This window comes from Mesorhizobium sp. LSJC280B00 (assembly GCF_000502835.1).
GTDB lineage: Bacteria > Pseudomonadota > Alphaproteobacteria > Rhizobiales > Rhizobiaceae > Mesorhizobium.
The window spans coordinates 114406-169865 of record NZ_AYVL01000001.1 but is presented as its reverse complement, the minus strand read 5'-3'; the positions used below and the strand labels follow the sequence as shown (position 1 = coordinate 169865).

58 protein-coding genes and 2 pseudogenes (2 of these 60 only partly in view) are annotated in these 55460 nt (G+C 62.9%); 22 read left to right on the top strand and 38 right to left on the bottom strand.

The features are described 5' to 3' along the window. Positions 1–333 carry the final stretch of an HAD family phosphatase gene (locus X773_RS41530; RefSeq protein ID WP_023674153.1) on the top strand. It extends 357 nt beyond the left edge of the window, so only the last 333 of its 690 coding nucleotides appear in the window; the start codon falls outside the window, past its left edge; it ends in the stop codon at positions 331–333. A gap of 38 nt (positions 334–371) precedes the next feature. Here the strand turns inward: X773_RS41530 and X773_RS41525 are convergent, their stop codons facing one another. After that, positions 372–1070, bottom strand: coding sequence for a hypothetical protein (locus X773_RS41525; protein ID WP_023674152.1), 699 nt, complete (start codon positions 1068–1070; stop codon positions 372–374). 128 nt (positions 1071–1198) lie between these two features. Here X773_RS41525 and thrC point away from each other — a divergent pair, with 128 nt between their 5' ends. From thrC to X773_RS41505, 4 genes are read left to right on the top strand one after another with little or no spacing between them, the layout of a single operon-like run. Further along, positions 1199–2596, top strand: coding sequence for a threonine synthase (gene thrC, locus X773_RS41520; protein WP_023674151.1), 1398 nt, complete (start codon positions 1199–1201; stop codon positions 2594–2596). 14 nt (positions 2597–2610) lie between these two features. Beyond that, the gene (locus tag X773_RS41515) at positions 2611–3903 is read left to right on the top strand and encodes a pitrilysin family protein (protein WP_023674150.1); all 1293 of its coding nucleotides are present in this window, start codon (positions 2611–2613) and stop codon (positions 3901–3903) included. Between the two features lie 15 nt (positions 3904–3918). Continuing rightward, a complete protein-coding gene (locus X773_RS41510) occupies positions 3919–4515 on the top strand; it encodes a GNAT family protein (RefSeq protein WP_023674149.1) in 597 nt (198 codons plus the stop codon). A 2-nt stretch (positions 4516–4517) separates the two neighbouring features. Beyond that, the gene (locus X773_RS41505) at positions 4518–7406 is read left to right on the top strand and encodes an EAL domain-containing protein (protein WP_023674148.1); all 2889 of its coding nucleotides are present in this window, start codon (positions 4518–4520) and stop codon (positions 7404–7406) included. Between the two features lie 24 nt (positions 7407–7430). On the opposite strand, the gene X773_RS41500 is transcribed toward X773_RS41505, so the two are convergent. Then, entirely contained in the window at positions 7431–8039 is a 609-nt protein-coding gene (locus tag X773_RS41500; protein ID WP_031211061.1) for a YqgE/AlgH family protein, read from the bottom strand. A 147-nt stretch (positions 8040–8186) separates the two neighbouring features. Here X773_RS41500 and X773_RS41495 point away from each other — a divergent pair, with 147 nt between their 5' ends. The 3 genes from X773_RS41495 (at position 8187) to X773_RS41485 (ending at position 10202) form a co-directional block, all read left to right on the top strand. Beyond that, complete coding sequence (locus X773_RS41495) at positions 8187–8993, top strand: protein-disulfide reductase DsbD domain-containing protein (protein ID WP_023674146.1); 807 nt, start codon at positions 8187–8189, stop codon at positions 8991–8993. An 81-nt stretch (positions 8994–9074) separates the two neighbouring features. Beyond that, positions 9075–9575, top strand: coding sequence for a peroxiredoxin (locus X773_RS41490; RefSeq protein WP_023674145.1), 501 nt, complete (start codon positions 9075–9077; stop codon positions 9573–9575). 147 nt (positions 9576–9722) lie between these two features. Next, on the top strand, positions 9723–10202 hold the full coding sequence (locus tag X773_RS41485) for a DUF2938 domain-containing protein (protein WP_023674144.1): 480 nt from the start codon (positions 9723–9725) through the stop codon (positions 10200–10202). 4 nt (positions 10203–10206) lie between these two features. Here the strand turns inward: X773_RS41485 and X773_RS41480 are convergent, their stop codons facing one another. The 12 genes from X773_RS41480 to coxB form a co-directional block, all read right to left on the bottom strand. Continuing rightward, entirely contained in the window at positions 10207–10800 is a 594-nt protein-coding gene (locus tag X773_RS41480) for a histidine phosphatase family protein (RefSeq protein WP_031211060.1), read from the bottom strand. A 42-nt stretch (positions 10801–10842) separates the two neighbouring features. Then, positions 10843–11370 carry a ribonuclease HI gene (rnhA, locus tag X773_RS41475; RefSeq protein ID WP_023674142.1) on the bottom strand — a complete coding sequence of 176 codons (528 nt, stop codon included), beginning with the start codon at positions 11368–11370 and terminating at the stop codon, positions 10843–10845. Continuing rightward, on the bottom strand, positions 11367–12329 hold the full coding sequence (locus tag X773_RS41470; protein WP_023674141.1) for a homoserine kinase: 963 nt from the start codon (positions 12327–12329) through the stop codon (positions 11367–11369). Before X773_RS41470 ends, rnhA begins: the two co-directional genes overlap by 4 nt. A 5-nt stretch (positions 12330–12334) precedes the next feature. After that, positions 12335–13339 carry a 4-hydroxy-3-methylbut-2-enyl diphosphate reductase gene (ispH, locus tag X773_RS41465; protein ID WP_023674140.1) on the bottom strand — a complete coding sequence of 335 codons (1005 nt, stop codon included), beginning with the start codon at positions 13337–13339 and terminating at the stop codon, positions 12335–12337. A 107-nt stretch (positions 13340–13446) separates the two neighbouring features. Continuing rightward, complete coding sequence (locus X773_RS41460) at positions 13447–14202, bottom strand: SURF1 family protein (protein ID WP_023674139.1); 756 nt, start codon at positions 14200–14202, stop codon at positions 13447–13449. Further along, complete coding sequence (locus X773_RS41455; protein ID WP_031211059.1) at positions 14199–14585, bottom strand: DUF983 domain-containing protein; 387 nt, start codon at positions 14583–14585, stop codon at positions 14199–14201. Before X773_RS41455 ends, X773_RS41460 begins: the two co-directional genes overlap by 4 nt. An 83-nt stretch (positions 14586–14668) precedes the next feature. Then, entirely contained in the window at positions 14669–15550 is an 882-nt protein-coding gene (locus X773_RS41450; RefSeq protein ID WP_023674137.1) for a cytochrome c oxidase subunit 3, read from the bottom strand. Position 15551: 1 nt separating this feature from the next. Further along, positions 15552–16184, bottom strand: coding sequence for a cytochrome c oxidase assembly protein (locus X773_RS41445; RefSeq protein WP_023674136.1), 633 nt, complete (start codon positions 16182–16184; stop codon positions 15552–15554). Between the two features lie 7 nt (positions 16185–16191). After that, positions 16192–16353, bottom strand: coding sequence for a hypothetical protein (locus X773_RS77215; RefSeq protein WP_198023516.1), 162 nt, complete (start codon positions 16351–16353; stop codon positions 16192–16194). Positions 16354–16355: 2 nt separating this feature from the next. Then, positions 16356–17300, bottom strand: a complete 945-nt coding sequence (locus X773_RS41435; protein WP_023674134.1) for a heme o synthase — start codon at positions 17298–17300, stop codon at positions 16356–16358. Between the two features lie 76 nt (positions 17301–17376). After that, positions 17377–19029 (bottom strand): cytochrome c oxidase subunit I, encoded by a 1653-nt coding sequence (gene ctaD, locus X773_RS41430; protein ID WP_031211058.1) that lies wholly within the window; start codon positions 19027–19029, stop codon positions 17377–17379. Positions 19030–19067: 38 nt separating this feature from the next. Then, positions 19068–19946 (bottom strand): cytochrome c oxidase subunit II, encoded by an 879-nt coding sequence (gene coxB, locus X773_RS41425; RefSeq protein ID WP_031211057.1) that lies wholly within the window; start codon positions 19944–19946, stop codon positions 19068–19070. A 371-nt stretch (positions 19947–20317) separates the two neighbouring features. On the opposite strand from coxB, the gene X773_RS41420 reads away from it, so the two are divergent. The 4 genes from X773_RS41420 to X773_RS41405 all read left to right on the top strand — a co-directional run bounded on the left by X773_RS41420 (position 20318) and on the right by X773_RS41405 (position 23268). Next, positions 20318–20842: an invasion associated locus B family protein gene (locus tag X773_RS41420; protein ID WP_023674131.1), complete on the top strand. Its 525-nt coding sequence runs from the start codon at positions 20318–20320 to the stop codon at positions 20840–20842. 138 nt (positions 20843–20980) lie between these two features. After that, on the top strand, positions 20981–22465 hold the full coding sequence (locus tag X773_RS41415; RefSeq protein ID WP_023674130.1) for a metallopeptidase TldD-related protein: 1485 nt from the start codon (positions 20981–20983) through the stop codon (positions 22463–22465). 151 nt (positions 22466–22616) lie between these two features. After that, a complete protein-coding gene (locus tag X773_RS41410) occupies positions 22617–22892 on the top strand; it encodes an AbrB/MazE/SpoVT family DNA-binding domain-containing protein (protein ID WP_023674129.1) in 276 nt (91 codons plus the stop codon). Beyond that, positions 22879–23268, top strand: a complete 390-nt coding sequence (locus X773_RS41405; RefSeq protein ID WP_023674128.1) for a type II toxin-antitoxin system VapC family toxin — start codon at positions 22879–22881, stop codon at positions 23266–23268. Before X773_RS41410 ends, X773_RS41405 begins: the two co-directional genes overlap by 14 nt. A gap of 54 nt (positions 23269–23322) precedes the next feature. Here the strand turns inward: X773_RS41405 and X773_RS41400 are convergent. From X773_RS41400 to X773_RS41390, 3 genes and pseudogenes are all read right to left on the bottom strand, one after another. Continuing rightward, a pseudogene (locus X773_RS41400) lies at positions 23323–23693 on the bottom strand (antitoxin Xre/MbcA/ParS toxin-binding domain-containing protein). Positions 23694–23768: 75 nt separating this feature from the next. After that, a complete protein-coding gene (locus X773_RS41395) occupies positions 23769–25010 on the bottom strand; it encodes a class I SAM-dependent RNA methyltransferase (RefSeq protein ID WP_023674125.1) in 1242 nt (413 codons plus the stop codon). Continuing rightward, complete coding sequence (locus tag X773_RS41390; protein ID WP_023674124.1) at positions 25007–25786, bottom strand: TlyA family RNA methyltransferase; 780 nt, start codon at positions 25784–25786, stop codon at positions 25007–25009. Before X773_RS41390 ends, X773_RS41395 begins: the two co-directional genes overlap by 4 nt. A gap of 175 nt (positions 25787–25961) precedes the next feature. Between X773_RS41390 and X773_RS41385 the strand changes: the two genes are divergently transcribed. Then, entirely contained in the window at positions 25962–26363 is a 402-nt protein-coding gene (locus X773_RS41385) for a GFA family protein (RefSeq protein ID WP_023674122.1), read from the top strand. Between the two features lie 68 nt (positions 26364–26431). On the opposite strand, the gene X773_RS41380 is transcribed toward X773_RS41385, so the two are convergent. The 7 genes from X773_RS41380 to X773_RS41350 all read right to left on the bottom strand — a co-directional run bounded on the left by X773_RS41380 (position 26432) and on the right by X773_RS41350 (position 32162). Continuing rightward, positions 26432–26683 (bottom strand): hypothetical protein, encoded by a 252-nt coding sequence (locus X773_RS41380; RefSeq protein ID WP_245274600.1) that lies wholly within the window; start codon positions 26681–26683, stop codon positions 26432–26434. 209 nt (positions 26684–26892) lie between these two features. Continuing rightward, positions 26893–28806, bottom strand: coding sequence for a 1-deoxy-D-xylulose-5-phosphate synthase (gene dxs, locus X773_RS41375; RefSeq protein WP_023674120.1), 1914 nt, complete (start codon positions 28804–28806; stop codon positions 26893–26895). A gap of 81 nt (positions 28807–28887) precedes the next feature. Further along, entirely contained in the window at positions 28888–29808 is a 921-nt protein-coding gene (locus X773_RS41370) for a pirin family protein (protein WP_023674119.1), read from the bottom strand. A gap of 9 nt (positions 29809–29817) precedes the next feature. After that, a complete protein-coding gene (locus X773_RS41365) occupies positions 29818–30084 on the bottom strand; it encodes a DUF2277 domain-containing protein (protein ID WP_023674118.1) in 267 nt (88 codons plus the stop codon). A 109-nt stretch (positions 30085–30193) separates the two neighbouring features. After that, complete coding sequence (locus X773_RS41360; protein ID WP_031211056.1) at positions 30194–30445, bottom strand: exodeoxyribonuclease VII small subunit; 252 nt, start codon at positions 30443–30445, stop codon at positions 30194–30196. A 3-nt stretch (positions 30446–30448) separates the two neighbouring features. Continuing rightward, positions 30449–31375, bottom strand: a complete 927-nt coding sequence (locus tag X773_RS41355) for a histone deacetylase family protein (protein ID WP_023674116.1) — start codon at positions 31373–31375, stop codon at positions 30449–30451. A 133-nt stretch (positions 31376–31508) separates the two neighbouring features. Next, the gene (locus X773_RS41350; protein ID WP_023674115.1) at positions 31509–32162 is read right to left on the bottom strand and encodes a TetR/AcrR family transcriptional regulator; all 654 of its coding nucleotides are present in this window, start codon (positions 32160–32162) and stop codon (positions 31509–31511) included. Positions 32163–32280: 118 nt separating this feature from the next. Between X773_RS41350 and X773_RS41345 the strand changes: the two genes are divergently transcribed. Then, positions 32281–33504, top strand: a complete 1224-nt coding sequence (locus X773_RS41345) for an MFS transporter (protein WP_023674114.1) — start codon at positions 32281–32283, stop codon at positions 33502–33504. Between the two features lie 59 nt (positions 33505–33563). On the opposite strand, the gene ribB is transcribed toward X773_RS41345, so the two are convergent. Together ribB and aroC are read right to left on the bottom strand one after the other, a co-directional pair. Then, complete coding sequence (gene ribB / locus X773_RS41340) at positions 33564–34664, bottom strand: 3,4-dihydroxy-2-butanone-4-phosphate synthase (protein WP_023674113.1); 1101 nt, start codon at positions 34662–34664, stop codon at positions 33564–33566. A gap of 117 nt (positions 34665–34781) precedes the next feature. Then, positions 34782–35891 carry a chorismate synthase gene (gene aroC, locus X773_RS41335; RefSeq protein WP_023674112.1) on the bottom strand — a complete coding sequence of 370 codons (1110 nt, stop codon included), beginning with the start codon at positions 35889–35891 and terminating at the stop codon, positions 34782–34784. Positions 35892–36166: 275 nt separating this feature from the next. Here aroC and X773_RS41330 point away from each other — a divergent pair, with 275 nt between their 5' ends. Next, positions 36167–36430 (top strand): DUF1344 domain-containing protein, encoded by a 264-nt coding sequence (locus X773_RS41330; RefSeq protein ID WP_023716902.1) that lies wholly within the window; start codon positions 36167–36169, stop codon positions 36428–36430. Positions 36431–36493: 63 nt separating this feature from the next. Here the strand turns inward: X773_RS41330 and X773_RS41325 are convergent, their stop codons facing one another. The 4 genes from X773_RS41325 to X773_RS41310 all read right to left on the bottom strand — a co-directional run bounded on the left by X773_RS41325 (position 36494) and on the right by X773_RS41310 (position 40975). Next, positions 36494–37081, bottom strand: a complete 588-nt coding sequence (locus X773_RS41325; RefSeq protein ID WP_023674110.1) for a histidine phosphatase family protein — start codon at positions 37079–37081, stop codon at positions 36494–36496. A 31-nt stretch (positions 37082–37112) separates the two neighbouring features. After that, a complete protein-coding gene (gene fabI / locus X773_RS41320) occupies positions 37113–37931 on the bottom strand; it encodes an enoyl-ACP reductase FabI (protein ID WP_031211054.1) in 819 nt (272 codons plus the stop codon). Positions 37932–38459: 528 nt separating this feature from the next. Further along, complete coding sequence (locus X773_RS41315; protein WP_023674108.1) at positions 38460–39617, bottom strand: DUF1501 domain-containing protein; 1158 nt, start codon at positions 39615–39617, stop codon at positions 38460–38462. Then, entirely contained in the window at positions 39608–40975 is a 1368-nt protein-coding gene (locus X773_RS41310) for a S8 family serine peptidase (RefSeq protein ID WP_023674107.1), read from the bottom strand. Before X773_RS41310 ends, X773_RS41315 begins: the two co-directional genes overlap by 10 nt. Positions 40976–41148: 173 nt before the next feature. On the opposite strand from X773_RS41310, the gene X773_RS41305 reads away from it, so the two are divergent. Then, the gene (locus tag X773_RS41305; RefSeq protein WP_023674106.1) at positions 41149–41727 is read left to right on the top strand and encodes a hypothetical protein; all 579 of its coding nucleotides are present in this window, start codon (positions 41149–41151) and stop codon (positions 41725–41727) included. A gap of 10 nt (positions 41728–41737) precedes the next feature. Here X773_RS41305 and X773_RS41300 read toward each other — a convergent pair whose 3' ends face one another. Further along, entirely contained in the window at positions 41738–43468 is a 1731-nt protein-coding gene (locus X773_RS41300) for an adenylate/guanylate cyclase domain-containing protein (protein WP_031211050.1), read from the bottom strand. A 169-nt stretch (positions 43469–43637) separates the two neighbouring features. Here X773_RS41300 and X773_RS41295 point away from each other — a divergent pair, with 169 nt between their 5' ends. Next, positions 43638–44876, top strand: a complete 1239-nt coding sequence (locus tag X773_RS41295; RefSeq protein ID WP_023674104.1) for a YcaO-like family protein — start codon at positions 43638–43640, stop codon at positions 44874–44876. Positions 44877–44953: 77 nt separating this feature from the next. Here X773_RS41295 and X773_RS41290 read toward each other — a convergent pair whose 3' ends face one another. Both X773_RS41290 and X773_RS41285 read right to left on the bottom strand, forming a co-directional pair. After that, the gene (locus X773_RS41290; protein WP_023674103.1) at positions 44954–45883 is read right to left on the bottom strand and encodes a DnaJ C-terminal domain-containing protein; all 930 of its coding nucleotides are present in this window, start codon (positions 45881–45883) and stop codon (positions 44954–44956) included. 100 nt (positions 45884–45983) lie between these two features. Continuing rightward, entirely contained in the window at positions 45984–46445 is a 462-nt protein-coding gene (locus X773_RS41285) for an RT0821/Lpp0805 family surface protein (protein ID WP_023674102.1), read from the bottom strand. A 39-nt stretch (positions 46446–46484) separates the two neighbouring features. On the opposite strand from X773_RS41285, the gene pdxH reads away from it, so the two are divergent. Both pdxH and X773_RS41275 read left to right on the top strand, forming a co-directional pair. Further along, positions 46485–47102: a pyridoxamine 5'-phosphate oxidase gene (pdxH, locus tag X773_RS41280; protein WP_023674101.1), complete on the top strand. Its 618-nt coding sequence runs from the start codon at positions 46485–46487 to the stop codon at positions 47100–47102. 258 nt (positions 47103–47360) lie between these two features. Next, on the top strand, positions 47361–47636 hold the full coding sequence (locus X773_RS41275) for a hypothetical protein (RefSeq protein ID WP_023674100.1): 276 nt from the start codon (positions 47361–47363) through the stop codon (positions 47634–47636). A 72-nt stretch (positions 47637–47708) separates the two neighbouring features. Here the strand turns inward: X773_RS41275 and X773_RS41270 are convergent, their stop codons facing one another. Then, positions 47709–48461: a crotonase/enoyl-CoA hydratase family protein gene (locus X773_RS41270; protein ID WP_023674099.1), complete on the bottom strand. Its 753-nt coding sequence runs from the start codon at positions 48459–48461 to the stop codon at positions 47709–47711. A gap of 53 nt (positions 48462–48514) precedes the next feature. Next, the gene (locus X773_RS41265) at positions 48515–50278 is read right to left on the bottom strand and encodes an acyl-CoA dehydrogenase (protein WP_023674098.1); all 1764 of its coding nucleotides are present in this window, start codon (positions 50276–50278) and stop codon (positions 48515–48517) included. 203 nt (positions 50279–50481) lie between these two features. Here X773_RS41265 and X773_RS77915 point away from each other — a divergent pair. Continuing rightward, positions 50482–50711, top strand: a pseudogene (locus X773_RS77915) (hypothetical protein). Between the two features lie 178 nt (positions 50712–50889). Next, positions 50890–51990, top strand: coding sequence for a GH25 family lysozyme (locus X773_RS41260; protein ID WP_031211047.1), 1101 nt, complete (start codon positions 50890–50892; stop codon positions 51988–51990). 21 nt (positions 51991–52011) lie between these two features. Here the strand turns inward: X773_RS41260 and purD are convergent, their stop codons facing one another. Beyond that, positions 52012–53289 carry a phosphoribosylamine--glycine ligase gene (gene purD / locus X773_RS41255; protein ID WP_023674096.1) on the bottom strand — a complete coding sequence of 426 codons (1278 nt, stop codon included), beginning with the start codon at positions 53287–53289 and terminating at the stop codon, positions 52012–52014. Between the two features lie 156 nt (positions 53290–53445). Between purD and ubiA the strand changes: the two genes are divergently transcribed. Then, positions 53446–54429, top strand: a complete 984-nt coding sequence (ubiA, locus tag X773_RS41250) for a 4-hydroxybenzoate octaprenyltransferase (protein ID WP_023674095.1) — start codon at positions 53446–53448, stop codon at positions 54427–54429. 189 nt (positions 54430–54618) lie between these two features. On the opposite strand, the gene X773_RS41245 is transcribed toward ubiA, so the two are convergent. Next, positions 54619–55185, bottom strand: a complete 567-nt coding sequence (locus tag X773_RS41245) for a DUF6101 family protein (protein ID WP_023674094.1) — start codon at positions 55183–55185, stop codon at positions 54619–54621. 185 nt (positions 55186–55370) lie between these two features. Next, on the bottom strand, positions 55371–55460 hold the 3' portion of the coding sequence (locus X773_RS41240; RefSeq protein ID WP_023674093.1) for an FAD-binding oxidoreductase. The gene runs 1341 nt beyond the window's last position; 90 of the gene's 1431 nt are visible here — the last part of the coding sequence; its start codon lies beyond the right edge, outside the window; its stop codon occupies positions 55371–55373.

Sequence of the window (55460 nt, the reverse complement as noted above, 5' to 3'; positions counted from 1 at the left end):
AAGGTGCAGCTTTTGCCGTTCTTTGCCGGCCGTATCTTTTCCTCGCTGGAAACCCCGACCGGGAAATCCAAGCCGGCGCCGGACGTGTTTCGGTTCGCCGCGGAAAAGCTCAAGGCCGATCCTGCGAACACCTTTGTCATCGAGGATTCGGTGCATGGCGTCACCGGCGCCAAGACGGCGGGAATGCGCGTCATCGGCTTCACCGGCGCGGCGCACAGCTATCCCGGCCACGCCGATGCGCTGACCGAGGCCGGCGCGGAAACGGTCATCCGCCGCTGGGCGGAACTGAAAAGCGTGATCGCCGCGCTGTCGGAATGGTCGGCGGACGCCTGAGAGGCCGCCTCCAACCGCCGTGGCGCGAATGCAGCGGCTCAGTTGGTCGCGGCGGCTTTCTTCTTCCTCGGCTTGTCTGTCGCTACTTTCGGAGCGCCCTCGTCATACCCGGCATATGCCTGGTAGTCCTTCGCCGTCGGCTCCGGAACGACGACGTTGGAATCGGTGAAGACGAACTGCGTGGCACTCGAAGGATCGGTAACCTGGACCTGATAGGAGTGAAGCTGCGAATAGAGAACTTCGGTGCCGTGCATCACCGCGATGCGGATCGGCATGGTGATGGTGCCGGGGGTGAACATCGGGCCAGGCACGACCTTGCCGGCGACGGCTATCTTCATCGACAAGGAGCCGTTGGCGCGGCTGCAGTCGCGGGTCACATCGGTGATCGAAGCCTGATAGATGATCTTGGCGGAATCGTCCGGCTGATCGGCGCCAGCCGCGTCCGCTGCCGGCTGGGCGGCTTCCTCGGCGGCAACATCGGTTTTTTTCTTCGGCTTCGGACCGCTCTTGGCGTAGGTATTGAAGAAGGCAGTGCCGTCACGCAACGTCACTTTCGGGCAATAGGCCTGCAGCTGGCTGGAAAGCACCTTGGGATCGGGTGGCGGTGGCGGTGTCGTATCCTTTTTGCCGAAGCCGAGAATTCCATTGTCGCTCGATTGGCAACCTGCGGCGGCAAGCATAAAGCCGGCGAGCGCCAGACCCGCGACAAAACGACCGTTGAATGAATGAAACGCCATGAACTGCACTTCCCTCTCGCAAAGCCGGTGACGTATATCAACCGCGCGGCAAAAATGCGACTGAGCCTGCGCAGAAATCCACCACCTCGCGGCGGGCGAAAATTCCCGGCAGCAATGGAAACGTGACGATGCAATATGTGAGTACCCGCGGGGAAGCGCCCGCGCTTGGATTTTCCGACGCGGTGCTGGCCGGACTGGCGCGCGACGGCGGGCTCTACCTGCCGAGCGCCTGGCCGCATTTTTCCGCAGCCGAGATCCGCGCCATGCGCGGCCTTGCCTATCCCGATCTTGCCATCCGTGTGCTGTCGCCGTTCCTCGGCGGCGAGATCGCGGCGCCGGTGTTCGAACGGCTGGTGCGCGAAGCCTATGCGACCTTCCGCCATGAGGCCGTCTGCCCGCTCGTGCAGACCGGGCCGAACAGCTTCGTGCTCGAGCTGTTCCACGGCCCGACGCTCGCGTTCAAGGACGTGGCGATGCAGCTTCTTGCGCGGCTGATGGACCATGTGCTGGCCGAGCGCGACCAGCGCGCCACCATTGTCGGTGCCACCTCCGGCGACACCGGAGGGGCCGCCATCGATGCCTTTGCCGGGCGCAACCGCACCGACATCTTCGTGCTTTTCCCGCACGGCCGCGTCTCGCCGGTACAGCAGCGGCAGATGACGACCTCGACCGCCGCAAACGTCCATGCGTTGGCGATCGAAGGCAATTTCGACGACTGCCAGGGCCTGGTAAAGGCCATGTTCAACGACCACGGTTTTCGCGACCGGGTATCGCTGTCCGGCGTCAACTCGATCAACTGGGCCCGCATCATGGCCCAGATCGTCTATTATTTCTCGTCCGGCCTGTCGCTCGGCGCGCCCGACAGGCCGGTTTCCTTCACCGTGCCGACCGGCAATTTCGGCGACATCTTCGCCGGCTATGCCGCCAAGAAGATGGGGCTGCCGATCGAACGGCTGATCATCGCCACCAACGACAACGATATTCTGGCGCGCACGCTGGCGACCGGCGAATACCGCATGAAGGGGGTCTTTTCGACCACGTCGCCCTCGATGGACATCCAGGTGTCTTCGAACTTCGAACGCTTGCTGTTCGAGGCGTCCGGCCGCGATGCCTCGACCGTGCGGCGCTACATGGACGGGCTCAAGCAGTCCGGCGCCTTCACCATCGAGGCCGGGGAAATCGCCAGGATCCGCTCCGAATTCGACGCCGGCCGCGCCACCATGGACGAGGTCGCCGCCACCATCCGCACCACACTTGCGGCGAGCGGCTATCTGCTCGACCCGCATACGGCCGCGGCCGTGCATGTGGCCGCCGGCAAGGCTGCGGGTGAGGTGCCGATGGTGGTGCTGGGCACTGCGCACCCGGCAAAGTTTCCCGCCGCCGTCGAAGCCGCCAGCGGCGTGTCGCCTGCCCTGCCTGCATGGCTAGGCGGGTTGATGAGCGCCGAGGAAAAATACACGGTACTTCCATCCGACCTGAAAATGGTGGAAGATTATCTCGGCCGCCACACGCGGGCGGCGCGTTAGGGAGTAATTGCCATATGGGTGTTGAGGTAAGCCGTCTGTCGAACGGCCTGACAGTCGCCACCGAAACCCTTCCAAGCCTCGAATCTGTTGCCCTTGGCGCCTGGGTCAAGTCGGGCGCACGCAACGAGCGTGACGAAGAGCACGGAATGGCGCACTTGCTCGAGCACATGGCTTTCAAGGGCACCAGGCGGCGAAGCGCCTTCGAGATTGCCTCGGAGATCGAGGACGTCGGCGGCGAGATCAATGCCGCCACCAGCGTCGAGACGACCTCCTATTATGCAAGGGTTCTGAGCGACGACGTGCCGCTGGCCGTCGATATCCTTTCCGACATCCTGCAGGAATCCGAATTCGATCCGCAGGAGTTGGAACGAGAGCAGCATGTGATTCTGCAGGAGATCGGCGCCGCGCACGATACGCCCGACGACGTCGTTTTCGATCACTTTACCGAGACCGCCTTCCGCCACCAGACTATCGGCCGCTCGATTCTTGGCACGCCGGAAACCGTCAAATCCTTCACTTCGAAGCAGCTGCACGACTTCATCGAACGACAGTACGGTGCCGAGAACATGGTGATGGTGGCGGCCGGCGATATCAAGCACGACGATTTCGTGCGGGAAGTCGAAAAGCGTCTCGGCAGCTTCCGCGGCAAGGCCGACGGCACCATCCCGCAATATGCGCAGTATGTCGGCGGCGATTTTCGCGAGGACCGCGACCTGATGGACGCCCAGATCGTGCTGGGTTTCGAGGGCCGCGCCTATCACGTCCGCGATTTCTATGCCTCCCAGGTCCTGTCGATGATCCTGGGCGGCGGCATGTCGTCGCGACTTTTCCAGGAAGTCCGCGAAAAACGCGGCCTGTGCTATTCGGTCTATGCCTTCCATTGGGGTTTTTCCGACACCGGCGTCTTCGGGGTCCATGCGGCGACCGGACAAAGCGATATTGCCGAGCTGGTGCCTGTGATCATTGACGAGCTGCAAAAGGCCGGTGAAAACATCCTGCAGGAGGAGCTTGACCGGGCGCGTGCCCAATACCGCGCCGGGCTGATCATGTCGGCCGAGAGCCCGGCCAGCCGCGCCTCCCAGATCGCCAGGCAGTTGCTTCTGTTCGGCAGGCCGATCGCCAAGGAAGAGCTGATGGAGCGGCTGGCGGCGTTGACTGTCGAGCGGCTGACGGATCTGTCGTCCCGGCTTTTTTCGACCAAGCCGACGCTTACAGCCGTCGGGCCGGTGGGTACGCTCGCGCCCTATGAGGCAATCCTCGATTCGCTTTCGGGCACGCAGACCACTGCCCGTAAGCTTGCCGTCTAAGCCTATTCGAGCGTCGTGTTCGCGCTCCCTTTCTTTCGCCGCGACCTGCCGGCACTGAAGGGCGAGCTTGTCACGCTGCGCGTACCGCTGACCAACGACTATCGCGAGTGGTCGGTGCTGCGCAGTGAAAGCCGCGCTTTTCTTGAGCCGTGGGAGCCGCGATGGACCCCTGACGAACTCGACCGCACGGCGTGGCGGCATCGTATCGGGCGCTACCGCGAGGACTACGCGCAGGGGACGGCGATCGCCTTCTTCATCTTCGAGAAAAGCAGCGGCAGGCTGGCCGGCGGTATCACCCTCGGCAATATCCGCCACGGGGTCGCCCAAAGCGGCCATATCGGCTACTGGATCGGCGAGCGCTTCAGCGGACGCGGCCTGATGACCGATGCCGTCAAGGTGGTGACGCGTTTCGCCTTCGAAACGCTGCGATTGCACCGGATCGAAGCTGCCTGTATTCCCGACAACGCCCGGTCGATCCGCGTGCTTGAAAAAGCCGGATTCCGGCGCGAAGGACTGCTACGATCCTATCTCAGGATCAACGGCATCTGGCAGGACCATTACCTATACGCCCGAATCGCGGACGATCCGCCGGGCGTTGGAACAAAGGACTGATTTTGACGAATTTTCTGCGCAAGGGGTCGCTGCTTGCCTTTATGCTGGCGGCAATCGTCACGCTCTGCGCGGCATCCTCGGCGTTTGCCGTAGAACCGATCAAGATCGCCCGCGACGACGTTGCGCTCGATCTTTCGGGGGCCGTCTCGATCTACCGGAACCAGGGCGAGAATTTTCAGGTGTCGACCGCGCCAGGCCCGGACGGCATCGTGCGGCGCATCGAGGTCGAGGCAAATGATGCGCGCTCGACCGGTGACTGGGCGGTGTTCGCGCTCGCTAATACCACCGACCAGCAGCTCGACAGGCTGATTGTCGCACCGCATTTCCGGCTGGTGAATTCCGGCCTGTTCTGGCCGGATCTCGGCTCGACCCGTATCGCTGCGATCACGCCCAGCGAAGGCTTTGCGCTCGACCGTCAGACCAGCCCCGACGCCGACGTGTTCCGGGTGACGTTGAACCCCGGAACGGTGATTACCTTCATCGCCGAGCTCGCCTCGCCCAAGCTGCCGCAGGTCTATCTGTGGGATCCTGAATCCTACAAGGACTCGGTCAATTCCTACACGCTGTTTCGTGGCATCGTCATCGGCATCGCCGGCCTGCTGGCGCTGTTCCTGACCATTCTTTTCGTCGTCAAGGGGACCTCGATGTTCCCGGCAACGGCGGCCCTAGCCTGGGCGGTGCTTGCCTATATCTGCGTCGATTTCGGCTTTCTCAACAAGATCATAGAGATCTCACCGGGCAATGAGCAGATGTGGCGCGCCGGAACGGAGGTGGCGCTCGCGGCGACCTTCGTGGTGTTCCTGTTTGCCTATCTCAACCTCAACCGGTGGCACGGCCATTTCAGCTACGGCGCACTGGTCTGGATTCTCGGGCTGGTGCTGATCGCCGGTGTCGCCATCATCGATCCGGCGGTTGCCGCCGGCATTGCCAGGCTGTCCTTCGCCGCCACCGCGCTGACCGGGCTCGGCCTGATCATCTTCCTCGGTATCCGCGGTTACGACCGCGCCATCATGCTGGTGCCCAGTTGGGTGATGGTTCTGCTGTGGCTATGCGGATCGTGGATGGCAATCACCGGCATGCTGGACAACGATATCGCTCAGCCGGCGCTGGGCGGTGGGCTGATCCTCATCATCCTGCTGATCGGCTTCACCGTGATGCAGCACGCTTTTGCCGGCGGCGCGCTGCATCAGGGCCTGTTCTCCGACCTTGAGCGGCAGGCGCTGGCGGTTGCCGGATCGGGCGATACTGTGTGGGACTGGGACGTGCTGCGCGACCGCGTCGTCACTCGTCCCGACGTCAGCATTCAGCTCGGTCTTGCCCCCAACAGCCTCGGCGGCCCTGCCCGCAACTGGCTGCCGGTGCTGCATGCCGACGACCGCGACACGTTTCGCACGACACTCGACGTGGTGCTCGAGCACCGGCGCGGCCGGGTGTCGCAAAACTTTCGCCTGCGCGGCGCCGACGGGCACTATCACTGGTTTTCGTTGCGCGCCCGGCCGGTGATCGGCTCGGACGGCGAGGTCATCCGCTGCGTCGGCACCATGGTCGACGTGACGGAGCAGAAGAAATCCGAGGAACGGCTGCTGCATGACGCCGTGCACGACAATCTGACCGGCCTGCCCAACCGCGAGCTGTTCATGAACCGGCTGGAGGCGATCATTTCGATTGCCCGCACCGAAGAGAAGGTGCGCCCGACCGTCTTCGTCATCGACATAGACCGGTTCAAGCAGGTCAATGACGGGCTCGGCATCTCGGCCGGCGATACCATCCTTTTGACTATCGCGCGGCGGCTGCACCGACTGCTCAAGCCGAAGGATTCGCTGTCGCGCTTTGCCGGCGACCAGTTCGCGCTGATGCTTTTGTCGGAGCAGGATCCGGCCCGCATCGCGGCCATTGCCGATGCCATCAAGCACGCCATCAACAACCCGATCACCTTCGCCAAGCGCGAGATCGTGCTGACGGCCTCGATCGGGCTGATCACCTGGACCGCCACGCAGACCTCGGCCGAGGACATGGTCAAGGATGCCGAGCTTGCCATGCATCAGGCCAAGCGCTTCGGCGGCGACCGGATCGAGCCGTTCCGTCCCGCCTTCCGCACCGTCGGCACCGACCGGCTGCAGTTCGAGTCCGATCTGCGCCGCGCCATCGAACGACGCGAATTCACGCTTGCCTACCAGCCGATCGTGCGGCTGGAGGACGGCAGCGTCGCAGGCTTCGAAGCGCTGCTGCGCTGGGACCATCCGCGGCGCGGCATGATCCCGCCGGCGGATTTCATTCCGGTTGCCGAAAACTGCGGCCTGATCGTGCAGCTTGGGCTGTTTGCCATGCAGCAGGCTGCCGAAGACCTGGCGGGATGGCAAAAGCAGATCGGCGATGCGCCGCTGTCGGTCTCGGTCAATCTGTCCAGCCGCCAGCTCATCCGCCGCGACCTGGTCAGCGACGTCCGCTCGGTGATCGCGCGAGCCAACCTGAAACCGCGCTGCTTCCGGCTCGAACTCACCGAATCGCTGGTGATGGACAATCCCGAGCAGACCGCCCATGTGCTGACCAAGTTGAAGCAGCTTGGCATCGGCCTGTCGCTGGATGATTTCGGCACCGGCTATTCATCGCTGGCCTATCTGACGCGCTTTCCGTTCGACACTATCAAGATCGACAAGAGCTTCGTCGACGACGCGACGCCGAAACGTGCGGTGCTGCTCAAATCCATGGTCAACATGGCGCATGAACTCGGCCTGTCGGTTGTCGCCGAAGGCATTTCGGACGAGAGCGATGCGCTGGAGTTGCGGCAGATGGGCTGCGAATACGTGCAGAGCTTCATGTTCGGCGCGCCGATGCCGGGCGACCAGGTGCTGAAGACGCTGAAGGAACAGTATCCGCTCACTCAAGCGTGACAAGTTTCGGGGACGTGATGAGGCTCAGGCGTGACCGGCAGCCAGGCTGAGATGCGCGAGATCGATGCCGATCGAGGCGAGGATCCGGTCATATTTGCGATCGATGTCGGCGTCGAACAGAAGCTCGGCACTTGCCGGGCAAGTCAGCCAGCCATTCTCGACGATCTCGTTTTCAAGCTGGCCTGCACCCCAGCCGGCATAGCCGAGCGCCATCAGAGCCCGCCGGGGTCCGCGGCCGGAGGAGATGGCGCGCAATATGTCGACGGTCGCGGTGAGACAGACATCATCGGACACGGCGAGCGAGGATTCCACCCGGTAGTCGCCCGAATGCAGAACGAAGCCGCGGCTGCGATCCACCGGTCCGCCATTGCGCACGACGAAGTCGCGCGCCGGCGGCGGCAGGCGAATTGCCTCCAGCTCGTTCATGATGCCAAGTTGCACGAGCAGGTCCGGAAACAGCATCTGCTGCGTCTGGTTGATGATCAGCCCCATCGCGCCTTCGTCGCTGTGCGCGCAAATGTAGATGACGGAGCGCGTGAAGCGGTCGTCCTTCATGCCGGGCATGGCAATCAGGAACTGATCGTCGAGAAAGCCGGGTCCTGCGGCCGTCCTTTTATGGCGCAACAAATCCATGGCCACAGCGTAACGCGTTTCCGGGGCGTCGAAAAGATGGGCGGCGCCCGATTTGATCAGGCTCAAAAGCCGAAGGTCACGCAAATATGATGCCGGCGGCGTCATGAAATCATTGCGCGGCCATCAACGGACGATCAAATCATCGCCATGCAAAGCTTGAAAATCCTGCTGCTTGGTGTGGCCATTGGATCGGCGACCGGCTTCCCCGCCTCAGCCTCCTCGTCGGCCTGGTACAACAGCGAAGGCGGCAGGGTGCGGCTGGTAACAAGCGGCAAAGCCGACGAGGCCGGACGTCTCCAGGGCGTCCTCGACATTGCGCTGAAGCCCGGCTGGAAAACCTATTGGCGCGATCCGGGCGATGCGGGCGTGCCGCCACAGATCGACGTCTCGGCCAGCACCAACATTGCCGACGCGACGCTTTCGTTTCCGCCGCCGCAGCGCCACGATGACGGCTATGGCAAATGGGCCGGCTACGACCACCCGGTTTCGTTGCCGGTGACGTTCACGCTTGCCGCGCCCGGCCAACCGGCCGTCATCGATGCGGACATCTTCCTCGGCATTTGCGAAACCATCTGCATCCCGGTGCAGACAAGGCTGACCGTCGATCCCGGCGCCGATCCCGACAACGCCGAGGATGCGGCACTGGTCAAGGCGGGCCTTGCAACCCTGCCCGCCACGGCAACGCCCGATTTCGGCATAAACGTACTGCCGGGCGACCACGAAACGCTGATTGTCGAAGCGAGCTTTCCGGGCAGCCCCGAGGGCGCCGACTTCTTCGTTGCCGGCGAACGCGACTACATGTTCGGTGCCCCGGCACGCAGCGAAAAGGATGGCAAGCTGATCTTTACTGTACCGATCCTCGACAGGCCGTCGACAACGCCAACCGATGGCGGCCTGCACTACACACTGACAAGTGCCGCAGGCGCGGTCGAAGGCCTGTTGCCATTCCCGTGATGCCAACGTCTGGACGGTTGCCGGGCGCGCCTTAATTCGCTATCGCAAGGAGCTCCCTTCCATTTCCAAGCGAGGACCATCATGACGATCTCCGTTGGCGACAAACTGCCCGATGCGACCTTCAAGACAATGACCGCCGACGGTGCAAGGCCGATCACGACGGGCGAGATATTCTCAGGAAAGAAGGTCGTGCTGTTTGGCGTTCCAGGCGCCTTCACGCCGACCTGCAGCAACAATCATCTGCCCGGCTACCTGGACAATTACGACGCCATCCTGGCGCGCGGCGTCGACACTATCGCCGTTGTCTCGGTCAACGATGTTCACGTCATGGGGGCTTGGGCCCGCTTCAGCGGCGGTGAAGGCAAAATCCTTTATCTTGCCGATGGCAATGGCGATTTCGCCAAATCGGTCGGCCTCGACGCCGACCTCTCCAGCGGCGGCATGGGGCTACGCTCGAAGCGTTTTTCGATGATCGTCGATGACGGCAAGGTCACCGCACTCAATGTCGAGACAAAGCCCGGCGTCGACGAATCCGGTGCGGCTCACATTCTCGGACAGCTTTCCGTCCTGGCGACAGCCTAGGCCAGGCACGGCAAAGGGCGCCTTCGAGCGCTCAACGTCCAAAGGACGCTGACTTTTGCATCGGCGCATGATCCTTCCGAAAGCCGACCCGGTTTTCGGGACCATGCGTCGGCTCTTCGGGACTGCTTGCTTTTGGGGACCTCGATTATGTCTGACATCGTCTGGCGCAGCGTCGCGATCGGCATCGGCGCAACCGCGCTTATGGATGTCTGGGCGATTTTCCTGAGCAAGGCGTTTGCTCAACCGCGGCCGAACTGGGGGCTGGTCGGCCGCTGGGTCTGGCATCTCAGGGAAGGCAAGGTCTTCCATGACGACATTGGCAAGGCCTCGCCCTACCCGCATGAATCAGTACTTGGCTGGGCCTTTCATTATGCTGTCGGCATCGTCTACGGCTTCATACTGGTCGTGCTGGCCGGAACGGCCTGGCTCACCGCGCCGACCTTCCTGCCGGCCTTTATCATCAGCATGGTCACCGTCGGCGCCGGCTGGTTTCTGCTGGCGCCCGGCATGGGCGCCGGCTGGGCCGCTTCGAAGCGGCCCAATCCGATGCAGGTCCGCGCCCTCAATCTTGTGTCGCACACGGTGTTCGCAATCGGACTGTTCGGCACCGCCCTGCTGATCCGATAGGTAATTAACTGTCGCGGCGCTGCGTCGGCCTGTCGATCGGCTGCCATCCATGGATAACGCGACGCGCGCTGATATCGTATGCGAAGTAGTTCCCACCGCCCGCTGGCTGATCCGCCTCGCGGCTGATTTCCCGACCGCTCAAAGAGAGCAGCAGGAGCGTTCCGACACCTCCGTGACCTATGAAAGCAACGTCGACGGCGGCGTCGGTGCGTAGCACAGTGTCTACCTCGCTTAGAATACGACGCTGGGCTTCGATAGCTGGCTCCCATCCACGAATGCTGCTGTTTGGATTGGCGAAGAATTGGTCGGCGACCGCTTCGAACTCCGATGGCGGCAGGAAACCGGTTGCCGATCGGTCATTCTCATGCATCCGTTCCCTCACCTCGACTGCAAGGCGGAGATGCCTTCCGAGTATCTCGGCGGTTTCTATCGCCTTGCGTTCACCCGACGACACGATCCGCCGGATCGACCCAACCCACGGCTGATCGAGCATTGCAGATGTTCTCGCTCGCCCGATGTCGGACAGTCCCCACTCCGGCACTGGAACGTTGGCATCGACCTGAACCTGGGGATGCGTGATGTAGTATGCAATCGGCATGATAAGAGCTTTCCTGCCAGAGAGCGGACCCGCAGCCGGAATTCAATAGCTTTGCGTCGAGCGCCGCGCCTTTGTGGCGGCCGGCTGCTTTGACTGCGAACCTGGTTCTGGCGCCGCAGTCTTGACGAGGCCTTTCTTGAATGGCGCCATGCCGAGCCGCGCCAATTCGTCGGCGCGCTCGTTCTCGGGATGGCCGGCATGGCCCTTGACCCAATGCCAGGTGACCTGATGGCGGTTACGCGCCGCGTCGAGCTGCTGCCACAGCTCGGCATTCTTCACCGGCTGCCTGGCGGCCGTCTTCCAGCCGTTGCGCTTCCAGCCGTCGATCCAGCTGAAAATACCGTCCTTGACATAGTTGCTGTCGGTATAAAGATCGACGGCGCAGGGCTCCTTGAGCGCATTAAGCGCCGAGATGGCCGCCAACAGTTCCATACGGTTGTTGGTGGTGGCAGCCTCGCCGCCATGGAGCTCCTTAATTGCGCCGTTGAAGCGCAGGATTGCGCCCCAGCCGCCAGGCCCGGGATTGCCCGAACAGGCACCATCGGTGAAGATTTCAACGCGCTTGGTCATGTCAGTCCATATTCGGAAGGAGAGTTGATCGCCCGGTGGAAGCGCATCCGGCGGATATACTCGGTCGGGTCGCGTTTCATCACCAGCCCGCCGTCCGGGACCGTCAGCCAGTCGTAGAGCCGGGTCAGCATGAAGCGCAGCGCCGAGCCGCGCGCCAGCATCGGCAGCGCAGCTTTCTCGTCACTGCTCAACGGCCGCACGCTTTGGTAGCCGGCAAGCAGCGCCGTGCCCTTGGTCAGATTGAAGGAAAAATCCTTCTCGAAGCACCAGGCGTTCAGGCACGTGGCAACGTCATAGGCGTAGAGGTCGTTGCAGGCGAAATAGAAGTCGATCAGCCCGGACAGTTTCTCGCCGAGGAAGAACACATTGTCCGGGAAAAGATCGGCATGGATGATGCCTCGCGGCAGACCGTTCGGCCAGTTCCGCTCGAAATCGGCGAAATCGGCATCGACCTCGGCAGCCAGTCCCGGCTCGACCTCGTCGGCGCGGGCGCGGGCGGCATTCCACAGCTTGCGCCAGCCATCGATGGCAAGGGCGTTGGGGCGGGTCATCGGAAAATCCGCGCCGGCGAGATGCAGTGCCGCCAGCGCCTTGCCGACCTCGCCGCAATGCGCAGCCGTCGGCCGCCGCAGCGACAGGCCTTCGAGAAAGGTGATGATGACCGCCGGCCGGCCGGCAAGTGTTCCGATCACACCGCCATCATGTGCGGTGACCGGGAGCGGGCACGAAATGCCCTTTCTGGCGAGGTGGGCCATGAGGCCGAGAAAGAACGGCAGGTCAGCCTTGTCGACGCGCTTCTCGTAAAGCGTCAGGATGTAGGAGCCGCTGCTGGTGTGCAGCAGAAAATTCGAGTTTTCGGTACCTTCGGCGATGCCCTTGTAGGACAAGAGGTCGCCGACCGGATAGTTCCTGAGGAATGCGCCGAGCTCGCCCTCGTTGACGTCGGTGTAAACCGCCATCGTTGCTACGCGGCCCCGTTGACGAAGGCCATGTCGGCAGCCGTCAGTTCGACATCGCGCAACACCCGCATCACCGGAAAGTCCTCCGTCTCCGTCGCCGTCACGGCCAGCTCGATGGTCACGTCGAAGCGCTGCCTGAACGCATCGACGATCTCGTCGACGATGATCTCCGGCGCCGAGGCGCCCGCCGACAGGCCGAGCGTCGAAATGCCGGCAATCTCATTCCACGGAATTTCGGAGGCGCGCTGCACAAGAAGCGACATCGAGGCGCCGGCGCGCTCGGCCACTTCGACCAGGCGCCGCGAGTTGGAGGAGTTAGGTGCGCCGACAACCAGGAAGAGATCGGCGCCGGCCGCTGTTTCCTTGACCGCTTCCTGGCGATTGGTGGTGGCATAACAGATCGATTCCGCCGCCGGCGCGTGCAGCTCGGGAAAACGCTGCCGCAGGGCGCGGATAATACCGGCGGTGTCCTCGACCGACAGCGTCGTCTGGGTGACGAAGCCGAGCGCTTGCGAGTCTGCGGGCACGAAGCTTGCGGCGTCGGCCTCGGTCTCGATCAGAGTGACCGCGCCGTCCGGCAACTGGCCCATTGTGCCGATCACCTCCGGATGCGCGGCATGGCCGATCAAGAGCACGTGGCGGCCAAGCCGCTGATGGCGCATCGCCTGCTTATGGACTTTCGAGACCAGCGGGCAAGTCGCGTCGAGATAGAACAGGTTGCGGGACTGGGCGTCGGCCGGCACAGATTTCGGCACGCCATGCGCCGAAAAGACGACCGGGCTCTGGCGATGCTCGGGCGGGATCTCGGAGAGCTCCTCGATGAACACCGCGCCAAGGCTTTGCAGCCCTTCGACGACGTAGCGGTTGTGCACGATCTCGTGGCGGACATAGACCGGCGCGCCGTATTTCTTCAGCGCCAGCACGACGATCTGGATGGCACGGTCAACGCCCGCACAGAAACCGCGGGGCTGGCAGAGCCGGATGGTCAGCGGCGGCTTTGTATAAAGCATGATTGCATCTTACGCTGATTGTAGGCCGGTTGATCGGACTATGACTTCTGAGCTCAAGGCGCGAAATGAGGTGCGCGGCCCTGCCCTGTCAAGGGTAGTGGCGGCGATCATTGGTCTTTCGCCGGGCGGCGGAGCCAGGAGATCAGGACGCCGGCAAGGGCGGCGGCAAGGCCGTACCAGGTTATCGCATATTGCAGATGGCTGTTCGGCAGGTCGATGACGGTGACACCTCCAACTGGCAGCCCGCCGGGGTTGGGCGTGGCGTTCGCATCGATGAAGATCGGCACCAGCGCCGCACCTGTCGGCAGGCCGGCGCTCGAGGCCATCGCGTCACGATCTTTCCAGTAGAAGATATTCTTCTGCGGATCATTGTCGGGAAGCATCATCGAGGGCTTGGCCGGCAGCGGGTTGCGGGCGAGCCCCGTCACCGTCACTTTGCCCGTTACCTGCCCCTGCGGCCGCTTGGCTGGATCCTTGAAATCGTAAGGCACGAAGCCGCGGTTGATCAGCACGAAACGGCCATCGTCGAGCTGTAGCGGCGTGAAGACGTTGAAACCGGACTGGCCTTCCCAGGTGGCGAGGAAATGCCGCTCGTCTTGATGCAGGAAAGTGCCGGTCACTGTCACCGGCGTGTAGTCCACGTCGCCGGCGGCAGCAAACCGCTTTTCGAGCTCGGCCAATGGCACAGGCGCCGAATGCGTGCGCTGGTCTATCGTCTGGAGAAGGCCCTCTTTCCAGTGCAGGCGCTGAACCTGCCAGGTGCCGAGCGCCAGCAGGATCAAAAACACGACGATACCCAGGCCGAGTGCCAATGCGCGCTTCGGCCGCGACCGGCCGGCCACCGAACCGGATGCCTCGCTCATTCGCCGCGGTCCAGCCGGCCCTCGGCCGCCTTGTTGCGGTATTGCAGCGTCAGCAGCACGCCCTTGATCAGCCGGAGCGCCGCCAGGCAAAGCACCAGCGTCAGCGGAATCCACAGCAGCAGATGCAGCCAGAGCGGCGGATTGAGCGTCACCTCCATCCACAACGCCAGGCCGACGACGATAAAGCCGATGATCAGGATAACGAACACCGCCGGCCCGTCGCCGGCATCGGCGAAGGAATAATCGAGGCCGCAATTGGAGCAGCGATCATCGACCGTGAGGAACCCGGAGAACAGCTTGCCCTCGCCACAGCGGGGGCAGCGGCCATGCAAGCCGGCCGAGATCGGATCGATTGGTGGCCAGATCGCCTTGTCGTCGCTCATGAGGTCCATCCTAGGAGCATTTGCCGCAAAAGATAAGGCGGCCACGTCGCCGCAGCCGCCTTGTCGATTTCCTCAGCTCGATCTCAGTGCGGTTCGATCATCGCGCCGTTCGATGCCCAGACGTAGATCGAGGCAAACAGGAACAGCCACACCACGTCGACGAAGTGCCAATACCAGGCGGCGGCCTCGAAGCCGAAATGCTGCTTGGGCGTGAAGTCGCCCTTCATGGCGCGGATCAGGCAGACCAACAGGAAGATCGTGCCGATGATGACGTGGAAACCATGGAAGCCGGTCGCCATGAAGAAGGTGGCGCCGTAGATCGAATCCCTGAAGCCGAACGGCGCGTGCATGTACTCGTAGGCCTGCACCATGGTGAACAGCATGCCGAGGCCGACGGTCAGCACCAAGCCATTGATCAGGCCCTTGCGGTCGCCGTGGATGAGCGAGTGGTGCGCCCAGGTCACCGTGGTACCTGACAGAAGCAGGATGACGGTGTTGTAGAGCGGCAGATGGAAAGGGTCGAGAACTTCGAGGCCCTTGGGTGGCCAGACGCCGCCGGTGAAGGCGGTACGGGCGTATTGATGGACCTCGCCCGGAAACAGGCTGGCGTCGAAGAAGGCCCAGAACCAGGCGACGAAGAACATCACCTCGGAGGCGATGAACATGATCATGCCGTAGCGCAGATGCAGCGACACGACACGGGTGTGGTGTCCCTCATGCGCTTCCTTGATCGTATCCGACCACCAGGCGAACATCGTGTAGATGACGATCAGCAGGCCGATGAAGAACAGCCATGGATTGGCGACATTGAAACCGAAGATCGGGAAATCGCCGCCCTTGAGGTATTGCATGTAACAGACGCCGCCGAACGCGGTCACCAGCGCCCCGACGGAGCCCAGGAAAGGCCACGGGCTCGGGTCGACAAGGTGGTAGTCATGTTGTGGTTTTGCGTGTGCGTCTGCCATATCAACCCCCGAGGCTTGCTTCGGTATCTGAAATCTTGTTGCGGCGGCCGTCGGCCGGCACCGATGATGCGACCGGCTTGGTCTTGTCGACCGGGAACATCGTGTAGGACAGGGTAATCGTCGTCAGATCCTTCAATTCCGGCGCGTTGACGATGTCGGGATCGACATAGAAGACGACCGGCATGTCCAGTGTCTCGCCCGGCTTCAGCGTCGTGTCGGTGAAGCAGAAACACTCGACCTTGTTGAAGTAAGGTCCGGCCAGTTCCGGCTGCACGTTGAAGGTGGCGCGTCCAGTGATGGGACGGTTGAATTTGTTGGTCGCGCTGAAATGCGCCTCGGCGGTTTCGCCGATCTTGATGGTGATCGAGCGGGCGACCGGCTGGAATTGCCAGGGAACGCCGGCGGTGTTGGCGTCGAAGCGGATGGTGATGTCGCGATCGAGCACCCGATCGGCATATTGCTGGGTCGCCCGTTTGACGGTGCCGCCGTAGCCTGTCGCCTGGCAGAACATCGCATAGAGTGGTACCGCGGCGTAGGCCATGCCGATCATGCCGCCGAAAAACGCGATGCAGACGCCAGCGACGACGCGGTTCGTGTTTTTCTTCGTAGGATCGGTGACTGTTTGCCTGGTCATTGTGAGCTCACATCGAGCCGGGGAAACTGTGACCAAATTTCACGATGGTCGCGACGTAGAATATGACGACCAGCGCCGCCAGCGCGAAACCGATTGCGGCCGAGCGATTGCGGCGGGCCTTCTGCTGACGTTCGGTCAGCGTGACCAGTTCAAGCTTCTTTTCGGCCATGCTCATGCTCCACCAATGGTCAGCGCGCGCGAGACGACACAATCGCCAAGGTAGGCGGCGAAGATGGCGAAGAGATAGAGCAGCGAATAGCCGAACAAGGCCTTGGCCGGCTTCATCGCCCGGTCGTCATCGGCCATTTGCAGCACCTTCCACGCATACCAGACGAAGCCGGCGCCGAGCAGCAATGCAAGGATGCCATAGACCGGCGTGGTGAACCCGAGAACCCAGGGCAGCACGCCAACCGGCGCGAGGACCAGCGCATAGGCAAAGATCTGGCGTCTGGTCGAGGCCTGGCCGGCGACATTCGGCATCATCGGAATGCCTGCCTTGGCGTAGTCCTCCGACTTGAAGAGCGCGAGCGCCCAGAAATGCGGTGGCGTCCACAGGAAAATGATCAGGAACAGCACCAAGCTTTCGAGGCTCACCGATCCGGTTACCGCCGCCCAGCCTATGACCGGCGGAATGGCACCGGCAGCCCCGCCGATGACGATGTTCTGCGGCGTCCAGCGCTTCAGCCACATCGTATAGATGACGGCATAGAAAAAGATCGTGAAGGCCAGAAGCGATGCTGCCAACCAGTTGACCAGCACGCCGAGCGTCATCACCGACAGAACCGACAGCACCAGCCCGAAACTCAATGCCTCGCCTGGCCGGATGCGGCCGGCCGGCACGGGACGGCCGGCGGTGCGCGTCATCACCGCATCGATGTCTGCGTCATACCACATGTTGAGCGCACCGGAGGCGCCGGCGCCGATGGCAATAGCCAGGATCGCGATCACCGCCAGCAGCGGATTGATGGTCACCGGGGCGGCGACCATGCCGACAAACGCAGTGAACACCACCAGCGACATGACGCGCGGCTTCAGCAGGGCGAAGAAATCGCCCGCCGTCGCTTCCGACATGCGGAAGCCTGGCTCGTCAATCAGTCTGTCTTCGGCAAGGGCCATGCGTACTTAAAGTCCATCATTCCGTTGGCCAAAACCGCCGGCCGGCCGGCGGTTCCGTATTAAAGGAGGCAACCGCCTACTTGATCTTCGGCAACTGTTCCCACTGATGGAACGGCGGCGGCGAAGGCAGCTGCCATTCCAGCGTGGTCGCACCCTCGCCCCAAGGATTGGCGCCGGCGACCCGCTTCTTCTGGAACGCCTCGAAGACGCCGAACAGGAAGATGACGACGCCGACAGCCGAGATGTACGAGCCGTAGGACGACACCATATTCCAGCCGGCGAAGGCATCGGGATAGTCGATATAACGACGCGGCATACCGGAAAGCCCGAGGAAGTGCTGCGGGAAAAAGACCAGGTTGACGCCGACGAAAGTGACCCAGAAGTGAGTGTTCGCGATCACGGGCGAGTACATGTAGCCGGTCATTTTCGGGAACCAGTAGTACCAGCCGGCGAAGATCGCGAAGACCGCGCCCAGCGACAGCACGTAGTGGAAGTGCGCGACCACGAAATAGGTGTCGTGCAGCGGGCGGTCGAGGCCGGCATTGGCCAGCTGCACGCCGGTGACGCCGCCAACAGTGAACAGGAAGATGAAGCCGATCGCCCACAGCATTGGGGTCTTGAGCGAAATCGACCCGCCCCACATAGTGGCGATCCACGAGAAGATCTTCACACCCGTCGGCACCGCGATGACCATGGTGGCAAAGACGAAATAGCGCTGGGTGTCGAGCGACAGGCCCGTCGTGTACATGTGGTGGGCCCAGACGATGAAGCCCACCGCGCCGATGGCAACCATCGCATAGGCCATGCCGAGATAGCCAAACACCGGCTTCCTCGAAAAGGTCGAGATGATATGGCTGATGATACCGAAACCCGGCAGGATCAGAATGTAGACCTCCGGATGGCCGAAGAACCAGAACAGGTGCTGGAACAGGATCGGATCGCCGCCGCCGTCCGGGGCGAAGAAGGTGGTGCCGAAATTGCGGTCGGTCAACAGCATCGTGATGCCGCCGGCCAGCACCGGCAACGACAGCAGCAGCAGGAAGGCGGTAATCAGCACCGACCAGGCGAACAGCGGCATCTTGTGCATTGTCATGCCGGGCGCGCGCATGTTGAAGATGGTGGTGATGAAGTTGATGGCGCCAAGAATCGAGGAGGCGCCGGCGATGTGGATTGACAGGATCGCCAGATCCATGGCTGGTCCGGGCTGGCCGGATGTCGACAGCGGCGGATAAAGCGTCCAGCCGCCGCCGACGCCGTAAGCGCCGGGCGCACTCGGAACGAAGGCCGAGAAAATCAGCAGGATGAAAGCCGGCGGCAGCAGCCAGAACGAGACGTTGTTCATGCGCGGGAAGGCCATATCCGGCGCGCCGATCATGATCGGCACCATCCAGTTGGCAAAGCCGCCGATCAGCGCCGGCATCACCATGAAGAAGATCATGATCAGCGCATGCGCGGTGGTGAAAGCATTGTACATGCTCTTGCCCCCGTCGATGGCGGCGTCGCCGTTCATGCCGTAGACCATCTGCGCCAGGCCAGTGAAGATCTGGATGCCCGGCTCCTGCAATTCCATGCGCATGACGACCGACAAGGCGCCACCGATGCAGCCCGCCATGATCGCGAAGATCAGATAAAGCGTGCCAATGTCCTTGTGGTTGGTCGAATACACCCACCGGACCCAGCCATGATACGGCTTGTGGTCGTGGTCGTCGTGAGCTGCAGCGTGCGCCATGGTCGGCTCCGTTCCCTGAATCTTTTCTGGTCGCGGCATCAATTGCCGGCGGCCGCTACCTTGTTCGTGCCATCGACCTCGGCCATCAGCGCCTTGTTGGCGCCGGGAAGGTCGGTCTTGGCTGCCGCCAGCCAGGTCTTGTATTGTGCATCGGAGACGACGCGAATGGCGATCGGCATGAAGGCGTGGTCCTTGCCGCAGAGTTCCGAGCACTGGCCGTAATAGAGGCCTTCCTTGTCCGCCTTGAACCAGACCTCGTTGATGCGGCCCGGCACCGCATCGGTCTTGATGCCGAAGGACGGCATGGCAAAGGCGTGAATGACGTCGGTCGCCGTCACCAGCACCCGGGTCATGGTGCTGACCGGCACCACCATCTCATTGTCGACGGCGAGCAGGCGCGGATACGCGGCGCGATCTTCCTTGCCGGCAGCAGCCCTGTCGGCATCCTGAAGGATCGCGGAATTAAAGGAAAGCGTGTTGTCGACCTGGTATTCGTAGTCCCAGTTCCACTGATTGCCGGTCGCCTTGACGGTCAGCTTGGCTTCTTCCGGCGGCGTGTATTGCGCGGTCAGCAGCTGGAACGAGGGAATGGCGAGACAGAGCAGGATGACCACGGGACCGACAGTCCAGATGACCTCGATCAGCGTGTTGTGGCTGGTGCGCGACGGCGTCGGGTTGACGCTCGCCCGGAACCGCAAAATGCAATAGGCAATCAGGAAAAGCACCAAGGCGGTGATCACAATGATGAACGCGAACGAGTAGTTCCCGAACCACTCGATCTGCCTCATAATGTCGGTCGCCGGAGGCTGAAAACTGGTTTCCCAAGGTTGGGGCTGGGCTGCATGAGCGGATGCAGCGGCAAACAACGTGGCGGCGGCACTAGCTACGATTTTGGCGGTTGCCAGGAATTTTCTCATCGCCCTCGTCATCTCCCAGTTCCTCGCGATCGGACCGCAAGAATGTCGAACAATGCCGGGACGGGAATCCCGGACAATTCAAGGCTGGTTCAAACCATACTCTATTTGCCTCCGCAAGAAAGGAGCGCCGGAACCCGTGCGGCATTTTTGCGCGCAAGCGCGGCGCTGGCTTCGTGCGGTGACGGCTCGCCGCGAATCACCAGAGCGGCATCCGGGTAGAATGAGCTGCGCGGCGCGCGGAACCGTCGCAATTAGGGCGAAATTGGCACGGAAAAGCGCATTGTTGCCTGTGTCGGGGCGGATCGCCGGGGTCTCGTCCTTTACTTGGGTTTAGTGCGGCTTAAAGTGCCGTGATTCGCAATGGAGCCGTCATGAACCCTTGGCTTTCGAGAACCTTGGCGAAGGTCATCTTTGTTGCCGCCGCAATAGCCTTGTCCGGCGCCGGCCTGGCCAATGCCGCGCAGCCAAGCGGCACGGTGAAGTCAACGCATGGGGCGTGGTCGATCATCTGCGATACGCCCGCCGGTGCTACATCCGAACAATGCGTGATGATGCAGAACGTCGTCGCCGAGGACCGTCCGGAAATGGGTCTTTCCGTTGTCGTGCTGCGCACAGCCGACAACAAGGCCGAAATCCTGCGTGTGCTGGCGCCGCTCGGCGTGCTGTTGCCCAACGGCCTCGGCCTCAATGTCGACGGCAAGGATATCGGCCGCGCGTATTTCGTGCGCTGTTTCCAGGACGGCTGCTATGCCGAGGTCATCCTGGAAAAGCCGCTGCTCGACACGCTGAAGACCGGTACGTCCGCCACCTTCATCGTCTTCCAGACGCCGGAAGAGGGGATCGGCATTCCCGTCGACCTCAAGGGTTTCGCCGACGGCTTCGCCGCCCTGCCTTGAGACCGGGTCTTGTAGCACGATCCAGTGATGATCCAGTGATGTTGACCGGCCGGGTCACGGCAAATCTCATTTCAGATTGTCTGTGCGGGCCTTCGCGCCTACATCGTGGGAAACAATCCTCCTGCGAATGGACCTGCCATGAACAGCCTGATCGGCCAATTTGACATTTCCGACGATCGCATCAAGCAAATCGTTGCCGAGACTATTAACGGCGCCGACGACGGCGAACTGTTTCTCGAATATAGCGAAAGCGAATCGCTGATGTTCGACAATGGCAAGCTGAAGACCGCGAATTTCAACACCGACCAGGGTTTCGGCCTGCGCGCCGTCGCCGGCGAAGCCAGCGGCTACGCCCATTCCAGCGATCTCTCCGAAGCCTCGCTGCTGCGCGCCGCCGATGCCGTTTCGACGGTGAAGAGCGGCTATTCCGGCACGCTTGCCGCAGCGCCTGCCCGCACCAACCGCCATCTCTACAGCGACGGAAACCCTATCCCCTCGCCTTCCTTCGAGGCCAAGGCCAAGCTGCTTCAGGAAATCGATGCATGGCTGCGGGCCGAGGATCCGCGCGTCAGGCAGGTGACGGCGTCGCTCGCCGCCTCCTGGCAGCATGTCGAGATCGTGCGCGCCGACGGCCAGATGGTGCGCGACATCCGTCCGCTGGTCAGGATCAACGTGTCGGTGGTGGTCGGCGACGGCGACCGCCAGGAGAGCGGCTCCTACGGCATGGGAGGCCGCAAGGATTTTGGTGAATTCCTGATCGAGGACAGCTGGCGGCACGCGGCCAAGGAGGCATTGCGGCAAGCGCTGGTCAATCTCGAAGCGGTTCCAGCACCTGCCGGCACTTTCGACATCGTGCTGTCGAGCGGCTGGCCGGGCGTCATGTTGCACGAGGCCGTCGGCCACGGGCTGGAAGGCGATTTCAACCGCAAGAAGACGTCGGCCTTCGCCGGCCTGCTTGGCCAGCAGGTGGCGGCGAAAGGCGTCACCGTCGTTGACGACGGCACCCTGCCCGAGCGGCGTGGTTCGCTTACCGTCGACGATGAGGGCACGCCATCGGCCCATAACGTGCTGATCGACGATGGCAAGCTGGTCGGCTACATGCAGGACCGCCAGAACGCCCGGCTGATGGGCATGAAAGCCACCGGCAACGGGCGACGCCAAGGTTACGCGCACGAGCCTATGCCGCGCATGACAAACACCTACATGACAGGAGGCGACATGGAGCCGGACGAGATCATCGCCTCAGTCAAGAACGGCATCTATGCCGTGTCGTTCGGTGNAGGAGGCGACATGGAGCCGGACGAGATCATCGCCTCAGTCAAGAACGGCATCTATGCCGTGTCGTTCGGTGGCGGCCAGGTCGACATCACTTCGGGCAAGTTCGTGTTCGGCTGCACCGAAGCCTACATGATCGAGAACGGCAAGGTGACGCAACCGATCAAGGGCGCCATGCTGATCGGCAACGGGCCGGATGCCATGCATCGGGTTTCGATGGTCGGCAACGATATGAAGCTCGACACCGGCATCGGCATGTGCGGCAAGGCCGGACAGGGCGTGCCGGTCGGCGTCGGCCAGCCGCATCTCAGGATGAACCAGATGACAGTCGGCGGCACCAGGGTTTGATGGAGTTGACGCCGAATTATCGCCGCTCCGGAACAACCAATCCCCGCCGCCCACTGCCTTGTCATCGCTTTAAGTAGGAGTAGCTTGCGCCTTGAATTTGCCGAGAGCTTCGACTATCTTACATTCGTCTTACACCTAAGGACGTGCCGAGATGGCTGCCGCAGAGAAGCTCGTAACTACGGTCTCGACCAAGGGACAGGTCATCCTGCCCAGCGCGATCCGGAAACGGAGGGAATGGCATGCCGGCACACGCCTTCTGGTCGAGGATACCCCGGAGGGCGTGCTACTGAAGCCTGCGCCAGTCTTCGCCGAGACGCGGCCAGAGGACGTGTTTGGATCGCTGCGCTATAGCGGCAGGCCGAAGACGTTGGAAGAAATGGACGCGGGCGTGCTCGCCGAAGCGCGGCGGCGCCATGCTCGCAATTGATACCAACCTGATCGTCCGCTACCTGACGGGCGATCACCCGTCGCAGTCTTCCCGCGCCCGGGCGCTGATCGATAGCCAGCCGGTCTTTGTCGCCGTCACGGTGATGCTGGAAGTCGAATGGGTGTTGCGCAGCGCCTACGGTTTTGCGCCGCTTGAAATCGCCCGTACGCTACGGGTGTTTAGCGGGCTTCCCACGGTAGAGGTGGAAGACGGGGCGGTCGTGTCGTCCGCGCTCGACCTCTCGGAACAGGGGTTGGATTTCGCTGACGCGCTGCATCTGGGCAAGTCCGCTCACTGCGCTGGCTTCGCGACTTTTGACCGCAAGTTCGTCAGGGCCGCGAAGGCGGCCGGATACGAACGCGTGCAAGAAGCATAGCAGCTCACAGCGGCCCAGCGCGGCACAAAAGCGCGCCACAGGGTCAGCCTGGTTTCAGGCATAGATGCCGGAGCGGACTGCCTCCAGATAGGCAAGCACCTTGTCCGTCTTGCCTTCGCGAACCAGATCGTAGGCGGTCTTTCCGGCCCAACCGGGGATCGGCTGATGCTTGAACCAGATCGCCGCACGATGTTCATCACCGGCCATCTCGCCGGCCATCGCCAGGATACGGACGATGGGACTCAATGCGGCGTCGACCTTGCGCGCACCGGACTTGGCGGCAAGCGTGTTGCGCGCGAGACCGGTCAGCCCCGCCAGTTCTGTCATATTAACCCCTAGCAGTTCAGCGACCCGCCTTGGCGAGAGAAACGCGCCCGCTCCTCGCCGAAGCGCCATGCCGAAATTTCGAAGGCTGCGGTGCTCATGGCAATTCCCTAGCACAGTCTGAACGACGTGCGTTCAAAATGTGCTTTTTTGGTGCGCGTTTCAGGCCCTGGCTGCTAGCGCCTTCGTCTCGGCTTCTCCAACAGCGCCACGACCTCGACATGCGGCGACCACAGGAACTGGTCGATCGGCGTCACGCTCTTCAGGGCGTAGCCGCCGTCCATGAGGATGCGTAGGTCCCGCGCCAGCGTTACCGGATTGCAAGACACCGCGGCGACGAGCGGCACGTCGGAGCGCGCGATCTGCTTCGACTGGTCCTCGGCGCCGGCGCGAGGCGGGTCGAAGACAACGCCGTCAAAGGCATTCAACTCCTTGAATGTCAGCGGCCTCCGGAACAGGTCGCGACGTTCGCCGGTCACCCGCTTCAGGCCGCTGGCGAAACGGAATGCCCGGTCGAGCGCCGCGAGTGCTGCCGCATCGCCTTCCACCGCATGAACCTCCGATCTTGCGGCTAGGCGCAGCGCGAAGCTGCCGCAGCCGGCGAAGAGATCGGCGACCTTTTTGGCGCGCGCGAAATGCTGGACGACAATGTTGGCCATCGCCTGTTCGGCAGCCTCGGTCGCCTGCAGGAAAGCGCCCGGAGGCACTGCGACGGCGACGCCACCAAACAGGACGACCGGTTTGTTTGGTTCGATAATGACTTCGCCGTCGACCGACAGCCTGGCTAGCCGCTCGGCGATGACGAAGTTGGAAGCGACGCGGCGCTGGTTCTCGCCGAGCTTGCCGGAATCGTGAACCGCGACATCGAGGCCGGAACCGGTCACCGTCACCGCCATGTGGAACGATTTGGTCGTGGTGCAGATCAGTCCGGCAAGCATCCTCAAACGGTCGAGCGCAGCGACGATCTGCGGCGCCGAGATCGGGCATTCCTCGATCGAGATGATCTCGGATGACAGCGCGCGAACGAAGCCGAACTGCATTCCCGCCTCGCTCCGCCGGGCGGTGAAGACGACACGGCGGCGTGTGTGCGGCGCGCACGGCACCAGCGCCCCGACATCGCAAGCGATGCCCTTGCTCTTCAGCGCATGCACGACCTTTTCGCGCTTCCACCGGTGATAGGCTTCAGTCTCGAGATGCTGGACGGCGCAGCCGCCGCACGCGCCGAAATGCCGGCACGGCGGATCGACCCGCAACGGCGAAGCCTCAAGGACCGACATCAAGGTGGCGCGATCTTTCTCCCGCGCGGCGGTGACGACCTCTCCCGACAGCGCGAACGGAATGAAAACCTCGCCGGTTTCCGTCTCGGCGATGCCGTCGCCCTGCGAGCCCAACCTTGCGATCGTGAAACGGGTGCTCATCGCCTCTGGGTCTCGACGTCCTTGATGCCGCCGAGCAGGAACTCGCGGTTGCCGTCGCCGCCCTCTATCGGTGACAGATGAAGCCCCAGCGAGCGCCAGCCGGGAATGGCATCGAGCCAGTCCTGCATCAGGCCGGCAATGCGCGCCGCATCATAGGGGTCCTTCAGCAGGCCGCCCTTGCCGATCGCCTCGCGGCCGGCCTCGAATTGCGGCTTGACCAGAAACACAGCTTTTGCGCCATTCCTGGCCAAGGCAAGCGCCGGCGGCAGCGCCAGTTTCAGCGATATGAAGCTGACATCCGAGACGATGAAATCCGGCACACGGCCGCCGAGATCGGCGGCCGATAGTTCGCGCGCATTCAGGCCTTCAATTACCGTCACGCGCGGATCGCCGGCAATGTCGGAGTGCATCTGGCCGTGCCCGACATCGATCGCCGTGACATGCGCCGCGCCGCGTTCGAGCAGCACCTGCGTAAAGCCGCCGGTCGAGGCGCCGACATCGAGCGCTTCGTTGCCGGTGGGGTCGAGGGCGAAATGGTCGAGACCAGCCTTCAGCTTCAGTGCAGCGCGCGACACGTAACCTTGCGCCGGATCGTCAACGACGATGTTGCACTCAGGCAGAACGGCCTGGCCCGGCTTGAGGGCGACGATGCCATCGACCGTCACGGTGCCGCGCTCGACCGCGTCGCGGGCACGCGAGCGGCTGGCAAACAGGCCGCGCTGGACGAGCAATTCGTCGAGCCGCTGGCGTATGCTGGCTGGCGGAAGGGAAGTCATCGGCCTTCATGGCGAAAGCCAACGATGATGGCAAGGAATTTGGCGATCAGACAAGGCATAGTTGGAAAGGCGGTGAGCGCATCAAGCCGCTGCGCTGTTTGTCGAGCCTCGCACGAGACCCGACGCAATGCTAAGAAAGAGATGCCGTTTAGCCGTCGAAACGTGGAGGAGGAACATGCTGACGGGAACCTGCCACTGCGGCGCAGCCCACTGGACCCTGGAGGGCGATCCCGGTTCGATCACTGCCTGCAATTGCACACTTTGCCGTCGCTACGGCACGCTCTGGGCTTACGACTATGTCGACGAACGCATCCGCCTTGCCGGGCCCGTAAGCGCCTATCGGCGCGTCGGAAAGGCTCATCCTTCGCTTGAGATTCTCTTCTGCCCAACCTGCGCTTGCGTCCTGGCCTGGCGCGGTTTGCATCCCGAGGCGGCTGGGCGCTACCGCATCGCCGTCAATGTGAGGCTTGCGCCGCCCGAGGCCGTCGCCGATCTCCCGATCGACCATTTCGAGGGTCTCGATACATTCGAGGATTTGCCGAGAGATGGTCGCTGTGTGCGGGACATGTGGTTCTAGTTTCTAGAGTCTCTTCGGGATCATGCTTTAGAATATGGTCCGCGAAACCCGCCGTTCGACGGCCGGCGTCAGACCGTCGCTGCTGTCGCCGGACACCTGTGTGCGCGCCGGTCAGCGGAACTGGACGCCTTCGGCAAGGTATCGGGCACGACGGCGAATTGCGGCGCCTGCTTGTAGGAGAAGCCGCCACGGATTTCGCCGATCTTGCCGGCGACGACGCCCATCACCGCCTCTTCGAGTTTGCGGTCGTAGCGCGTTTCGGCTGTAGCCGACAAGACGAAGATGGCCGCAAGCGCGATGCCGCCCAAAAGCGATCTCATTGGTCTGCTTTCCCCTGCCTGTTGCCTTCTAGCAGGGCAGCGTTGAAGAACGGCCAAAGGACACGGTAAGCAAATCGCCAAACGGCAGCGTAAACAGCATGTTACGATTGTTCGCCGGTAATTTGATTCAAGCGTTTGAGATATTGATTCAGACTAGCATCTTGCAGCCAAGTTGAATCGCGTCGGCGTCGCGGGAATGCGTCTAAAAGCTAGGCGCGCTGGGCCTGCGCGGTATGCCCCAGCGCCACGAACACGGTGCGCACGATGCCGGCGCTGTCCAGCCCGGCATCGGCATACATCTTTTCCGGCTTGGCATGGTCGACAAATGTATCGGGCAGCACCAGCGGGCGCACCTTCAGGCCGCTCTCCAGCAGCCCTTCATGGGCCAGGAACTGCAGCACATGGCTGGCGAAGCCGCCGACCGCGCCCTCTTCCACCGTCACCAGTATCTCGTGTGAACGGGCCAGCCGCCGGATCAGGTCCTCGTCGAGCGGCTTGGCAAAACGGGCATCGGCGACCGTGGTCGAAAGCCCGGCCGCGCCAAGCTCCTCGGCCGCGGCCAGGCAATCCTGCAGCCTGGTGCCGAAGGAAAGCAGCGCAACCTTGGTGCCTTCCCTGACGATCCGGCCCTTGCCGATCTCCAATACCGAGCCGCGTTGCGGCATCTCGACACCAACGCCGTTACCGCGCGGGTAGCGGAAGGCGATCGGGCCGTCATCGTAGCTTGCGGCGGTGCGTACCATGTGGCGCAGCTCGGCCTCATCGGCCGCGGCCATGACGACGAAACCGGGCAGCGTCGCCAGGAAGGTCGTGTCGAAGGCGCCGCAATGGGTGGCACCATCGGCGCCGACGAAGCCGGCGCGATCGATCGGAAAGCGCACCGGCAATTTCTGGATCGCCACGTCGTGGACGACCTGGTCGTAGGCGCGCTGCAGGAAGGTCGAGTAGATCGCCGCGAAAGGCTTGAAGCCTTCCGTGGCAAGGCCGGCGGCGAAGGTCACCGCATGTTGCTCGGCGATGCCGACATCGAAGGTCCTCGCCGGAAACGCTTCGCCGAACAGATCAAGCCCGGTGCCGTTCGGCATGGCGGCGGTGATGGCGACGATGCGGTCGTCCTCTCGGGCCTCCTGGATCAGGCTTTCGGCAAACACCTTGGTGTAGCTCGGCGCATTGGCGGGCGCCTTGGCCTGGGCGCCGGTGATGACGTCGAATTTGTTGACGCCATGATATTTGTCGGCCGCCGCCTCGGCCGGGGCGTAGCCCTTGCCCTTCTGGGTCACGACATGGATCAGCACCGGGCCGTCGGCATTGTCGCGGACGTTCTTCAGCACCGGGATCAGGTGCTCGAGGTTGTGACCGTCGATCGGGCCGATGTGGTAGAACCCCATTTCCTCGAACAACGTGCCGCCGGTGACGTAACCGCGCGCATGCTCGACCGCTCGCTTGATGGCGCGATCGGCGCGCTCGCCGAGATACGACGTCAGCTTCTTGCCGAAATCGCGCAAGCCTAGATAGGTCTTGCCCGACGCCAGACGGGCCAGATAGGCGCTCATTGCGCCGGTCGGCGGAGCGATCGACATATCGTTGTCGTTCAAGATGACGATCAGCCGGGCATCGAGTGCGCCGGCATTGTTCATCGCCTCATAGGCCATGCCGGCCGACATGGCGCCGTCGCCGATGACGGCAATGACATTGTTGCGGCCATCGGACAGATCGCGCGCCATCGCCATGCCGAGGCCGGCTGAAATCGAGGTCGAGGAGTGGGCTGCGCCGAACGGATCGTATTCGCTCTCGACGCGACGCGTGAAGCCGGACAGGCCGCCCTCCTGCCGCAGCGTGCGGATGCGGTCGCGGCGGCCGGTCAGGATCTTGTGCGGATAAGCCTGGTGGCCGACGTCCCAGATCAGCCGGTCGTCCGGCGTGTTGAAGACGTAATGCAGCGCGACAGTCAGTTCAACGACGCCGAGGCCGGCGCCGAGATGGCCCCCGGTGTGGGAAACGACGTCGATCAGTTCGGCGCGAAGCTCTGACGCCAGCTGCGGCAGGTCGCCTTCGGCAAGCGTGCGCAAATCGGCTGGGACGCGGACCTTGTCGAGAAGCGGCGTATCGGGCTTTGCGTTCACTGTTTGCGAGCCTGGTCAGATTTTCTGTTCATCGTGAAATATGCCGCTGGCCGGCGAATGTAAATGTGGCGGTAACGCGCATCAGCTTTCGGGCAGCGGGATGAACTCTTGCTCGTCTCCAGGAACGATATCGAAGCGGCCCGTCTTCCATTCTTCTTTCGCCTGCTCGATGCGTTCCTTTGAGGACGATACGAAATTCCACCAGATATAACGTTTCGAACCGAGCGAAGCGCCGCCAAACAGCATGAAATGGGCGCCGCGTTCCGATGAGACAACGATTTCATCACCGGGCCGGAAAACCAGCAGCCGCTCGGCCGGGAAGCGGTCACCGGATATCGAAACCTCGCCTTCCAGCGTATAGATGGCGCGCTCCTCGGCATCGGCCGGGATTTTCACGCTGGCACCCGGCGCCAGCCTGAGATCGGCATAAAGCGTGTCCGAAGCGGTGGCGACCGGGGAGCGCAGTCCGGAAAACGCACCGATGATCACACGGCCGCTAACCCCCTCCGCATCGATTTCGGGCAGGCGCAGGGCCGCGGTGTTTTCGAAGACCGGCGCGACTTCTTCCTTGCCGTCCGGCAGCGCCAGCCATGTCTGCAGGCCGGAAACCGACATCGGCGCGCCGCGCAGTTCTTCCGGCGTGCGCTCCGAATGGACGATGCCACGGCCGGCGGTCATCAAATTCACGTCCCCGGGCTGGATTACCATCTCGGTGCCGAGCGAATCGCGGTGCCTGATCTTGCCATCGAACAGGTAAGTCACCGTAGACAGGCCGATATGTGGGTGCGGACGCACGTCGAGCGCCTGGCCCGCTCGCAGTACGGCTGGACCCATGCGGTCGAAGAAGATGAAGGGTCCGACCAGCCGGCGCCTGGCCGTCGGCAAGGCGCGGCGAACCTGAAATCCGCCGATGTCCTTGGCGTTCGGAATGACCATCAGCTCGATCTGATCGCTGGCGAAGGCATCGCCCATCTGCGGATCGTTTCCGGGAAAGAAGCTCACGCGGTCTCCTCAGGCGAAGCGAAGTACGGATTTGGCCTTCGCCTTGGCCGCCACCTCTTCGCGATTGCGCGGATGCTGCGTCGTCTCGAGGCTGTCGAGCAATTCGCGCGCCGAGGCGGCAATGGCCTCGACGGCATGGTCGAACGCATGCTGGTTCTGTTTCGACGGCCGCGTCGTTCCGCTCAGCTTGCGGACGAACTGAAGCGCGGCATCGCGGACCTCGTCATTGGTTGCCGGCGGATCGAAATTGAACAGGGTTTTGATGTTTCTGCACATCGTTCGCAATCTCCTCTCGTCCTGGAGCCGTTTCAAACGGGATGAGTTTTACCCTCAATCGTGATGATGTCCAAAGCCGGTAAGCAAAATTGTCGTTCGAGGCCGCGCCTCAATCCGCGTCCAACGGCTCTGTCCCCACCGGCTTGCCGTCACGCGACAGCCTGATTTTCTCGACCTTGTCCTCGGCCGCCTTCAGCAGCCGGTCGCAATGCGCCTTCAGCGCCTCGCCGCGCTCGTAGATGCGGATCGACTGGTCGAGCGGAACGTCGCCGCGCTCCAGATCGTCGACGATCCTCTCCAGCGCCTCGAGCGCCTGCTCGAAGCTCATCGCCTTGACATCCTCGTTAGTCTCACCAGCCATCATCTATCCCTTCATCAGCCGCCCGACATGGGCGGCGACTGAAAATGCCAATCCCTGCAGATCGTAGCCGCCCTCGAGCACGCTGACGAGCCGGTTGCGGCTACGGCGCCCGGCTCGTTCGAGCAACTGGCCGGTCGCCCAGTCGAAATCATCCTCGGTCAGGTTGATCTCGGCCAGCGGATCGCGGTGGTGGGCATCGAAACCGGCGGAGATGATGATGAGGTCGGGCGCAAAATTGTCGAGCGCCGGCAGGATGCGTGACAGAAAGGCGTCGCGGAAACTATCGCTGCCGCTCTGCGGCGCCAGCGGCGCGTTGACGATGTTGCCGGCGCCGGTTTCGCTCACGGCCCCGGTTCCCGGGTAAAGCGGCATCTGGTGTGTCGAGCAATAGAGCACCGATGGATCGTCCCAGAAAATGTCCTGCGTGCCGTTGCCGTGATGCACATCCCAGTCGACGACGGCGACGCGGTCGGCGCCATGGTTCTTCTGCGCGTAGCGTGCCGCGATCGCGGCGGTGTTGAACAGGCAAAAGCCCATGGAGGTGGTCTTTTCGGCATGATGGCCGGGCGGCCGTGCGGCGACGAAGACGTTTTCGGCACGGCCGGTGAAGACGTCGTCGACCGCGGCGTTGGCTGCGCCGATCGCGGTCACGGCCGCCTGCCAACTCTTCGGGCTGGCGGTGGTGTCGGCGTCGATACGGGCGATGCCGGTGTCCGGAATCGCTGCGCGGACACGTTCGACGAATTCGGGCGGATGCGCGTAGAGGATGGTTGCCTCGTCGCCTTCGGGCGCCTGGACGCGATCGAGCGCCGCGAAGGCCTCGTCGTCAAGCACACGCTCTATGGCGCGCAAACGGTCCGGCCGCTCCGGATGACCGGGCGGTGTTATGTGCTCGAGGAAAATCGGGTGGGTGTAAAGTCTCGTGACCATGCCCCGATATAGGCGCGCCTCGCCGCTTTGGCCATGTTTTCGCGCGCTGGTGAGGCGATGTTCAACAGGGTTTAGGCAACCGGCGTCGGCTGAGCCCACCGCGAGCCGCCTGGGATCGGCGAAAAGAATGGCCTCAGGCCGGTGATCGGTCAATCTGGGGCTGCTTCGCTGACGATCGATCAGGCTGAGGCAGCTTGCCGGTGCGATTGAGCAGCCCTTCCAGAAGAACCTTGAACGCCCTCACTGCCTTCTTCGATGTCGCTTCAGGATCGTTCGAATTTGCGATCCACTGCGCCGCATGCAACGAGGCGCCGCTGACCAGCCTTGCCGCGGCTTCGGGATCGACGGCGAGAATTGTCCCCCCGTCGCTCAGTCTTTGCAGGCTCTCTGTCATCGAGCGGATGCATGTGCTCTGGCTTGGCCATTGCGATGGATCGCCGAGCACCGCCGGCCCGTCGCGAAGCACAATACGCTGGATCTCCGGCTCCAGCGCCATCTCGATATAAGCGGTGCATTCGTCGACAAAGCCCTGCCAGAGATTGTCCGGCTTGGCCGAAACGACCTTCAGCCGGGCCGACATTTCGGCATCGATCTCGGCGATGACCGCCTGGAGAAGGCCCTTCTTGTCGCCGAAGTGATGATAGAGCGCGCCGCGCGTCAGCCCGGCCGATGCCGTGAAATCGTCCATCGAGGCTTCGGCATAGCCGAGCGTACCGAAGGCGTGGCGTGCCGCGGCAATCAGCTTGGCGCGGGTTTCGGCAATCATCTCCTTGCGTGGTCTGTGCATGCTCTGGCCCTATTAACATACGCTTCGTATGCCAATTGACATACGCCGCGTATGATCTATTTAAATTCATACGCCACGTATGTAATCGCCGAACCGGCCGTTGTCGAGGAGCCAGACCATGCAAAATCCCTATTCCCAGATCTTTCGCGCGCCCGGCGCCAAGGGCTTTGCCGCCGCCGGCTTCGCTGCCCGGCTGCCGATCGCCATGGCTCCGATCGGGATCGTCGCGATGCTGTCGCAGACCGATGGCGAATACTGGCTGGCCGGCGCCGTCTCCGCGACATATGCGCTGGCCAACGCTTTCGTCGCCCCGCAGGTATCACGGCTGGTGGACCGCCTCGGCCAGACGCGGATTGTGGTGCCGACCACTGTGATTTCCACGCTCGCTTTCGCGATCCTGATTGCGGCGGCCAATCAGCATTGGCCGATATGGACGCTATTCGTCTCGGCGCTGCTCGCCGCCGTCATGCCCAGCATCCCGGCAATGGTGCGCGCACGCTGGACCGAGATTTTTCGCAACCGCCCCGAGCTGAACACGGCGTTCGCCTTCGAGTCGGCGGCGGACGAACTGGTGTACATAGCCGGCGCATCGCTGTCGGTAGGGCTGAGCGTCGCGCTTTTCCCGGAAGCGGGAGTGCTCGCGAGCACATTGTTCCTCGCCTTCGGTTCGACGGCCTTCATCCTGCAGCGCTCGACCGAACCGCGAGCCCGACCGGTGGAACATGATTCAGGCGGCTCGGCAATCCGCCTGCGGCCGGTCCAGATCATCACCTTGGCCCTGATCTTCATCGGCGCGACCTTCGCCACCACGGAGGTGAGCACGGTGGCGATCACCAAGGAGCTTGGCCAGCCAGGGGCCGCCAGCTTCGTCATCGGTGTCTACGCGCTCGGATCGTTCGTCGTCGGCATCATCATCGGCGCCCTGAACCTGAAACTGCCGCTGCAAATTCAGCTTGCCATCGCAATCGCCATCATTGCGCTTACCACGCTGCCGCTGCTCGTCGCCGACACAGTACCGCTGCTGGCACTGGCCGTCTTCGTCAGCGGCGTGGCGATTTCGCCGACCTTCATCACGGCATTCGGCCTGATCGAACGGCGCGTGCCCGAGGCGGTGCTGACCGAAGGCGTGACCTGGGTGATGACCGGCATCGGCATCGGCATGGCGCTCGGCTCGTTCGCCGCCGGCTGGGTGGTGGACGCTTTCGGCGCGCAGAACGGGTTCTGGGTATCGGTGGCATCGGGCACAATCGCGCTGGTCATCGTGCTCGCCGGCCAGCGCAGCCTTGCCGCGCCGAACTGCGAGATGGCTGCATGCGACGCAGCCGCGGTCGCTGCGGAATAGTTTCCGGTGCGTCCGGCCCCGAGGCGGGGCCGGACGCATACCAGCATCGTGAGAATGGCCTAAAGAATCTCGGTCTTGGCGATGTGGATGCCAAAACCTTCGAGGCCGACATAATGGCGCTCGCGCGAGGCGATCAGATTGATCGAGGAAATGCCGAGATCCTTGAGGATTTGCGCGCCGAGGCCGATCTCGCGCCATTCGTTCTCGCGCCGGCGCGCCTCTTCATGATCCTCGCGGTCGCCGGCAGCCGGCCGCTTGCGCTCCTGATGGGCGACGCCGACCGAGCCTTCGCGCAGATAGACGATGACGCCGCGCTGGCGCTCGCCCATCGCCTTCATGATGGCGTCCAGCCGGTGGCTGGTGCCGAAGACGTCGCTGACCACGTCCTCGGAATGAAGGCGCACCGGCACCTCGACGCCGTCGCGGATATCGCCAAAGACGACCGCCACGTGATGCATGGAATCCCAGGGCAGCGTGTAGGTGAAGACCTGCGCCTTGCCGCCGGGCGTCTCGATGTCCGAACAGGCGACGCGCTCGACCAGCGTTTCCTTGCGTTGCCGGTAGGCGATTAGGTCGGCAACCGAAATCTGCTTCAACCCGTGCTTTTCCGCGAAGGCCTGCACCTGCGGGCCACGCATGACAGTGCCGTCATCATTGACCAGCTCGGAAATGACGCCGACCGGCGGCAGGCCGGCGAGCTTGCAGAGGTCGACAGCGGCTTCGGTATGGCCCGAACGCATCAGCACGCCGCCTTCGCGCGCGATCAGCGGAAAGATGTGGCCGGGGCGGACGAAATCGGAGGCGCCGACATTGCCGTTGGCGAGATTGCGCACCGTCAGCGTGCGGTCGTCGGCCGAAATGCCGGTCGTGGTGCCGTGCTTGAAGTCGACGCTGACGGTAAAGGCAGTGGTGTGGGCGGAATCATTGTCGGCCACCATCGGCGACAGGTTGAGCCGCTTTGCTTCCTCGCGCGGCATCGGCGTGCAGACGATGCCCGACGTGTTGCGAACGATGAACGCCATCTTTTCCGGCGTGCAATGGACGGCGGCGACGATCAGGTCGCCCTCGTTCTCGCGTCCGTCATCGTCCATGACGACGACGATCTCGCCGCGCTCGAAGGCGCGCAGGGCTTCAACGATCTTCTTCTGGTCGTAAGGCATGGGTGCTCGCTTCGCTCGCAGGGAGTAGGGGAATAGGGCAGTACGGCAGTAGGGGAAAGCGAAAATGGCTGCCTGCCGGGCATTAACATAAACATACTGCCCTACTGCCCTACTGCCCTACTCCCCTACTCCCCTACCTGTCTGTCCCCGATGACGCAGATAATGATCCGCAATGGCGCAGGCAACCATCGCCTCGCCGATCGGCACGGCGCGGATGCCGACGCATGGATCGTGGCGGCCCTTGGTCATGATCTCGACGTCGTTGCCGTCCTTGTCGATCGACTTTCGCGGCGTCAGGATCGACGAGGTCGGCTTGACGGCGAAACGCGCGACGATCGCCTGGCCGGTCGAGATGCCGCCGAGGATGCCGCCGGCGTTGTTGGATAGGAAGACCGGCTTGCCGTCATTGCCCATGCGCATCTCATCGGCATTCTCCTCGCCGGTGATGCGGGCGGCCTCGAAACCGTTGCCGATCTCGACGCCCTTGACGGCGTTGATCGACATCAGGCCGGCGGCGATGTCCTGGTCGAGCTTGGCATAGATCGGCGCGCCAAGCCCCGCCGGAACGCCGTCGGCGACGATCTCGATGACCGCACCGACCGAGGAGCCCGCCTTGCGGATGCCGTCCAGATATTTGGTGAAGACGGCGACGGACGCCGGATCAGGCGTGAAGAACGGGTTTTCGGCGTCGCCGACGAAATTCCAGTTCCAATTGGCGCGATCGATCGATTTATCGCCCATCGACACCAGCGCGCCGCGCACCACCATGCCGGGCACGACCTTGCGGGCAAGCGCTCCGGCCGCCACCCGCGCCGCCGTCTCACGCGCCGAGGAGCGGCCGCCGCCGCGGTAATCGCGCAGGCCGTATTTGACCTCGTAAGTGTAGTCGGCATGGCCCGGCCGGAACTGGCGGGCGATGTCGCCATAGTCCTTGGAGCGCTGGTCGACGTTCTCGATCAGCATCGACACCGGCGTGCCGGTGGTGATCATCGTCTCGCCGTCCTCATCGAGGATGAAGCCGGACAGGACCTTGACCTCGTCAGGTTCGCGACGCTGCGTCACAAAACGTGACTGGCCGGGGCGGCGCTTGTCGAGTTCGGCCTGGATCTCGTCGCGGCTGAAGCGGATGCCTGGTGGACAGCCGTCGACGACGCAGCCCAGCGCCGGCCCATGGCTTTCGCCCCAGGTGGTGACGCGGAAAAGATGGCCGAACGTGTTGTGCGACATGGAACCAGCCCTGCCGGCGTCGAAGCCGGCTCAGCGCATGACCCCGAAAATCGGAGCGATTTTCGGAAAGGATCATGCACAAAATCAAAAGTGCTACAGCGTCCTTTGCGCGCCCAGGAGGACGCGCGGCGCTGTCGCCTGCCTTCTATTGGCGTTTTCCACAGTGGTCAAACTGTGATCCCGCGGATTTAGTTTTGACACATTCGATTGGTTTCTGCTCAGTTCTGTTCCGTTGGACCGAGCCGCTGTACCGGCAATGATTAAAGAGGACGATGATGCGTATCCTGATTGGCGCTGTTGCCGCCACGCTGTTGATTTCCACCGCCGCCTTCGCCGGCCAGACCGAAGGCCTGATCAAGAAGGTCGATAAGGATGCGCTGACGCTGACGCTGGACGACGGCAAGTCCTACAAGCTGAACGCCGAAACCGACCTCGATGCGCTGAAGCCAGGCATGGACATCGTCCTCGCCTACGACGTGACGAATGGCGAGAACGTCGTCACCGACATGGAACTGCCGGACACCGGATCGACGGAATAGGGCGCGTCGATATTCAGCTGAGGCCGGCCCGACCTGATCTCAACATAGGCTACGTCATCGGTCTCAAAGCCACTCCAGGCGCCGGCCGTCCAGCCTGAGCACGCGGTCCTGCGGCACTTCCATGCTGACCGCATCTTGTTCGGACATCCCCAGCACGAAGCGGAACAGCGCGCGCATGACGCCACCATGGGTCACGCAGACCGTCTGGCGATCGAGCGCGTCGAACCACGGCTTCACCCGTTCGAGCAGCATCTGGTAGCTTTCGGCGCCCTCGCCGGGCGGCTGGAAATTCCATTTATCGAGGCGGCGGCGCCTGGTCGAACCGGGATTGTTCGCCTCGAGTTCGGCAAAGGTGAAACCCTGCCAGTCGCCAAAGCTCAATTCCACGAGCAGCGGCTCGGTACGATAGGCGTGCGGATGGAGCTTCATCGCCGCGCGCAGGCGCTCCATCGTCTCGCGCGTGCGCCGCATCGGGCTGGCGACAAAGTCGAAATCTTCGGGCTTGTCGATGAGTTCGGCCAGCCTGCGCCCGTTGCGGCTAGCCTGCTCGCGGCCGAGCTCGTTGAGGTCGGTATCGGCCTGCCCCTGCAACCGGGCCTCGGCGTTCCACGCCGTCTGGCCGTGGCGCACGATATAGACGAGCGGGTACATCAGGTCTTCCGGAAGAGGTCAGGCGGTGGCGTCAGTCCTTGACCGTCGAAATATCCGGCGCGTCGACCGCCTTCATGCCGACGACATGATAGCCGGAATCGACGTGATGGATCTCGCCGGTGACGCCGCGCGAAAGGTCGGACAGGAAATAGACGCCGGAATCGCCAACCTCCTCCTGCGTGACCGTCTGCTTCAACGGCGAATTGTATTCGTTCCATTTCAGGATATAGCGGAAATCGCCGATGCCGGATGCGGCAAGCGTCTTGATCGGGCCGGCGGAGATCGCGTTGACGCGGATCTTCTTGGCGCCGAGGTCGACGGCCAGATAGCGCACGCTGGCTTCGAGTGCCGCCTTGGCGACACCCATGACGTTGTAGTGCGGCATCACCTTTTCCGCACCGTAATAGGTCAGCGTCAGCAGCGAGCCGCCGTCGGTCATCAGCGCCTCGGCGCGTTTGGCGATGGTGGTGAAGGAATAGACCGAAATATCCATGGTACGCAGGAAATTGTCGCGCGTCGTCTCGACATAGCGGCCGGTCAGCTCGTCCTTGTCGGAAAAGGCGATGGCGTGGACGAGGAAATCGAGCTTGCCCCAATGGCTGGCGATATCGGCGAACACCGCATCGAGGCTGGCCGGGTCGGTCACGTCACAATGGCCGGCGACATGCGCGCCCAGTTCCGCGGCAAGCGGCTCGACACGTTTCTTGAACGCCTCGCCCTGATAGGTCAGCGCGATCTCGGCGCCGTGGTCGACACAGGCCTTGGCGATGCCGTAAGCGATCGAGCGATTGTTGGCGATGCCAAGGATAAGGCCGCGCTTGCCGGCCATAAGGCCCCGTCCACCCGCCATGTCAGCGCTCTCCGCAAGGTTCTCTACTTTGTGGAGTGCCTATCGCACAGCCACAGTGCCCCTTCAAGCGTTCAAAGCGGACAGTTCGGGGGACAAAGCGGTTGCTCAACAGCGCCGCGCGTCGTTTGGGCGCGCAAAGGACGCTGTAGCGCCTTGACCTTGCGGTCGTGGGCCAGTGGAAAAATCCGACACTGGTATCGGTGTGGCACGGCGGAAGATGACCCTTTGGCGGAAGTTTCGTTGGCCAGCGGCCGAAGTCACGCTCATGACCCCGAGCCGACTTCCATACTTTGGGCCGTGGACGATCGCTTTGCGCCTCATCTCGGCCATTCAAGTTAGCTCGGCCATTGCCTTAAACCGGACATTATAGGCGACCGCGCCGGGGGCCGGCATCCGAAACCCTTCACAATAGCCGTGATTCCGGAAGCTTCTTAGAAGCGGCCACTTAAGATTAGGCGTCGCCTATTGCAGTCCGATGCGTCCCGTAGCCGACGAAAACGCGGATAAGAAGCTAAACCGCGCTGGAGATCACATCGAAGCCAGTCGACCTCCGCCTGGACAACGGCTCCCGATAAACAGTCCACGCACCGCCGGTATCCCGGCAGCGCCTGGGAAAATTTCAGCCATTGCTCGGTCAGGAAGACGCAGGTGTTCCGTCAGCACGCCCTTTATGATCGATCGTACGTCCGTCGTAGCAGCCAAGTCTGTTCCGCCATGAAGCAGGTCTCGAGCAAGACCGGGCCAGCGATTGCCTACTCGCCCGCCGGCAACGGCGCCACCCATTAACAAGGTGACACTCGCGACGCCGTGATCAGTGCCGCCGTCGGTGTTGGGCACCACGGAACGGCCGAACTCCGTGACCACCAGCACCGCCGTCCTGTTCCAGGCAGGCCCGGACGCTTGGGCAAATGCAATGAGGCCCCGCGCCAGCCCATTCAAACTCCGCGCCAGCCTTCCGAAGTCCGCTCCCTGCGCCACATGCGTGTCGAAGCCGGCCACCTCGAGCATCGCGATCCGCGGTCCGCCCGTAGCTGACAGGGCAAGCGCCGCGCTCCTGGCCGCGTCGCCGAAGCGAGCCGCGTCGCATGCGGCATGTTGTTCCAGCAGGCTTTCGCTGCCCTTTGCGCCGGACGGCCAAGTGCCCTCGGCGCAGAGGCGGACGAGGTCGAGCCGAGGATTGGCCAGCGCAAGATGGGCCAGCATGTCCATCGATCGATCGGCCGGTCTGGCCCGCCACACCGCCTTCTGCCGGCGCGACAGTACAGACGAAGCCCGGTCGAGCCATCCGGCGCTGCCGCCGTCAATATCGCCGTCGAACAGCGCCGCCTGGGCGGTCGCGTGGGACCGGCCCGCATCCGGAATGGCGGTCGCGGGCACGATGAGCAACTCGCCGCACGAGTAGTGGGGCAGCAGAGACCCGAGCGCCGGATGAAGCGCGAAGAGCCCGTCGAGCTTGAGCATCTCGGCGACGCCAGAGTTCGGGAAAGGCACGAGGGGCCCGCGCGCCGAGGCAAAATGCGGATCGCCGTAGGGCGGCACGGCAGCTAGTGCATCGAGTCCGCCACGCACGTGGACGAGCAGAAGGCGAGGATCTTCGTCCACAAGCGAGGCACCGGCCAGACGCACGCTACCGAACGCGGACGCCAAGGCCAAACCTTGCAGCGCTGCCCTTCGGGTCAGTTGCATTTAGGCTCGTCCGAACTTGGGTTCACCGGCGTACCCGCGGTCATATACCCTAGCAGATCCGTATTCGGGCTAAGACTTCCCGTTGTCAGAGCCTTGTTAGTCGGCTGCGCGTTGCGAACCAAAAGGCCGGCAAGTGCCGGGGCTGCGAAAGATGTGCCCGAACAGATGTTCCTCCGGAGCTTGCCGTTCTTTCGGCTCTTCCACAGTGACAGGACATTGACGCCCGGTTCGGCATAGGACGCGCCGAACGCCCCCCCGCGCCATAGCGTGTCGCACCAGGCGTTGCTGATGCCTTGGCATTTCCCAGGAGTTGCCACCTGAATATATTCGCTGTTGGAAGCCGAAGCGCTGTATATCGCTCCCACCTTGTTTCCTGTCGTCACAGGCGAAAAATAAGTCGCCGCATTGGCCGGGAAATAAGACTGTACCCAAGGGCCCTCTTCGTCTTCCCGGGGGTTGCCCGCAGCTACCACAACGCGCACCTGACGGTCGGCGATCTGATAAAGAAGGGCGTCGAGAAATTTAAGATCTTGCAACGTGCTTCCGCGTCTGGTGCTCTCCAGATATAATGCACCCCAACTCAAGTTCAGAATATCCCCAGCGACCGCGTTGTCCCGAACATGGCGAAGCGCGAGAAGAGGCGGGCCGAAAATTTCGGTCTTCAGCTTACTGAAGGCCTTTACGATCTTGAGCGGGGCGTCGGGGCTGACACCAACCAGACCTATATACTGGTCGCCCTGCTTGACACGCTTTCCGCCGATAACTGCTGCCACCATCGTCCCGTGCCCTACTGTGTCGTCGAGGCTCGACACGGTCTGGCATGGGCTGCTCGTGCAATCGATGGCTTCCTGAACCTTGAGGAGCCCGGCGGTGACAACGCTCCAATCCACTCCGCTGTCGATGATCCATACGGTGGGCGATCCTGAAGCCACCGGCTGTGGTGACCCGACGACCCTGCAGACGCTGGGAGGGACAACATCCGCAGTCGGCGAGATGCCCAGGAGTTCCGGCCCCTCGCAGGTGGCACCATCGAACAGGTTCACCACGAAAGGATCCGGCTCCTCATATCCCCTGGAGCGCAGCTCTTCGATCTCGCTCTCGGAAAAGGTCCCCGTCACGATGCTGATACCGATATCCGGCATGTCCACCGCTTCCAGCTTGCCCTTGCCTGCGATGAACTTGTTTAGCGCGCCGATATCCTTGCGTAACTCCGCCGCCCTGGCGATGTCGACGATGAAAGTCTTTTCGATGTCACCGCTGTCGGTGAAGCCCTCCTCGCCTGACGCTTCCGGTCTCGCTGTTCCGACAACGGCGAGGAGACAGCCGAGCAACAGCACACGAAGTTGAGCAAGTATCATTCGTACACCCTCCGGCTGTCGTTACTGATACCGCGAGGATCAGAATGCTCCCAATACGGCTTTCTGTCCATGAAAACATCGAGTCGATGCGAGCATGCCGCCTGCGCATTGCTTGCGACAGATGCAAAATGCGTTTAGGCTATTTGCATTGACCTCGGAGGGGAGCCTCGGCGATGCCCAGGGCAGAATTGAAGCCAGGTCGGCAAGTCCAAGAGATCGGCGCAGCGATCGTAGGGGCCTGGCTCAAGCTTTTGCCGGCCTCGTCACGTATCTTGTCCATGGATTCAACAGATCCCCTAACAATTACCATTGATCGGCAGATTTTCGCCGTCGGTGATACTATCAGACTTCGGCCGGAAGCAGGCCGTGCTATCGGCAACATCAGGGTCCGGACCGCCGCCGCCGGAACAGCGCCACATTCGCAGACACTAACGATAGAAGATCTGAATGGGCAGCCCATAAAATACGAGGATGACCCTCTCGACGGGGGCGACGCGATCCCGGATGCTGCCGCCTATGCGGACCTGAAGCGTGATCTCAAAATGGTGCTGGAAGACATCGTGGAAACGGGAGTGTCTGTCGAAGTTCACGTGGACGAACCGAACTTGATCAATGTGGTGGTGCCCCAGGTGCCGAGGGGGGTCCTGACCCGCAGCGATCTGATCGATTATCTCCACGACTACCACAAATACGCCCAGGGCAGGCACTACCATGACGAGCTCGCCACGGCCGTGCTCTTCGGCTGCAGATAGTCGCCAGTCCCTACTCGGGCAATCCCGCTTCCCGCATGCCGTTGAGCAGCGTGTTACGGTCACCCTCCAGCTTGTAAGGTTCCTTGGTGGCGAACCGCCGCCCGGAGAACTCCGGTGCGCCACGCAGAACCAGATACGTGTAGCTCTTCGCCTCTTCGTTTCGGCCAAGCAGGGCGTTCGCTGCAGCCAGATAGACCTTAACCCAGGTCGGCATGGTGGACGAGCGGCCCAGATCGACGACTGCCTTATCCGGACGGTGGGCAATGAAATGGGCAAGACCGCGGAACGGCCAATACCATGAAGGCTCGTATAGGGGATCGAGCACTCGCGCCCGTTCGAACCAGTCCAAGGCACTTTGGGGCTCGCCGGCAAATGTTTGATAAGTCCCTTGATAGGAGACCTGCTCGGGATCGTGCGGATTGAGTTCGAGCGCGCGTGTGTATAGCTGAGATGCGACGTCGAAATCACGACGGTGGAGGAGCACCCAGCCCAGTATGTTCAGGCAGACTGGATCATTGGGGGAAAGCGCCACCGCTTTTTTGGCGATGTCATAAGCCTCGGCAAGCACCGCATCCGACGGCCCCATGTCGCGAAACCATTCAAGCTGCTTATAGTGGGCGAGCTTGGCGTACGCGCGCCCGTAGGATGGATCGAGCTCGATCGCTCGCTGATACCACTGTCGAGCCTCCATTTCGGCCGCGATGTCGCCCAGGGGCAGGGCATTGCCCCGGAGCACGCACTCATAGGCCGCGAGATTGGCAGGTGGTTTACGCCGCGCCTTCTCGGCGCCTGCGGCCGTAAGACGGCCGATAACGGTCCCGACGATCTTCCCGATCAGTTCGTCCTGGACATCGAAGATGTCCTGCTCGTCCCCGTCGTAGCGCTCGGCCCACAAGCACTCACCCGAGGTTGCGTCGACCAGCTCGCATGTAATGCGCATTCGCCGGCCCATGCGGCGGATCCCGCCTTCGATGACGAAATCCACGCCGTTATCCGCGACCAGGTCCACATCCTTGAGCCGCGTCGACGTATAATGGGACGCAACCGTAAGCTGAGTAAAGCGCGTCAGTTCGGTGACGATGTCTTCGGTGAAGCCGCCACTGAAATAGGGTTGGACGTCGCCCGCGCTCTTGAACGGGCGAACGAGGATGGAGGGCTTGCTCGGACCAGCCACCTGCGCAGTCGATGCAGGTGGCAGCCCTTTGGGCTTTTGGAACAACGAGTATACGGGAATCGGGCGTGGAATGTTCTTGAGATGCTGTTCGCCGCAATATTCAAACGGAAGATTAAATTTGTCGCGAACTTCGTCGTGTACCTTTCCGGAAAGGCAGATACCGCCCGGGCTGGCGAACTGTTCCAGGCGCGCGGCTATGTTGACGGTATCTCCAAACACATCGCCATCGGTATCGACAATAATATCACCGAAGTTGATCCCAATCCGGAGAAAAATTTCCTGGCTGGCCTTCCCCGAAGACTGGCCGACAAGCAGTTCCTGGACTTCCACTGCTGACTGCACGGCTCCGAAAGCGCTTGGAAACTCGGCGAGCATCCCGTCTCCGGTCGTTCTCACAACCCGTCCCCGGTGCTGCGTGATCCTAGGCTCTATTTCGTCCTGCATGAGATGTTTGACGAGCGCGAAGGTGCGCTCTTCGTCGCGGGCCATCAGCGACGAGTAACCGACCATGTCAGCAGCCAGGATAGCCGTCAGACGTCGCTGAAGATTGCTGTCGCCCGCGTTCATTCTCTCCCTCGGCGGGTTATATTATGTTCGACGTCGGCTTGACGATATCAAAGCGTCTCGCAGGAGTTTGCATCATACTCCAGTGCGTGTCAGCGTGCGAATGAGCAATTGGTGCCGATACTGTAGAGGATTGAACATGTGAGGGCCGTGCTTGGGTGAAGGGTCCATAATGCCGGAGCGGCGGGCGTCCGAGGCAGGGGCCGGCGGGTCAAGCCTGGTTTACGGCCCCATCGTGATCACCGATCCCACGCTCAGATGCCCGATCACGGTCGCGGTCGGCCCCGTCCGAGGGGCCAGACCTTCTCGTTTTGTGTCAGGGTGGGGCAACACCACCCAGGAGGCGGCAACCGCCTGCGGGTATGAGGCCGATGAAACCTATTTCGCCCAGATGATCCCTCATGAGCGACTCTCACGCGCCCGCGCCGGCGAATTGCGCGGGCGCGTGATCGAGCCGCCTGCACTCACACTTTTCAGTGATGCGCAGTATTGCGAGCGGCTGCATTGGAACAAAAACGTCGATGATAGCCGCGCGGTCCCGATCCGCTGGCGCAGGTCGCAGCCGCTGGACTGGATCCGGAGCGATCCGCGCTTCAGCACGAGCGAGGCCTGGGTGCCTGCGGGATTGTGCTTTCTCGGGTATCCCAACGATGAGTCATCAGGTCTGCCCCCGGCGGACTCCAATGGTCTTGCGAGGGGATCGAGCATAGAGGACGCGGTCGTGCGCGGCTTCTGCGAAGTCGTGGAGCGCGATGCAACAGCCATATGGTGGTACAATCGGCTGGTTCTGCCTCGGATAGACCTGACTTCGCTGTCGGATGGACTGGCGTCCCAGTACGCCGATTGGCTGCTGACGCAGAACCGCGAATTGCGGCTTCTGCTCCTGACGCTTGACCTGCCCATCCCCATTGTCGCTGCAATTTCTCATCACGTGGGCGGTGACGCGATTGCGTTCGGATTCGCGGCCGGACGATCCATGTCGGAGGCGGCCCGGCGCGCGGTGGGGGAACTTGCAGAATGTGAGGCGAACCTTACCCTGCTCAAACGGAACGCCGATACGTCCGGCACGGCGGCCTTCACCCCCGGCGCGCTGCACCTCTATCGGTGGCACATGGACGAGAACATTCATCGCCTTCCTCACCTTTCCGGCAATTCAGCAGTTCAGGCCTCGTCGGCCGAGTTGCGACTGGATTGGAACTATTGCCTCGACATCTGCCACGAGCAGGAACTTGAGATCTTCGCGGTCAACCTGACGCACAACGCCGAATCGCCTGTTGCACGAGTGTTTGTACCTGGACTTCGTCCTACCAAGCCCCGGTTGGGCGGCGGCAGGCTCTATGATGTTCCTGTGCGCCTAGGTTTGAAGCCATCAGTTTCCCAGGCCATCAACGAGGTTCCCTTTCCATTGTGATCCGGATGGTCGCGGGCATGCCCACCCCGGAGTGCCCGCTTTACACACACGGCATTAAGCGCCAGCCTTTTCGACCGTCAGCCCTTTCTACGGCGCATCAGCGCCTCGAGCTCGGCGTCGCCGCCTTCCGGCAGCATCAGCCGCACGTGTGCGTAGAGGTCGCCGTGACCGCCGGCCTTTTCCGGTAGGCCCCTGCCCTTCAGCCGCAGAACCTTGTCCGAGCTCGACCAAGGGGGGACGTTGACCGCAATCCTGCCGGTCGGGGTTTCGACCGCCACCTTGGCGCCATGCACCGCATCGGCCAGTTCCACCGGCAGGTCGACATGCAGGTCGCGGCCCTCGACGCGGTAGCGCGGGTGCCGGCGGAAACGGATTTTAACCAGCGCATCGCCCGGCTGCCCCGGTCCTTGCTCACCCTGGCCTTTCAACCGGATGGTCTGGCCGTCCTCGACATAGGCCGGCAACTTGACCGCCATCTTGCGGCCGTCGGGGAACATCGCCGTCACCTTCTCCGCGGTGGCGGCCTCCTCGATGGTGACGTCCAGCGTCACGTTGAGATCGGCGGCGGTCGGGGCCTGACGGCGGCCGCCGGTGCCGGCGCCGCGCTGCTGGCTGAAAGCATCGCCGAAGATCTGGCTGAAGATGTCGCTGTTGCCGTCGAACGGATCGCCGCCGGGACGGCCCGTGCGGAATTCGAAATGCGCGCCGCCCGGCCCTTGCTGCCGGCGGAAACCGGCGAAAGGATCGGCGCCGCCGGCCGCGCCTTCGAAACCCTGGAAACGCTGTTTGCCGTCGGCGTCGATCTCGCCGCGATCGAATGCCGCCCGGTTCTTCTCGTCGCCGACGATCTCGTAAGCCTGGTTGGCGGCGGCAAAACGGTCCTTCGCCTTGGGATCATCCGGATTCTGGTCCGGATGATACTTCTTGGCGAGCTTCCGGTATGCGGATTTTATGTCCTTGGCCGATGCGTTCTTGGCAACGCCCAGCACCTCATAGGGGTCGCGCATGCTTACTGCCCTGGAGAAGGAGTGAGTCCATAATCGCCTCCTATATGCGCTCGCATAGGAAGGAATTCCAGTGGCTTACCACCATGTTGCCGGCGGAAAATCAGAGCGCCTTGAAGTCCTGTATGCGCCAGATGCTGCCGCCGGCCAGGCATATTTCGCCTTTGAACAGCGCGACGCCGTCGAAGCTTTCGCGCGATGCGGTGAAGCGACGACATGTCTCGCCGTTAGCCCTGAATTCCGCCAGCTCGGTGATGGAGCCGCGCGAGCCGGTGTCGGCATTCGCCCAGCGAACGGCCTGCCCAGCCAGTTGCTCGACGTCAGCGGAGGACACGGCGTTGCGGATCGTGGCCTGATCGGAGGCGCGGTCTTGATCGAGCGACATGACTGAGGCCGGCGTGCTCGCGGTCAGCACCGAGCGGTCGACCTCCGCCTGCTCCAGGCTGAAGCCGCCGCCACCACAGGCGGCAAGCGGCAGGACGATTATCACGATCATGGCTTTGGCGCTGGCCGAAGCGATAACGCTCCATTGCCCACTGTCAAAAGCTTGCGCGATACGCGACAATCGGCAATCTCCCCAGCCGGCGACAAATTTGGGAAAACTATGAGCGAAACCGGGTTAACAAGCGGTGACTTTACCGAGGCGGCGGAGCCGTTCCGGCTCTTTGCGGCGTGGCTCGACGACGCGACGAAGAGCGAGATCAACGACCCCAACAGCGTGGCGCTGGCGACCGTTGATGCCGAAGGCATGCCGAATGTGCGTATGGTGCTGCTTAAGGGGTTCGATGAGGGCGGCTTTGTCTTCTACACGAACTTCGAGAGTGCCAAGGGCCGTGAGATTCTTGGCAGCATGAAAGCGGCGATGTGCTTCCACTGGAAATCGCTGCGCCGGCAGGTGCGAGCGCGCGGCCCGGTGGAGATCGTCACCGACGCCGAAGCCGACGCCTATTACGTGACGCGTCCGCGCGGCAGCCGCATCGGCGCCTGGGCCTCCAAACAGTCGCGGCCGCTGGAGAGCCGCTTCGCGCTAGAAAAAGCGGTCGCCGAATACACGGCGCGCCACGCGATCGGCGACATCCCGCGGCCAAAACACTGGTCAGGCTTCCGCATCGTGCCGCAGACCATCGAGTTCTGGCACGACCGTCCGTTCCGGCTGCACGACCGTGTGGTGTTTTCGCGCAACGCCGAGGGCGGTTGGGACAAGGTGAGGCTTTATCCGTAGGGCACGACGGTGGAGCGCCGATCTCCCCCACAAGGGGGGGAGATCGGCAGCTTCCGCACCGGCGCCCATTTTTTCAGCCCTTCTTCCCGGTCATGAAGGCGGCCAAGGCCGGGCCGCTTCTGCCGGATTTCCAATTCCCACTATCACGATCTCGTGTGCGTGAAACGTTCCAGCTTGCCGGAACGAACCAGGGAAGGGCTCAACGCGCCGCCGGCGCAAATTCAGGAGGAAGCAATGCATTCACTCAGGTTGGTCACGATGGCCGGTCTTGCCTGCCTTTTCGCTTCGCAAGCCTTTGCGGAGGACGCGATGGGGACAATGACGGTGATGAAGGGTGGGGAGGTCATGGCGATCATGCCCGATGGGCATATGGGCACCATGATGCCCGACGCGAAGATGAGCGCCGAAATGATGAAAATGGCGAAACCGATCAAGCATTGCATGATGTTGATGACCGACGCCAAAGGCAAGACATTCATGATCGACACGTCTTCGGCAAAGGCCCAGGCCGAATGTAAAAAAATGGCGATGTGACAAAGAGATCATGGCAAGAAAACCCGCCGGTTGCTGCCGGCGGGTCCACGATGCGAGACAAGGCCAGAAGGTCTAGGCCTTCTTCCTGGTCATGAAGGCCGTCAAGGCTGCGCGGGCCTCGTCGGATTTGAGCCGCTCGCGGAAATGCTGGCTTTCCTGGCCGATGCGCTCGACAAGGGCGTCGCGCGAGCCGCGCATCAGGTCGCGCGCGATCTTCAGCGCTTGCGGCGGTTTGGCGGCGATCTGGCCCGCCGCCGCCAATACCGATGCTTCGAGTTCCCTCTCCTCGACCACTTCGTAGATCAGCCCGGCGGCCTTCGCCCTCTCGGCCGAAAAGCCCTCGCCGAGGCCAAGCAGCGCGAAGGCGCCTTGGCGGCCGAGGATCTGCGGTGCGAGCAGGCTCGATCCTGCCTCCGGCACAAGGCCGAGATCGACGAAGGGCGTTCGGAACATTGTGCGCGGCGTGGCGAAGGTCAGGTCGCAATGCAGGTTGAGCGTGGTGCCGATACCGACCGCAATGCCGTCGACACCGGAAACCATCGGCTTTTCCACCTTGGCCAGCGCCATCAGGAAATCCCAGACCTCGGTACCGCCTTCACCGCCCGAGGCGACAATCATGAAATCGGCAAGGTCGTTGCCGGACGAGAAGGCACCGGGCACGCCGAGAAAGACATGGACGCGGATCGCCGGATCCGCGTCGCCGCCGGCAAGAGCCGCCGACATCGTCGCGTACATGGCGCGGGTCAGCGCGTTCTTCTTGTCCGGACGATTGATGCGGATGATCTGGATGGCGCCCTGGCGCTCGACGAGGATGTGGTCTGTCACGGATTCGTCCTTTGTGAATTTCGGGCCTTTGTGAATATCGGCGCGTGCGAACGTCAGGCTGAAATCAGCGGCTTGCCGGCAACGGCAAGGCTGTCGGCGCCGCCGACGACGCGCTCCTTCAGCGCGCCCACTTCGCCAAGCAGGTTCTCGGCGAAGAACCGGCAAAGCGCGATGCGGTTTTGGTCGGCAAGCGCGCCGCGCGCCAGATAGGCGCCGCCCGCGGCAAGCGAGATCAGCCTGAGATAGGGTGTCGCGCCGGCCAGCGCCTCGTCCGAACGGCCTTGGTCGAGCAGGTCTTGCAGGAAACGGGTCGCCTGGGAGAGGTCGTCGAGCGCCTGGTCGAGGCGATCGGCGGTGCGGCCGAAGCCTTCAAGGTTCGACGCTCGCAGCGCATCGGCGACGGCCTTGAGTTCGGCGATGTAGCCATGCACATGCCGGCCGCCGCCGAGCGGCAGCTTGCGCGTCACCAGATCGATCGCCTGGATGCCATTGGTGCCTTCGTAAATGGGCGCGATGCGCGCGTCGCGATAAAGTGCTGCGGCGCCTGTCTCCTCGATGAACCCCATGCCGCCATGCACCTGCAGCCCAAGCGAGGCGACCTCGACGCCGACATCGGTCGAAAACGCCTTGGCCAGCGGCGTCAACAGATTGGCGCGCTCCTGCCAGTGCTTTGCATCTTCGCTCTGTGACGCGAGATCGATGGCGTGGGCGCAGGAATAGCAGATGGCACGGGCAATCTGGGTCAGCGTCTTCATGGTCAGAAGACTGCGCTGGATGTCGGGGTGATGCACGATCGGCGCCATGCCGGCACCGCCATAGCTTGCCGCTTTGCCTTGCCGGCGGTCGTTTGCATAGGCGAGCGCCTTCTGCGTCGCCGCCTCGGCGACCGCGACGCCCTGCATGCCGACGGCAAGGCGCGCATTGTTCATCATGGTGAACATGCAGGCGAGGCCCTTGTTCTCCTCGCCGACCAGCCAGCCGATCGCGCCGGGCCTGCTGCCTTCGAAGCCATCGCCATAAATCATCGTGCAGGTCGGCGAAGCGTGGATGCCCAGTTTGTGCTCCAGCCCGGAGCAGAAGACGTCGTTGCGCCTGCCCAGCGCGCCATCGTCGCCGACGAGGAATTTCGGCACCAGGAACAAAGACAGGCCGCGCGTGCCGGCCGGCGCGTCCGGCAGCCGCGCCAGCACCAGATGGATGATGTTGTCGGTGAAATCGTGCTCGCCATAGGTGATGAATATCTTTTGCCCGAAGATGCGGTAGGTGCCGTCGCCGGCCGGTTCGGCGCGGGTTCGCAAGCCATTCAGGTCCGAGCCTGCCTGCGGCTCGGTCAGGTTCATGGTGCCCATCCATTCGCCGGAGACCAGTTTTTCCAGATATCTGGCCTTGAGTGCCTGCGAGCCATGTTTGTCGAGTGCTTCGACGGCGCCCATGGTCAGCGTCGGGGCGATGCCGAACGCCATCGAGGCGGAGTTCCACATTTCGAGCGCGGCGACGCCGAGCATGGCCGGCAGCGCCTGGCCGCCATACGCTTCAGGCGCGGACAGCGCATTCCAGCCGCCGCCGATCCAGCGGCGATAAAGTTCCTTCCAGCCGGGCGGGGTGGTGACGGCAGCGCCGTCGAGCACCGCGCCGTGCTGGTCGCCGACCGTGTAGAGCGGCGCCACCTCCTCGCTGGCGAAGCGGCCGGCCTCGGCCAGAATGGTGTCGACAAGGTCCTCGCCGAGTTCGCCAAAAATGCCTGCATCGAGCGCCGGCTTCAAGCCGGCGACATGCTTCAGGGTGAAGGCGATTTCCTCGACCGGTGCCCGATACATGGCGCTCGCTCCTCCTCAGTCCGGCCCTCCCCAGTCTGGCAGGTCTACTTAAGACCTGTACCGATGCAAAATCATCTGCTTTCGGAGTTCCTGTCCATCTTCTTTTTACGTAAACGTCAAACTTTGTCACGCGGATTTTGCAATTGCCACGACGCAGGCTAAATTCGGCAAGAGAGAGCAGAACACCGAAATAGGATTGCCTCGTGCTCGCACGACCTGACACCTATCGCTGTGGCGAATGCGCCTGCTCTGGCGGACGGCCGGTTTTTGCTATCATGAAGGTAAGGTCGAGAACGGTGCAGCCTATTGGTCGGATCGCGGCATATTGTGCTCACCACCATGTTCGCTGACCCCTCATCGCAAACGCGAGGCCGAGGGAACGCTGTTGCAAGTGCCGGCGCTCGACCCGTTTCATATCCCCTCTCGCCAGTGACAACCATCAAGACCATCGACGGAGAAGCTGACCGAGCCGTGGCATGCGCGGGCCGCGATCGAAAGCATTTCCTTAACCATGGCGGTTCAGGATTTGGCTTTGGCCAGCAAGGATCTGCTGTTTGAAAACGCCGGCGCGCCCCCTTGTCCGCTCAGCGCTTCTCCTTGTCGCGGCCGCGATGACCCTGGCGCTGACGCCGGCAAAGGCCTCGGATTTCTCCGAACCTTGGAAGGATGCCGACCGGGCGCTGGTCGTCGACGCCTACGAATACAATTCCATCGACTGGACCCGGCTAGCCGCCGACAAGCGTCTTGTCGGCTTCATCAACAAGGCATCCGACGGAATGCCGCCACCCTATTTCTGTTTCGGCGACGAGACCGAGACGCGGCTGTGCAAGACGCTTTGGAAGCGCCATGCGATGGCACAGGAACTGTTCCAGACGCGCAAGGTGGTGGCCAAGGCGCTGGGCCTGAAATGGGGCGCCTATCATCTCGCCCGCCCCGGCAACCCCGTGGGACAGGCCAATAACTTCATCAATTTCGTGAAACCCCGGCCGGATGACCTGCTTGCCCTCGACATCGAGGACGATGATCCCACCCAATGGATGTCGCTCGAGGATGCCGAGGAATTCGTGCGCCATGTGCATCGTCGGGTTGGCCGCTTTCCAGTGCTCTACACCAACGGCACGACAGCCAGGCATATCGCCGACAACAAGTATAAATACCCGCTCCTGTCGCGGCTGCCGCTGTGGTATGCGCGCTACAAGCCAGACATCGGCGTGCATTTTCCGATGGGCAACTGGCAGGGTTATGCGCTCTGGCAGTTTTCGGCGCGAGCAAACTGCGGCCGGTTCCGCTGCCCTTACAGGGTCGCGGGCACACCCAACGATATCGACGTCAGCGTCGCGCCGATGAACGCCACGGAATTGCGCGCGCAGTGGCCGTTCGGCGGCCTGATCGACGTGCAGCCGGATTATCTCACCTCGATACCGGTGCCGCTCTCACGCGAGGCGGGGCTCGCCGGCGGCACCATCACTTACGCCAGCGTGACGCCAGCAAGCTTCGAGGAGATGGTCGCGGTATTCAGGGCGCGCCTGGCCAGGTTCAGCAGCGGCTTTCAAATGCCTGCGGCGAAAGCGGCGCCGGGCCTTCCGCGCGGGATTGCCGAATATGTCGCCTGGACGCGAAACGAAAAGCGTGCGGCATCGGTGCCAGGATTTGTCTCCACCGCCGATGCGGTCAGCAGCGTCTCGACCGAATTCGACCACGGCTTGCGCTGAGGCCGAAGGCCGCCCGAAGCATCAGTTCGCCTGCTCGCGCGCCACCGCCAGCCAGCCAATGTCGCGGCGGCAAAAGCCTTGCGGCCAGTCGATCCGGTCGAGCGCGGCGTAGGCCTTCTTCTGCGCCTCGCCGACGGTGCTGCCGGTCGCCGTGACGTTGAGCACGCGGCCGCCATTGGCGACGAGTGCGCCGCCGTTGATGGCGGTGCCGGCGTGAAAGATCTCGACGCCATCGCCTGCCGCCGCCTCGACACCGCGAATGACCGAGCCCTTTTCCGGCGTGCCGGGATAACCCCTGGCCGCCATCACCACGGTGAGCGCCGCCTCGTCGCGCCAGCGCACCGAAGTATGCGCCAGCTGGCCGTCCGCGGCTGCGTTGAGCAGGACGAGCAGATCGTCCTTCAGCCGCATCATCAGCACCTGGCATTCCGGGTCGCCGAAACGGGTGTTGTATTCGATCAGCTTCGGCCCCATGTCAGTGATCATCAGCCCGGCGAACAGCACGCCGGAAAACGGCGCGCCTGTTTCAGCCATGCCGCGCATGGTCGGCTCGACGATCTCGCGCATGGTGCGGTCGATCATCTCCGGCGTCATCACCGGGGCCGGCGAATAGGCGCCCATGCCGCCGGTGTTCGGGCCGGTGTCGCCCTCGCCGACGCGCTTGTGATCCTGCGCGGTGCCGAAGGGCAGCGCGGTGGTGCCGTCGCAAAGGCAGAAGAAACTTGCTTCCTCACCGACGAGAAACTCCTCTACCACCACTTCCGCCCCGGCCTGGCCGAAGGAGCCGTCAAAACAGGCCTCGAGCGCGGCCAGCGCCTGGTCAAGCGTCATGGCGACGGTGACGCCCTTGCCGGCAGCGAGGCCGTCGGCCTTGATGACGATCGGCGCACCCGTCTTCTCGACATGGGCCCTGGCCGAAGCCAGATCGCCGAAGCGGCCATAGGCGGCGGTCGGGATGCCGTATCTGGCGCAGAGGTCTTTGGTGAAACCTTTCGAGCCTTCCAGCCGTGCCGCTGCCTTTGACGGACCGAAGACGCGGATGCCCTCGGCGCGCAGGTCGTCGGCTATGCCGGCGACCAGCGGCCCTTCCGGTCCGACCACGACGAGGCCTATTTCATTCTCGCGGCAAAACCGGGCCACCGCCGTGTGATCGGCAGTATCGAGCCTCACCAGCTCGGCTTCGCGGCCGATGCCCGGATTGCCGGGCGCCGCGTAGAGTTTGGTCAGCAGCGGCGACGCCGCGATCTTCCAGGCAAGCGCATGTTCTCGTCCGCCGGAGCCGATCAGCAAAACACGCATGCCCAGATTCCTCGTCATTCCAAGACCAGGACTGCGCTATTGCGCCGCGCGCGACGGGTCAAGACATTTGGCTGCCGAAGCGCCGATTGCGCGTGGCGAGCGTGCGGGGGCTGCTTGACGCTTGACGGCATTCGCCTCTGCTGCCACTCCAGCAAAATGGAAACCGTCCAGTCGAAAGCGGCCCAGGGCCGCGTCGCCGATGCGCCGAGCGGCCACTGGGTCTATCGCGTGCTGCCGCGGGGGTTGTGGCCCTATGCGCAGCTTGCCCGGTGGGACCGGCCGATCGGCTGGCAATTGCTGCTGTGGCCATGCTGGTGGTCGGCTGCCCTTGCCGCGAGCGCCTATCCGCGTCCGGCGGATCCGCTGCTCTCGCTGCTGCCGTCACCGTGGTACCTGCTGCTGTTTTTTCTTGGCGCGTTCGCCATGCGCGGTGCCGGCTGCACCTACAATGATTTGGTCGACGAGGACATCGACAACCAGGTGGAACGCACGCGCTCGCGGCCGCTGCCGGCCGGCAAGGTCACGCGCCGGCAGGCCTGGATGTTTGTTGTCGTGCAGGCACTGGGCGGCCTTGCCGTGCTTTTGCAGTTCAACAGCTTCGCCATCTCGCTCGGCATCGGCTCGCTGGGCATCGTCGCCGTCTACCCATTCATGAAGCGGTACACCAATTGGCCGCAACTCGTTCTCGGCCTTGCCTTTTCCTGGGGAGCGCTGATGGGATGGGCGGTCGAGTTCGGCGATCTCGATGGGCCGGCAATCATGCTCTATATCGGCTCGATCCTGTGGGTGATCGGCTACGACACGATCTATGCGCATCAGGACAAGGAAGACGACGCCATCGTCGGTGTGCGCTCGACGGCGCGCCTGTTCGGCGACAACACCAAAGCCTGGCTGGCCGGACTTTATGGCGGAGCGCTGGTCTGCTTCGCCATTGCTTTCGCCTCGGCACAGGCACCGGTGCCTGCACTCGCCGGGCTGATCGCCGCCGGCGCGCATATGGCACGGCAGATCGCCGTGCTCGACATCGACGATCCGGACCAGTGCCTGAGGCTGTTCAGATCGAACAACCAGGTCGGCTGGCTGATCTTCCTCGGCCTGATCGGCGGCGCGGCTTGGGTGGCGCTGAAGCCGCTGGTTTAGGAGCCTTTTCCCTTTTCCCCCTGTGGGAGAAGGTGGATTGGCGCGTAGCGCCAAGACGGTTGAGGGGTGTTGGAAGAAACGAGACGTTGGTGTTCCTGGAACACCCCTCATCCGACCGAGCTTCGCTCGGCCACCTTCTCCCACAAGGGGAGAAGGAAAGAAGGGCGGCGCAAGCCCGCCAAGCCCATGCTATTCCCGCGAAATGAGCTCCTCGCCGCCGATGACCAGCCTGAGGCCGAGATCGCCGGCGCGGCGGCGGGCGAGGAAGCGCGGGCGGCGCATGGTCGAGACGCGGCCTTTGCGGCGGTCCTGCGCCGGCAGCGCCTTGATGGCAGCGCCGAGCGATTCTTCCAGCGTGCGGGCAATGCCGTCGGCCTCGATCAGCAGCATCGGCAGGCGGTAGGCGTCGGCCCAGGCGCGCCAGTCGGCGGCGACGTCGTCGAGATCGTCGGCGACCAGCAGCGGCACCGACAGCATCGGGTCATTGTGCAGAAGCTCAAGCGTCACTGTGACATTGCCATCCGGATCCTCCATGGCGCGGGCGGCGACGCCGCGAAACGCGTTGGCGGGCAGAGCGATGATCGCCGGCACGCCGCTCATCTCCAGCGTGCGGCGGATAACCGCGCCGCGCTGGTCGATGGTGAAGGTGACGTCGCCATAGTCGTCGCGCGTGGCGTAGCTCACCACCTGCGGCAGGCGGAATGGGTCGAGGCGCATATTGCGCCCGGCCCAGACTGGCTTCAGTCCAGTGTTCATATCGTGCCTTTCCTGTTTCTCCTGAGAGCCGGTGTTTCCGGTTCTCCGGGCCGGTTTTCCCAGCCTCGTTGTGGAGAAACATTAGCGCGAGCTTCTTATCCTCGCGCTTAAGAAAGTCGGTTAAATTTTGCTGATCCGAGGCGGATGGTTATCGGAATGCGAACCGGCGCAGGCCGGCGAAAGGATCAGATAACCTTACCCGGATTCATGATGCCGGCCGGGTCGAACGCGGCCTTCACCCTGCGCATCAGCTCGATCGCCATCGGCGGCGCCGT

What these genes read in the sequence shown, in the direction of transcription:
- ribB (WP_023674113.1), bottom strand. Translation starts at nt 34,664, where the DNA reads ATGCCTTACGACCAGAAGAAGATCGTTGAAGCCCTGCGCGCCTTCGAG.
- X773_RS41355 (WP_023674116.1), bottom strand. Translation starts at nt 31,375, where the DNA reads ATGGTCACGAGACTTTACACCCACCCGATTTTCCTCGAGCACATAACA.
- ubiA (WP_023674095.1), top strand. Translation starts at nt 53,446, where the DNA reads ATGGAAACCGTCCAGTCGAAAGCGGCCCAGGGCCGCGTCGCCGATGCG.
- ispH (WP_023674140.1), bottom strand. Translation starts at nt 13,339, where the DNA reads ATGCTTTATACAAAGCCGCCGCTGACCATCCGGCTCTGCCAGCCCCGC.
- X773_RS41515 (WP_023674150.1), top strand. Translation starts at nt 2,611, where the DNA reads ATGGGTGTTGAGGTAAGCCGTCTGTCGAACGGCCTGACAGTCGCCACC.
- X773_RS41485 (WP_023674144.1), top strand. Translation starts at nt 9,723, where the DNA reads ATGTCTGACATCGTCTGGCGCAGCGTCGCGATCGGCATCGGCGCAACC.
- X773_RS41490 (WP_023674145.1), top strand. Translation starts at nt 9,075, where the DNA reads ATGACGATCTCCGTTGGCGACAAACTGCCCGATGCGACCTTCAAGACA.
- X773_RS41345 (WP_023674114.1), top strand. Translation starts at nt 32,281, where the DNA reads ATGCAAAATCCCTATTCCCAGATCTTTCGCGCGCCCGGCGCCAAGGGC.
- X773_RS41450 (WP_023674137.1), bottom strand. Translation starts at nt 15,550, where the DNA reads ATGGCAGACGCACACGCAAAACCACAACATGACTACCACCTTGTCGAC.
- X773_RS41275 (WP_023674100.1), top strand. Translation starts at nt 47,361, where the DNA reads ATGGCCGGTCTTGCCTGCCTTTTCGCTTCGCAAGCCTTTGCGGAGGAC.
- X773_RS41300 (WP_031211050.1), bottom strand. Translation starts at nt 43,468, where the DNA reads ATGAACGCGGGCGACAGCAATCTTCAGCGACGTCTGACGGCTATCCTG.
- X773_RS41330 (WP_023716902.1), top strand. Translation starts at nt 36,167, where the DNA reads ATGCGTATCCTGATTGGCGCTGTTGCCGCCACGCTGTTGATTTCCACC.
- X773_RS41420 (WP_023674131.1), top strand. Translation starts at nt 20,318, where the DNA reads ATGAACCCTTGGCTTTCGAGAACCTTGGCGAAGGTCATCTTTGTTGCC.
- ctaD (WP_031211058.1), bottom strand. Translation starts at nt 19,029, where the DNA reads ATGGCGCACGCTGCAGCTCACGACGACCACGACCACAAGCCGTATCAT.
- X773_RS41295 (WP_023674104.1), top strand. Translation starts at nt 43,638, where the DNA reads ATGCCGGAGCGGCGGGCGTCCGAGGCAGGGGCCGGCGGGTCAAGCCTG.
- X773_RS41260 (WP_031211047.1), top strand. Translation starts at nt 50,890, where the DNA reads ATGACCCTGGCGCTGACGCCGGCAAAGGCCTCGGATTTCTCCGAACCT.
- X773_RS41470 (WP_023674141.1), bottom strand. Translation starts at nt 12,329, where the DNA reads ATGGCGGTTTACACCGACGTCAACGAGGGCGAGCTCGGCGCATTCCTC.
- X773_RS41395 (WP_023674125.1), bottom strand. Translation starts at nt 25,010, where the DNA reads ATGAGCACCCGTTTCACGATCGCAAGGTTGGGCTCGCAGGGCGACGGC.
- X773_RS41480 (WP_031211060.1), bottom strand. Translation starts at nt 10,800, where the DNA reads ATGCCGATTGCATACTACATCACGCATCCCCAGGTTCAGGTCGATGCC.
- rnhA (WP_023674142.1), bottom strand. Translation starts at nt 11,370, where the DNA reads ATGACCAAGCGCGTTGAAATCTTCACCGATGGTGCCTGTTCGGGCAAT.
- X773_RS41360 (WP_031211056.1), bottom strand. Translation starts at nt 30,445, where the DNA reads ATGGCTGGTGAGACTAACGAGGATGTCAAGGCGATGAGCTTCGAGCAG.
- X773_RS41310 (WP_023674107.1), bottom strand. Translation starts at nt 40,975, where the DNA reads ATGATACTTGCTCAACTTCGTGTGCTGTTGCTCGGCTGTCTCCTCGCC.
- X773_RS41495 (WP_023674146.1), top strand. Translation starts at nt 8,187, where the DNA reads ATGCAAAGCTTGAAAATCCTGCTGCTTGGTGTGGCCATTGGATCGGCG.
- X773_RS41265 (WP_023674098.1), bottom strand. Translation starts at nt 50,278, where the DNA reads ATGTATCGGGCACCGGTCGAGGAAATCGCCTTCACCCTGAAGCATGTC.
- thrC (WP_023674151.1), top strand. Translation starts at nt 1,199, where the DNA reads ATGCAATATGTGAGTACCCGCGGGGAAGCGCCCGCGCTTGGATTTTCC.
- pdxH (WP_023674101.1), top strand. Translation starts at nt 46,485, where the DNA reads ATGAGCGAAACCGGGTTAACAAGCGGTGACTTTACCGAGGCGGCGGAG.
- aroC (WP_023674112.1), bottom strand. Translation starts at nt 35,891, where the DNA reads ATGTCGCACAACACGTTCGGCCATCTTTTCCGCGTCACCACCTGGGGC.
- X773_RS41435 (WP_023674134.1), bottom strand. Translation starts at nt 17,300, where the DNA reads ATGGCCCTTGCCGAAGACAGACTGATTGACGAGCCAGGCTTCCGCATG.
- X773_RS41405 (WP_023674128.1), top strand. Translation starts at nt 22,879, where the DNA reads ATGCTCGCAATTGATACCAACCTGATCGTCCGCTACCTGACGGGCGAT.
- X773_RS77215 (WP_198023516.1), bottom strand. Translation starts at nt 16,353, where the DNA reads ATGGCCGAAAAGAAGCTTGAACTGGTCACGCTGACCGAACGTCAGCAG.
- X773_RS41315 (WP_023674108.1), bottom strand. Translation starts at nt 39,617, where the DNA reads ATGCAACTGACCCGAAGGGCAGCGCTGCAAGGTTTGGCCTTGGCGTCC.
- X773_RS41455 (WP_031211059.1), bottom strand. Translation starts at nt 14,585, where the DNA reads ATGAGCGACGACAAGGCGATCTGGCCACCAATCGATCCGATCTCGGCC.
- coxB (WP_031211057.1), bottom strand. Translation starts at nt 19,946, where the DNA reads ATGAGAAAATTCCTGGCAACCGCCAAAATCGTAGCTAGTGCCGCCGCC.
- X773_RS41365 (WP_023674118.1), bottom strand. Translation starts at nt 30,084, where the DNA reads ATGTGCAGAAACATCAAAACCCTGTTCAATTTCGATCCGCCGGCAACC.
- X773_RS41525 (WP_023674152.1), bottom strand. Translation starts at nt 1,070, where the DNA reads ATGGCGTTTCATTCATTCAACGGTCGTTTTGTCGCGGGTCTGGCGCTC.
- X773_RS41385 (WP_023674122.1), top strand. Translation starts at nt 25,962, where the DNA reads ATGCTGACGGGAACCTGCCACTGCGGCGCAGCCCACTGGACCCTGGAG.
- X773_RS41460 (WP_023674139.1), bottom strand. Translation starts at nt 14,202, where the DNA reads ATGAGCGAGGCATCCGGTTCGGTGGCCGGCCGGTCGCGGCCGAAGCGC.
- purD (WP_023674096.1), bottom strand. Translation starts at nt 53,289, where the DNA reads ATGCGTGTTTTGCTGATCGGCTCCGGCGGACGAGAACATGCGCTTGCC.
- X773_RS41445 (WP_023674136.1), bottom strand. Translation starts at nt 16,184, where the DNA reads ATGACCAGGCAAACAGTCACCGATCCTACGAAGAAAAACACGAACCGC.
- X773_RS41390 (WP_023674124.1), bottom strand. Translation starts at nt 25,786, where the DNA reads ATGACTTCCCTTCCGCCAGCCAGCATACGCCAGCGGCTCGACGAATTG.
- fabI (WP_031211054.1), bottom strand. Translation starts at nt 37,931, where the DNA reads ATGGCGGGTGGACGGGGCCTTATGGCCGGCAAGCGCGGCCTTATCCTT.
- X773_RS41380 (WP_245274600.1), bottom strand. Translation starts at nt 26,683, where the DNA reads ATGAGATCGCTTTTGGGCGGCATCGCGCTTGCGGCCATCTTCGTCTTG.
- X773_RS41325 (WP_023674110.1), bottom strand. Translation starts at nt 37,081, where the DNA reads ATGTACCCGCTCGTCTATATCGTGCGCCACGGCCAGACGGCGTGGAAC.
- X773_RS41350 (WP_023674115.1), bottom strand. Translation starts at nt 32,162, where the DNA reads ATGCACAGACCACGCAAGGAGATGATTGCCGAAACCCGCGCCAAGCTG.
- X773_RS41500 (WP_031211061.1), bottom strand. Translation starts at nt 8,039, where the DNA reads ATGGATTTGTTGCGCCATAAAAGGACGGCCGCAGGACCCGGCTTTCTC.
- X773_RS41290 (WP_023674103.1), bottom strand. Translation starts at nt 45,883, where the DNA reads ATGCGCGACCCCTATGAGGTGCTGGGCGTTGCCAAGAACGCATCGGCC.
- X773_RS41245 (WP_023674094.1), bottom strand. Translation starts at nt 55,185, where the DNA reads ATGAACACTGGACTGAAGCCAGTCTGGGCCGGGCGCAATATGCGCCTC.
- X773_RS41305 (WP_023674106.1), top strand. Translation starts at nt 41,149, where the DNA reads ATGCCCAGGGCAGAATTGAAGCCAGGTCGGCAAGTCCAAGAGATCGGC.
- X773_RS41410 (WP_023674129.1), top strand. Translation starts at nt 22,617, where the DNA reads ATGGCTGCCGCAGAGAAGCTCGTAACTACGGTCTCGACCAAGGGACAG.